Below are 54986 nucleotides of genomic sequence, written 5' to 3' on the forward strand. Positions count from 1 at the left end.
GCGCTGGGTCTGGATGCGGCGTTCATCGGCCGGGTACATGACGACGCCCTGGGCCGGTTCTATGCGGATGCGATGAACGAGGATGGCGTGGACTTCGTGAACCCTCCGGTACCGGGCGGGGAACTGCCGACGTCGCGTTCGATGATCTTTGTTTCACCCGATGGCGAGCGATCGATGAACACCTACCTGGGGATTTCGTCCGAGCTATCCTCGGCAGACGTTTCCAGTGACGTGGCAGGCAAAAGCCAGATCATGTTCCTTGAGGGTTACCTGTTCGACAAGGAAAAGGGCAAAGCTGCCTTTCTTGAGGCCGCGCGCGATTGCCACAAGGGCGGCGGCAAGACCGGCATCGCCATTTCGGACCCGTTCTGTGTTGAACGCCACCGGGTCGATTTCCTGCTGCTGATCGAGAATGAACTAGATTTCGTGATCGGTAACGAGGCCGAGATCAAATCGTTGTTCGAAACCGACGACCTGGAGGAGGCGCTGGCGAAAACAGCCGAGATTTGCCCTCTGGTCGTCTGCACCCGCTCGGGAGACGGTGTGACCGTTCTGCATAACGGTCAGCGCATTGACGTTCCGGTGGAAAAAGTGGTGCCGGTGGACGCAACCGGCGCGGGCGATCAGTTTGCCGCCGGGTTCCTGTTCGGCATGGCCACGGGCCGCGATTACGAGACCTGCGCGAAAATCGGCAATGTCTGCGCCCGCGAGGTGATCAGCCATATCGGCCCGCGCCCCGAGGCTAACATGCAGGAACTGCTGCGCGCCGAAGGGTTGCTGTAAGTTCGCAGAAGCCACGGTGGGTCTTGGGCACAAGACCCATCGCAACTTGCTACTTAAAGAATATTGAAACGCGTTGGCCCAACCGATTGGTTGGGCTGAATTTTGAGTAACGCGTCAAGTCTGTTCTGAGCGACCAGATCGCCCTAAGAACTTGCCTTCCAAAAACGAAACGAGCGGCTCACAGTTAATGGTGAACCGCTGCGCAGTTTATTAAGGCGTATGACATCACGCGGGTGAGGCAGATGACCTCTTCCGGCGCATACGCATTACACCAAGTCCGCCGATGCCACCTAAAAGCAGCAGAAATGGCGCTGGCAGCGGAACCGGTGAGACTTCCAAAGTCACGTCCGCATAGATTGTTTTGGATTTGCCCAACACTAATCCGATGCCCTCTTCGAGCGCGACGCTGTACAAACCTCCGTTTCCAAAGGCAACATTAAACGCGCTTTGCGTCCAATCCAAAGTGCCGAGAGAAATGAAGCCAAAAAAGCTAATGAAATCGGCATCACCCGAACTACTGATTGATCCACCCGGGATATCAAATGCTAAGGTGGTATCCACCTCAAACTCACCGCCCGAGATAAGGCCAGCGTCGCTCAAAAGAACATCAAACAAAGCCACACGCTCTGTTTCCCCTGCGCCGAGCGAGAATGCCGTACCAACCAACGATGCGTTTGGAGTTATGGTCAAAGTACAATTGGTACAACTGGACGTGGAAGTTGTGCCTGATCCCGCACCAACCAAGAAATTAACGGTTGAGGCATAAGCGGATCCAGCCGTTAAACAGACTGCCACCGTGGCAACCTTACATAGTCTCAGAACACTCACTACGTTTCCCCCGCTTCAAAACTTCATACGAAAACAAAGTACACCTCAGCGCACCGTGCCACATTTTGGACACTTTTGCAGTAAAAATTTTGTGTTTAGAGGACTTTAACGTTGTTCAAAGCTAACAAAGCAGCCTTCAGTAACCACTTCGGAAGCCTGCTGCACCTCATTTGCGGCCTCTGTTTGTGTGTTTCCGGGTCAACGCGCATCGACAAAGTTTCTTCAAGAATCGCTCTGAATCACTGTTATTCCGCGACAGTTGCGTCGTTAAGCGCCCAATTGTACTCATATGCAGACACGCGCGATGTTTCATTTAGCCGTGCCTGCAGGTTCAGTTCTGCCGCTTCAGTGATTTTGGCGATCACTGCGCGTTCATCGCGTCCGAAATCCTCTCTGAACCAGATGTAGATCTTCGACAGGATCAGTCCTCCGCGTTCGTCAAACCGGACTCCGCGCGGATCGTTGATATAGGCGCGCTCGGCAGCGGCAAAGTCACGCTCCAGCGTCTCGGCCTGCCAAGCGCGGTCCATTAGGTTTGGGCACCCCACAGCGGCGCAGTTCAATGCGTAGTGAATGCGCGGTTCATCGAAAGTGGGTCGGATGATACGATGCTCGATATCGTTCAGGGTCAGCGTTTGATCACCAACCTGCACCAGCGGTCGGTTCCAGGGACCGATGGACAACGGACCGTTCTTGATGTCGCGGATCGAGGCGACGGGGTAGTTTTCTAGGATCACCTCCACCGTCACGGCGTTATACAGGTTGATCCAATACGCCAATTGCTGATCACGGGTCAGCCGCGTCGGGTCAACGGCTTGCAGATCTGCCAGATAGTCAACTAACCGAACTCGATCCGCCCGCGTCACCTGCCCGTAAGCCATCCGGTTCACACCATCCAAGTCCGGCGCGATATAGCGGGACAGGAAGATGCTCCAGTCGCGGTGATCGACCTGCTGCCCCGGAGATGACGCAAAGCGGGTCAGAGGTTTCCCCGACAGCGCCTCAGGCGCGGGCAGAGCCAGACGTTCGACACTGGCGCAGGCGGCCAGCAGAGGAAGCAACACAAGGATCAACAGCTTTTTCATGAGGTGTCCTTTTGGGTCTGGCGCAGAACCCGCATCTGGCCCTTCAACCGTTTGAGCGGCGCCGACGCCGGGTCGCTCAACTCGGGCAAGTCCGAACGCGCAGACAAACGGGGCACAGCCGCGTTCCACCAGCTTGGTCCGGTGGGTCCGTCAATCCGGTCCGGGCTGGTCAGATGCTGATCGCGCTGGGCATTATGCACGCACATCGACAAGGGGCCATTCGCCGTCGCTACCATGAACACGCACGAGGCACAGCGGTCGTCATCCAACGCATCCGCCGCCATGAAGTTGTGAATGAAAACCGCCTGCCGCCGTACCGGACCACGCAATAAACCCGGCCCCAGACGCGCCACGCTAACTGCCAAATGTGCCAGAGCGCGCAACGCCAGCAAAGGGTGACACCGGATCGCGCGCAGCAGTTTGGGTCGAATTCGGATATGGGCATCCTGCTGGTCGTCCGCTGCTTCCAAGGCGGCCATCACCCGATGCACCAGACGCCGGTTTGACAACAACGACTCCGCGCGGCCTCCGGCGGTGACAACACTGGCATAGCGGTTGCATTTGGAATGCCCCACCGCAGCCGTGCCGAAATGCAGCGGCGCCTCATAACCCGCCTCGACCGCACGTGCGACGCTGTCCTGCGTGATCGCATCAGGTCGCGCACGCAGGACGCCGCGCCCGGTGTCGGCCTGCATCTGAAACGAGACAAAGGCAACCTCGGGGCGATCCCGCAGGAAACGCGCCAAGGCCGGGAGGTCATCGAAATTGCCACCGAAAACGGTCGTATTGAAAAGAATACGCAGCCCCAGTCCGCGTGCCCGGCGGATATAAGCGTGGCGGACGGTGTTCAGCTCAATCTCGTTGCGGAACCCTTTGCGTTCCTGTGTCATGTCCACGTGAAAGGTCACATCGTCCAGCCCCGCTGCTGCCAGTCGCGTCAGAAACGCCCGGCTGGCGCGGATGCCGTTGGTCATCAGACAGGACCGCATCCCCAACCGCCGGATTTCACGGCACAGCGTTGCAAGGTCCTCGACCTTTCGCAAGGTCGGGTCACCCCCCGTCAGTTGCACCGAAACCCCGGTGCCGTAGTGGCTACGGATCGTCGCCAACCGCGCAAACAGAACCGAGAGCGGCGGATCATAGGTCATCTCGGCCCGGTCCGAGAGGTAACACAGCGTGCAGTCCAGATTGCAGCGCTGCGTGACCTCAAGCGCGACGCAGGCGATGGGAAAAAAACGCCCCGCCGTCTGGCCCGCACCGTATTCCCCGCAGCTTTGCAGCCCACCACGCAATAGTGCGCGCTGGTCCGTGCCGTTGAATTTGCGTCCGGTGGGATCGATGACGGGTTGGGCTTGGGCAGTGTCCTTCATGCCCTCCAAGCTAGAGATGTGCCGAAACCCGAACCACGCCCCATCACAGCAAGTTGTCGCGGGGTGAGCAGCGGACCGAAGAGGGTCCCTTAGCCCAGATGGCTGTCAAACGCGTCCACCACTTGCGCGTACACTTCACGCTTGAACGGCACGATCTCATCAATCAGCTTGCCGGGTTCCTGCCATTTCCAGCGGGTGAATTCCGGGTGGTCTGTTTCGATGTTGATCTGATCGTCGCTGCCGATGAAGCGCAGCAGGAACCATTTCTGCTCCTGCCCGCGATAGCGACCTTTCCAAATCTTTGGCACAATGTCGTGGGGCAAATCGTAGGGCAGCCAACCGTCGGTCTCGGCCAAAACCTCAACAAGATCGGCGGTGACGCCGGTTTCTTCCCACAGCTCGCGCAGGGCCGCATCGCGGGGGGCTTCGCCCTTGTCCACACCACCCTGAGGCATTTGCCAGGCATCCGCGTGGCGGTCATTGCGCTGGCCAACGAAGATCTTGCCCTCGGCGTTCATCAGCATCAGCCCGACGCAGGGGCGATAGGGCAGTTTGGCGATTTCTTCGGGGGTCATGCGCGGCCTCGTACATTGCTCTGGCAACTCTGTATCAAGCGGTTCAGGAACAGCAAAGGGTGTGACGTTAGGTTCTGCGTGACAAAGGTGACGTGAACGTCAATCTAACACCGAAGAATCGGGAGGGAGAGTTCGCCATGACTGCGTACCCAAACATGCTGGCCCCGCTGGATCTGGGCTTTACCACGTTGAAGAACCGCGTCCTGATGGGCTCGATGCACACGGGGCTGGAAGAAACCGGCGACTGGAACCGCGTGGCTGAGTTTTATGCCGACCGGGCCCGTGGCGGCGTGGCGCTGATGGTGACGGGTGGGATTGGCCCGAACCTCGAAGGATCGGTTCTGCCCGGCGCGTCAATGATGACCAACGACAAAGAAGTGGCGAACCACTCGATCGTCACCCAGCGGGTGCACGAGGCGGGCGGCAAGATCGCCATGCAGATCCTGCACGCAGGCCGCTATGCCTATGGTCCCAAATGCGTGGCGCCCAGCCCGGTGAAGTCTCCGATTTCCCCCTTTCCGCCGAATGAGCTGGACGAAGAAGGGATCGAGAAACAGATCAGCGACATCGTGAACGCCGCCGTTCTGGCCCGGAAGGCCGGTTATGACGGGGTCGAAATCATGGGGTCCGAGGGGTATTTCCTGAACCAGTTCCTCGTGACCCATACCAACAAACGCACCGACCGCTGGGGTGGGTCCTATGAAAACCGGATGCGCCTGCCCATCGAGGTGGTGCGCCGCACACGTGAGGCCGTGGGCACCGATTTCATCATCATCTACCGCCTGTCGATGATCGACCTGATCCCCAATGGCTCAACCCACGAAGAGGTGGTGGAACTGGCCCAGCGGATCGAGCAGGCCGGGGCCACGATCATCAACACCGGCATCGGCTGGCATGAGGCCCGTATTCCCACCATTGCCACCAGCGTGCCGCGTGCGGCCTTTGCCTGGGTGACCAAAAAGCTGATGGGCAAGGTCGGCATACCGGTGATCACCTCGAACCGGATCAACACGCCCGAGGTTGCCGAAGAAGTTCTGTCCACCGGCTGCGCCGACATGGTGTCAATGGCGCGCCCGATGCTGGCGGATGCGGATTTCGTGAACAAGGCAAGTGCCGGTCAGTCCGCGCAGATCGCGCCCTGTATCGCCTGCAATCAGGCCTGTCTGGACCACACCTTCAGCGGCAAGCTGACCTCCTGCCTGGTCAACCCGCGCGCCTGCCACGAGACCGAGCTGGAGATTGGCAGGGCCGAGACGCCGAAGACCGTTGCGATCGTCGGCGCGGGTCCGGCGGGCCTGTCCACCGCGATGACCGCCGCCCAGCGTGGCCATGACGTGACCCTGTTCGACCGCGCCGCCGAGATGGGCGGTCAGCTGAACATGGCCAAACAGGTGCCGGGCAAGGAAGAATTCTGGGGTCTGGTCGATTGGTACCGCACCATGATGGCCGATCTGGGCGTCAAGGTGGAGCTGAACCGCGAGGTTGGCGCCGACGACCTGACCGGATTTGACGAGGTGATCATCGCCACTGGTGTCACCCCCCGCGACCCGCAGATTCCGGGGCAGGAGCGTGCGAACGTCATCAGCTATATAGACGTGCTGCGCGACAAGGCCGAAGTCGGCAAATCCGTTGCCGTGATCGGCGCAGGCGGTATTGGGTTCGACGTGTCGGAATTCCTGCTGGAGAACGGCCACAGCGTCACCACCGACCTGCCCGCCTGGATGAAGGAATGGGGCGTGACCGACCCGGAACAGCACCGCTCGGGGCTGGCGCCGGAAGGCCCGCAACCCGAAGCCCCTGCGCGCGACGTCACTCTGCTGCAACGCAAGAAACAGGCGCATGGCAAAGGGCTGGGCAAGACGACCGGCTGGATTCACCGCGCAACGCTGAAGATGAAAGACGTCAATTTCGTCGGCGGCGTGAATTACGAGCGCATTGACGCGGATGGCCTGCATATCAGCTTTGGCGAAGAACGCACTGACCCCACCGTGATCGCGGCGGATACAATTGTCCTGTGCTCTGGGCAGGTGTCCCAGCGCAGCCTTGCGGATGCGTTGATCGACCGCGGCATCACTCCGCATGTGATTGGCGGTGCGGATGTGGCGGCAGAGCTGGACGCTAAACGGGCGATCAATCAGGGAACACGGCTGGCTGCGGCTCTCTGATCACTCAGAGAGCGCCAGCTTGATGCCCAGCGCACCGAACGCTGTCGCGAAACACCGTTTGATCCAGGCCATCACGGATGGTCTGCGAATGACGTAGTCCCGTGCAAGCGCTGCACAGGCACCGTATCCGACAAAGACCACAAAGGTCATCGCCATAAAGGCGGTGGCCAGCTTGGCCAGTTCCATACCGGCATTCGCCGTGCCGGCTGGCAGAAACTGAGGCAGGAAGGCCAGAAAAAACAGGGACAGTTTGGGATTAAGAACATTGATCAGCGTTCCGGTCACCGCGATCTTTAGGTGACCCGCCGAGGATTTCTCGGCGTTTACCTCCATAGATCCGCCTTCTTTGACGATACCCCAAGCCATATAGAACAGGTAGAGGACGCCCAGATACTTTATGATCTGAAAGGCCAGCGCGCTGGTATGTAAAAGGGCGGCAAGCCCGATGATACTGGCCAGAGCTGCCGGGACGATCCCCAACGTGCATCCCGCCGCCGCCGCAAGGCTGGCGCGAAACCCACGCCCTAGGCCAACAGCCAGTGTGTAAATCACTCCGGTTCCCGGCAATAACACCACAATCAAGGATGTCAGAAAGAACTCCAGCGACATATCGGCCTCCTGTTTTGGCCGACAAAGTTTCCGACATTCAGATTATTGTAAACCGGTTTCGTGGACGATCCGGGCAACTATTCCACTGTAATCGTAATCACCTCGGACACAATCGGCGTGGCATGCGGTACGTGGCCCGCATCGCCCAGCACCAGTTGCAGCGTGTGCTCACCCGGGGCGAGGTCCAATGTCACCTCGGTCTGGCCGCCACCAAAATGCAGGTGGTTGTCGTCCGAGGGCAGACCATTGGCCAGCTCATCCGCGCCGTCTTCGCCCTCACCCAGCGGTGGGCGGTCGATCAACAGGTGATGATGGCCTGTGTTTTCTTTCTCGGTCCCGGCGGGAGCCACGCCCATGCCGCTGAGGCCAAAGACCACAATTACCGGGGATTGAACGGTGTCCCCATCGGCCAGATTCACGAAATAGACTTTAGCTTCGGGGTTGGATGCGGTTTCCCCTCCGGCCAGCGCAAGGGTTGCGGACAGGCACAGGGCAGCTAGGGCAAGCAAGGCTTTCATGATCTCCTCCGTGGTCACAAATTTGCCATTCTCATCTTAACACATTCGGGCATAAACACCGAAAATCCTTGTCTTGCAGGCTCTGTAGCGGCACCGGAAACCATTGTTTCCGCGTTTCCCATCTGCAAACGATCTGATTCAAATCCCTGATATTATCCCATGTCTGCCCTGTTTCCGCCCAGATTGAAGGCGACAGTCAGGCAAAGATTTTGCACCCGGGGAACGAGAATGGATCGACTTACCGAAATGGAAGCCTTTGCCAATGTGGTGGACCAGGGTGGCTTCACCGACGCGGCCAAGAAGATGGGCATCTCCAAATCGGCTGTGTCAAAGCACGTGTCCAGCCTTGAGGCCCGACTGGGTGCACGGCTGCTGAACCGCACAACACGCCGCGTTTCCCCCACCGAGATCGGGCTGGCCTATTACGACCGCGCCCGCCGCGTGCTGAATGACGCGGGCGAAGCGGATGCGCTTGTGACCTCGATGCAATCCGCCCCCTCGGGTCTTCTCCGGATCAGTGTGGCCACGGATTTCGGCGTGAACCACTTGTCACCGGTTCTGTCCGAGTTTCTGGCCGCCTACCCGGACATCACCGTGAACATGGTGCTGAACAACCGCTATGTTGAACTGATCTCGGAAGGGTTCGACGTTGCCGTGCGCATTGGTGAGTTGGAAGACAGCACTCTGCGCGCCCGCAAGCTGACCGAAACCGTCAAACGGATGGTCGCCGCGCCCAGCTATATCGAGAAATTCGGGCGTCCGCAGAAGATCGACGACCTGAACGAACACAAGCTGCTGCACTACTCCAGCCAATCCTCGGGCAATGTGTGGAAACTGACGGCACCTTCGGGTGAAAAACGGCAGGTGCGCACAGCAGGCTGGCTGAGCGTCAATGACGGACAGTCGCTGTTGAATGCGGCCATCTCCGGGCTGGGGATCGCGTATCTGCCCAGCTACCTGTACGCGGACGCGCTGAAATCCGGTGCGGTTCTGGATGCGATGCCGTCGCTGCCCGACGAGGTGCAGGGCGTCTATGCCGTCTACCCGCCCGGCCGCTTTACCCAACCCAAGGTGCGGGCATTTATTGATTTTCTTGTCGAGTCCTTCAACGAAAAGGGCCCGATGGACTGGTAATATCTCCCCCGGTGAACCTCGACGGCCCGTGCATCTGTGCGGGCCTTTTTTTGTCCGCTCAGAACCGTTCAACCCAGGGGCGCAGGGTCAGCTCATCGCTCCAGGCCGAGCGGTCCTGATGGATCAGATGCATGTATTCCCGTGCGATGGCATCCGGGTCCAGCATCGAGTCGGGCGTGTCGGCCCCTGCAAACCGGTCCGGATTGCGGATACCACCGTCGATATTGACCCAGGCCACATGGATGCCTCGGGGGTGCAGTTCGCGTGCCATGGACTGCGCCAGCCCCCGTTGCGCAAACTTGCCCATGGCAAAAGGTGCCGACAGCGGGAAACCCTTGATCCCTGCCGAAGCACCGGTGAACAGGATCGTGCCTCGTCGGTTGTCGCGCATCGGCTGATCCAACATCCGACGGGCGGCGGCCTGACCCAGCAGAAACGCCCCATGTGCGGTGACTTCTACCGCCTTGCGTACCGTTTCCGGGTCGAGCTCGGTAATCGGGCCACGCTGCCGGGCCGAAGGGTTATAACACGCAACCCGCAGCTCTCCCGGCAGACCGGCAACCAGCGCCGCCACGCCTTGGGCATCCGTGCCATCCAACTGATGCAGCCTCGCCCCTGTCTCGGTGGCCAAGGGTGCCAGGTCCGACACGTCGCGGGCTGTCAGATGCACGGCATATCCGCCTTGCGCCAATGCCCGCGCGAGCGAGGCCGACAGACCGGCCCCCGCGCCAATGATCAATGCCTGCGTCGTTGGTGTCTGGTCAGTCATGTGGGGTCCTTTCGTTTTCGATCGGCCCGCTTGTCAGACCTATGTCACCGGGGTCAATTGACCAGCAGAACCGCCTCGACCCGGCGGTTCACGTCGCGGCCTTCGGGCGTGGCGTTCGAGGTCAGGGGGGCCAGATATCCAATGCCACGGGCCTCGACCCGGTCGGCAGCAACCCCATGCGCTTCGATCAGGCGGGCCCGAACCGTTTGCGCCCGACCCGTGCTGACCGAGATATTGGCATCCAGTGCGCCGGTATCGTCCGTGTGACCGACCAGCGCCAGCCGCGTACCCGGGTTGTCGGCCAGATAGGCCGCGATCCGGATTAGCGAGGCGAAAGGGCCTTCACCCAGCGTGATCTCTCCGGTGCGAAAATGTAGATCGTCCAGAATCACATGCCCGTTCTGTTCCAGCGCGGCCAGTAACCCGCCGGATACATCGGCCGTTTCCTCGATCACCAGGGGTGGTGGGGCCTCCGCGTCAACCGGAGAGACCCGGATCAACTGAACGTACCCGCTGGGCGGGTTACGGCTGACCAGCAGGCTTAGCACATCGTCGTCGCGCGTGGCCGACAGAAAGCGGTAATCCTGTATCGCCACATACATGTCCGGGGTTGGAACAACCTCGGTTCCGAAGCGGAAATCGAACCCACCACAGGTGCGGGCCTCGCATTCAAACAGCACGTCATAGCCCTGCGCGACGATCTGATCGCGCAGCGGGGCCAGCAATTGCAGCGTGGTACTGGAGCCCGATTGCAAGCGCCATGTGATCCGTTCAACCCGCCCCTCGACCAACCGTGTGGGCAGGGTGCCATCGGAAAACGGGCCCGTAGGCAGGTCATAGCTGTCAAGCGGGCTGACCCGGTCGCTGATCTGGCGCGCGCCCGAGGGCAGCGTCAGTTCCTGCGCGATACCCGGCCCGGCCAACAACAACAGGATCAGTGAGGCAAAGCGGATCATCGAGCCTGCGCGTGATAGTCGTCGTTCGGAGCCATCGCCGTGGCGCTGGCGACCCGGTTCGACATGTTGAAAAAGCCGGCCACGTTGGCGATGTCCCAGATGTCGCGATCCGTGAAGCCCACATCCCGCAGGCGCTGGCGGTCGGGCTCTTCGATCTCGGTGCTGGCGATGGTCATCTTGGCCGCAAAGTCCAGCATCACCCGTTGGCGCGTGTCCAGAGGCGCGACACGGTAGTTCATCACCAGCATTTCCCCCAGCTGCGGATCACCCGACAATTGCCGCACCGCCGCGCCATGCGCCACGAGACAGTAGAAGCACTTGTTGATCGCCGATACGACCACCGCGATCATCTCACGTTCCAGCTTGCTGAGGCCGCTATCGCCCAGCATCAGATCGTTATACATCGCGGTGAAGGCGTTCAGCTTGTCGGTGTCAAACGCATAGGCCCGCAACACGTTTGGCACAAAGCCCAGCTTTTCCACGCAGATATCAAAATACTTCTGCGTCTCGGGCGGCAGCGGGTCCACCATCGGCAGGTCCAACGCAGTGGGGGCGGTTTGGTCGGTCACGTCGGGCTTTCTCCTCAAATAAGCTGACGGTAGTGATATTCGCCGGCAATCTCCATCCCGAGCGCGTGATAAAGCTCGTTGGCCCCGGCGTTTGCCTTGGTGCAGATCACGCTGAGCGTATCTGCACCATTATCCCGCGCCCAGAAGGCAGCGGCGCGCATGGCCCAGCCGCCAAGGCCCTGACGGCGATGATCGGGCAAGATTTCCAGCGCGTGAACCATCGCGACCCCGCCGTTAACAGCAACAAAACCGGTCCCCGCAGGTTGATCACTATGGCGCAGAAGCAGGCTGGTTTTCGGACCCTGCACGCGATCCATCACGGCAACCCGCTCGGGACCGATGCCGCCTTTCGCCCAGATCTCGCGCATGATCGCCAGCGGCTCGGACGTGGAAAACACCGTGACGTGGGGGATCGGCATATCCATCAGGTGAACTGTAGGGCAGGCGTAGATGTTGACCGGGTCCAAAATCTGATACCCGCGCGCGGCCAGCTGGTTATCCAGCGCCTCATCGCCCGGGCGCAGGCAGAAGATACGCTTTTGCCCCATCGTCTGCATCGCAGCCTCGGCGGCATCGATATCAGCCTCGCTTGCCAGGCCCAGCGCATTGGCTGCGGATACGCGCGACCCACCGCCTTGCCCCTGACGCAGTTGAAACGGCCCCAGCCGATCATACCGCGCAGCAGGCCATGTGCCATCGACGACGTTCGCCCAGTTGATGCTCACAATTCAAGCTCTTTCGCAAGCCGGGTCGTGGCGGCATCGATGCGCGCGCCATCGGTGCCACGCAACACCACGTTCGCCCCGAAAACGCCGTTGATCTGGAACGGATAACACCCGATGGACAGGTCTGAAAACTCCTCGGCCAGCGCGGAAAGAGTGGCCGCAATATCACCTTCGCCCCTGTTCACACGCAGAGTCTGCGAAAACAACGGGCTGCCCCCGGTCAGGCCGGGCAACACACTGGCCACCATCGCCTGAAACACCGACGGCACCCCTGCCATCACATGCACGTTCCCGATGGTGAACCCCGGCGCAGTCGAGACCGGATTGTCGATCAATTCCGCGCCGTCCGGGATGCGTGCCATGCGCAGGCGGGCCTCGTTAAACTCCAATCCCGACTTGTCATAATGCGCCTGCAACAGGGCGCGGGCATCGTCGCGAATGTCGATATGCGCCCCAAAGGCGCGGGCGATACAATCGGCGGTGATGTCGTCATGGGTCGGGCCGATCCCGCCACTGGTGAAAACATGGTCGTGGCCGCCGGACAAAGCCTTGACCGCAGCCTCGATCGCAGGGGCATCGTCGCTGACGATCCGCACCTCTTTCAGGTCGATGCCATGTTTGGTCAGTTCCCCGGCGAGATAGTGCATATTCGCATCGCGGGTCCGGCCCGAGAGTATCTCATCCCCGATCACCAGCATTGCAGCGGTTGGATTTGCCATGGCGCGCCCCCTCTTGATCGACCCTTAGCGCAGGTATAGGCCCTGACGCATGCGATTTGAAACCCCCCTTGTCCCCGCCCGCCTGATCCGCCGCTACAAACGCTTTCTGGCCGATTGCACGCTGGAGGACGGGCGCGAGGTCACCGCCCACTGCGCCAACCCCGGCTCGATGATGGGGCTGGCCGAACCGGGTGAGAAAATCTGGCTGGAGCCCAATGACGACCCGAAGAAAAAGCTGAAATACGGCTGGCGGCTGGTCGATCATGAAAACGGCCATTTCACCGGGGTCGATACGTCGGTCCCGAACAAGGCCCTGCGCACCGCGTTGAAGGCACGTGAAATCCCCGAACTGGCCGCTTATGAAACTGTCCGCCCCGAGGTAAAGTACGGCGAAAACAGCCGCATCGACTTTCTGCTGACCCAGCCGGGCCTGCCGGACGCTTATGTCGAGGTCAAAAGCGTCACCCTGTCGCGCCAGCCGGGTCTGGCCGAGTTCCCCGACAGCGTCACCGCCCGCGGCACAAAACATCTGGGTGAGTTGGCTGCGATAGTGGCTCAGGGACACCGGGCGATCATGCTGTATCTGGTGCAGCGCACCGATTGCGACAGCTTCGCGCTAGCCACAGATATCGACCCGACCTATGCAGCGGCTTTTAAGGTCGCGCAGGCGCAGGGAGTGGAGCGGATGATTTATGGAACACAGATTTCACCCGAGGAGGTCTCGGTACACCCCTTCCGCAAAGCATTGCAATCATTTGGGTAACGTAGCTGTGCCTTCCGCCCGCATAAGTTGCTAACTAAAGACAAAATTCTTTCTTAGAACCGCCCGCGTTTTGCAGGATTTTCATCACCAAGGCAAAGCGCGGAAACCGGGAGCATTTGACATTTTAATGAGAAGACTTGCTCAGATTATTTTCTTTTCTGGATTTCTTTTGATGCTAACTGCGGCGTTTATGGCGTTCGAGAAGCATATGACCGAAGAGCGCAGAACAGCATCACGTAGCAGCATAAACGCGTGGCTGGACGAAAACAGCGAGCAATATGAACAAAACCGAAAAGATGGGTGTCGTCGCAGATGTGGCGGGTTCGGGTCCTTGTCGCACGCCATTGTCAACCTGCGCGACGGAATCTTCCTGTCCTTACCGTTTTCCCCGAATGACGTTCTGCCGGGCGCCCCAGCCGGTTGGGTGAGATCCGAATATAGCCTTGAAAGGCTCCAAGAACACCTGGGCAATGAGTTTCAAAGGCCAAAGTTTATTTTCGTCACAACGGAAGACAAGATTGTTCGATCGCTGGAGAGAATCCCAGAAAACCCCAAAACGGGGGCGATCGCAATTTACACCAAAGATGACAACGTCATCGTTATGGCGATCACAGTATCGCGCAAAGGTATACGCGCTGCGATGGAAGGCAAAAATCACCGCTACGAGGCGGGATTGGACCCCTATGCAGCACTTGATGGTGTAAAGCTCGACCAGTACTCGCAATATTCGTACAACTCGGACACCAACATATACAAACCAGTGCTCTACCGGCGTTTTTTGATGGAACTACAAGGTCAGGTCGAAATGACGATCCTCGCCAAAACATCTGACGCGGAAATACAGACGTTGTTGTCGCAACTGGATATGGCAACAATCGTCGAAGACCTTCCGGTCATTCCCAAAGGCTATGCGCCCGGAACGGGCGTAATTCTGGCAAACCAGGTGGTGAGCGCCCCCGAGTAATACATGCGGCGTTACCCTGCTGCAGTTTTCGCCTTGTCCTGCACTTCCGGCCACAGATCCGCCTCCAACCCCCTTACAAACGGGTCCAAGTGATCCGCCACCGCTTGCCAGCCTCCGACAGAGGCTGTGTTAACCGGCTGCCGGGCCTGCAAGTTACTGGCCGTTTTGATCGCGTTCCCGGATTTATCCGGTGTCAGCATGGCGTCCTCGAACGGTAGATCACAAACCCGCGCCAGTTCTTCGGCTGTGGCCTTTAGGTTGCCCACCAGAGTCTCATACCGGATATCGTGGATGCGGCCGGGCATAAGCTGATGCCAATGGCGCATATAGCGCTGATACCGGTTGGCCTCGGCCGCCATCCAATTCAGGTCATGTGTGTAATACAGCCCGCCCGCTCCGAAATTCGCGCGCCACATGGACAGGGCGACATCGCGCGGATCGCGCAACACGTTGAGGATCACGGCGTTGGGGAACGCCTGCGCGATCTCACCCAGAAAGGCATAGTTTCCGGGGGCTTTATCCACAAAAGCCTTGGCATCCCCGGGCAGCGTGGGCAGCTTGTCCAAATAGAAATCTGCCAGTTTATGGGTCGCGCGCCATTCCGGTGGTTGTGCTTCGGCCTGCCGGGCCCATTGATGAACCGAGGCCAACTCACCCAGCCCCTGAACAGTAGAGTGGCGGGCCAGAATACGCTCAACCAATGTCGTGCCTGACCGAGGCAGGCCGACCACGAAAAATGGCCGGGGGCTATCTGCGAGTGGTACAGAATCCACGACGGGCAACGGGGCAGCCAATCGTTTGGCGCAGTCTTTCACGCTTCGTTCCTCCCACGAGTCGAACCCGTTGCCCTGCAGTTTGTGGGCCTCAGTCAAGTGCTGCATTTCCTGCGCGGTGTTCTTTTGCCGGCGCGCTAGATTGGCCGCAGCAAAACGCAGTTTCACCTCGTCCTCAGGGTTGGCTGCGGGGCCGCGTTCCAACGTTTTGGAAATCCGGGCCTGCAGTGTGGCGATGTCGTCAAAAGTGAGGTTCGGCAGTCCGGCCATTATCTCCAGCGCGTCCGGATGCTCTGGCGCAAAAGCGAGGGTTGCGCGGGTATTTTTCAGAGCGTCGCCCAATTGACCCAGGCCCAATTGCGATCTGGCCAGTCGCAGCAAGCCGGGAAGGAATTTCGGCTGTTTTTTGACCAGAGCCGTCAGCACATCGACAGCGTCGCCCCAGCGGTGCATCGAATCCAGAATGTCCGCCTTCAGGATCTGTGCGTTTGGATTGGCAGGCTCGCGACTCAAGACCTGCTCGACATCGGCCAGCGCCTGTTCCGGCTGCTGCTCTTGCAGCAGGGCCAGCGCGCGGATGAACTGCAGGGCGGGGCTTAGCGGGCCGCGCGCAGCGACCTTCTCCAGAAACGTCAGTGCATCGGCGGGATCGCCCCCCTGAACCAGGCTGAGCGCATAGTTCTGGATCAACTCGGCGTTTCCGGGATCCAGCCGCCAGGCCTGATGGAAATGGGTCTGGGCCAGTTTGGGTTTTTGCTGCTGCACCGCGCTGATGCCCGCAAGTCTCGGCAGGGCCGCAGCTTTTGGCCATTTCTTGGCAGCCTTGGTGGCCCGCTTGAACGCGCGATCCGGTCGCCCGGCCTTTAGAAGCTCACTGATGCTGGCAATCTCTGTCCTCAACTGGTCAGCTTTTCTTTGCATCAGCCTGCCCTTCCCTGTTTCGTGTGCCCACCCGGACTTGCCTTGTGCTAGTTCATTATTACCTGATGGTCTACATGCGATCGGGTGGGTGGTACTGACATTGCGACCCGACACCCTCTGGTACTTTCTGCACAAGCAGCGTAAAAGGAGTGCTGCGCGAAACATTTGGAGCCTCGCATCCATGAAGGAACATCGTGGCCGTCTGACCAAGGACGGTATCCGCATCTATGAACAGGGAGACTTTGTCGGCATGCACGCGGCAGGGGCCTTGGCCGCGCGGATTCTGGATGACATTGCCGATCATGTCTTTCCCGGCCAGACCACCGGCGCGATTGACGGATTGATCACCCAAATGGTCGAGGACGCAGGCGCAACCTCGGCTACCATCGGATACAAGGGCTATCAGCACGCCAGCTGCATCAGTGTGAATCACGTGGTGTGCCACGGTATCCCCGGCGACAAGCGGCTGAAGGACGGCGATATCCTGAATATCGATGTCACGGTCATCGTTGACGGCTGGTTCGGCGATACGTCGCGCATGTATGTGGCGGGCAAACTGCCGCGCAAGGCCGAGCGTCTGATCCAGGTGACCCATGATGCCTTGTTCAAGGGGATCGAGATGGTCAAGCCGGGCAACACGTTCGGCGATATCGGCCACGCCATCCAGGCCTATGTCGAGGCGCATCGGATGAGCGTTGTGCGGGATTTCTGCGGTCACGGTCTGGGTCGGGTGTTCCACGCGCCGCCCAACGTGCTGCACTATGGCCGTCCGGGCACCGGTGCCGTTCTGGAAGAGGGCATGTTCTTCACCATCGAACCGATGGTGAATCTGGGCCGCCCCGAGACCAAGACACTGTCTGATGATTGGACCGCCGTGACCCGCGACAAGTCGTTGTCGGCGCAGTTCGAACATTCGGTGGGTGTGACGGCAGATGGGGTCGATATCTTTACCCTGTCACCGGGCAACAAATTTCACCCGACCTACTCCTCCTGATCGGCGGCCTGATCGCGCATCAGTTTCAGCAGCAGGGTTTCCTGCCCCCATGGCGTCACCGCGTCGTGGATGAACACCGGCGCGCGGGTGGGTTTCCGCTCGGGTCCGGTGGTTGCGTCGGTATCCTGCGGAACAGTCCAGATCGGGGTATTCAGGGCGCGGTCCATGCTTTAATTCTAGCACGCCCCGGTCAAATCCCCAAAAGCACCGGAACTTCGACCATATCGGTGATCACTTCAGCGCCGAGCTTGGCCAGCTTTTCACCACCCCCCTGCGGCGCATAGGCCAGACAGCGCATATTGGCACGGATTGCGGCGGTGACACCGCTGGCGCTGTCTTCAATGACCACCGGCCGCAAGGCGCCGAACTGTTCCGCCGCTGTCAGGAACATCGTCGGGTCGGGCTTGGCCGTGCCCAGCACATGTGCCGAGAACATCACGCCCTGAAAACGATCCCAAAGACCGTTTTGCCCCAGCGTGATCTTCATCTTGTCGGGCCCGCCGTTGGAGGCAACGCAGAAGGGGATGCCGCGAGAGTCAAGCGTGGTAAGCAAGTCCGAAACCCCCGGCATCAGGTTAACTCCCTGACGCAGACGCTCATACGTTTCGGCGTAGACCTCATCGACCCAGTTATCCGGCAGGTCCGCACCCAGTTCTTTGGCCTTGTCCCGAACACCGGTCATCGTACCGCCGACAAAAAACTCCACGCTGTCCTCAAGGGTCAAGTCCAGACCATAGCGCCCGAGATTGTCGACCAGAACCTGATTTGACAGGGGTTCACTGTCGACCAGAACGCCGTCGCAATCGAAAATGACCAGATCATGCATTCGTGGCATCGCTCCATATCAGAGTGATATGCGTGTCGCCGTATTTGCGGCTGTCTTGCAGGGCAAACCCCTCGGGTGGTTGCATCGGGGCGTTCTCCTCCCATGCGATCAGAGCATCGTCGGCAATCCACCCCTGCGACAGGGCGGCAATAGCCTTCTGCCCCATGGACTTGCCGTAAGGTGGGTCCAGAAAGATCAGATCATAGGGCGTGCCCGGGTTTTCGCCCAGCCGCGTGGCATCCCGGCGGATCAGATCGGTGCGGTCGGCGCTGCGGGTGAGGTCGATATTCTTGCGGATCAGACCCTGTGCCACGCGCCCATCATCTACAAACGTCACATGCGCCGCGCCACGTGACAGAGCCTCGAGCCCCAGCGCGCCGGTGCCCGCAAACAGGTCCAGTACGCGAAGCCCGTCAAAGTCGATCTGGTGGCTGAGCACGTTAAACAGGCTCTCGCGCACGCGGTCGGTGGTGGGGCGCAGATGTGCGCCCGCATCCCCCTTGCCGACCGAGGCCAAGGCGCGGCCCCGGAACTCTCCGGCGATGATCCTCACGCCTTGAGCAGCGGCTTCAGATCCGCGTCAGGGTTGGCCACGATGGCAGGATCAGCTGTCTTACCCGATTCAATCAGGCGTTTGCCGACCATATAGGCGCGTGGATCGTTCATCGCGTCGACCGCAATCAACTGATCACCCTTGTAGTACCAGAAAGAGACAGTCTGGCCTTCTCCCTTCCGGGTCACCACGCGGTCATAACCTGTATTTAATCCGGCGATCTGCAGTTTGACATCATACTGATCCGACCAGAACCACGGCGTTGCGATGTAATCCCTGGCCGCGCCCAGCATGTTTTGGGCCACGATCTCGGCCTGATCGATCGCGTTCGGGACGCTTTCCAGACGGATGCGGGCACCGCCATGCGGGAAAGACGCACAATCACCCGCCGCCCAGATCGACGGGTCGGAGGTGCGGCCATGGGCGTCGGTCTTGATGCCGTTATCCAGCTCAAGCCCCGCCATCTCGGCCAGTTGGGTGCAAGGAACGATACCCACGCCGACAACAACGAAATCAACCTGCAATTCGGTGCCGTCGGTCAGAACCGCTCCAACCACTTTGCCGTTGTCACCAACCAGACGGTCCAACCCAACGCCTTCACGGATATCGGCACCGTATTCGGTATGCAGCGCGCGGAAATAGTCGCTGGTCTCAGGCGCGGTCACTCGTTGCAGGATACGGTCGGCCATCTCGACCAAGGTTACCTTGACCCCACGCTTGGCACAGACCGCAGCCGCCTCGAGCCCGATATAGCCACCGCCCACGATCAACGCGCGCGCGCCGTCTGTCACGCGGGGCTCCATTTCGTCGATATGGGCCAGATCGCGCACCACGTGGACGCCCTCAAGATCGCCGCCGATCGCGGCAGGCAGATAGCGCGGGTCCGACCCGGTGGTTAGCGCCAGTTCGTCGTAAGAGATAACCTCATCCCCCACGGTCACGGTCTTGGCCTGCGGATCGATCGCGGTGACGCGCTGACCCAGACACAGGGTAATATTGTTCTCGGCATAAAAGCTCTCGGGCCGCAGGAACAGGCGCTCCATCTCCATCTCGCCCAGCAGATAGGCCTTGGACAGCGGCGGACGCTGATAAGGCAGATGCGGCTCGGCTCCGATCAGGGTGATGTCCCCGTCGAACCCGTCTTTACGCAGCCTGGCGACAAGCGAAGACCCCGCCTGCCCCGCACCGATCACGACAATATGGCTCATGTTCCTCCCGCCCTGTCGAATTCACGTGGTCTCATCCACACGACCACCTATATTGCGGCTGAGCCCGACTCTGCAAATCCAAACGACAGGAGCTTAAAATGATTTCAACAGGTGACATGCTGCCCGACGCCACGCTGACCCAATTGGGCGCGGACGGCCCCGAAGAGGTGCGGATTTCAGACAAGACCAATGGGCGCAAAGTTGTGATCTTTGCGGTGCCCGGCGCATTTACGCCGACTTGCCATTCGGCCCATGTGCCCAGCTTCATGCGCACCAAGGGCCAGTTCGACGCCAAGGGCGTGGACGAAATCATTTGTGTCTCGGTCAACGACCCTTTCGTGATGAAAGCTTGGGGTGAGGCCACCGGCGCCACCGAGGCCGGTCTGACAATGCTGGGCGACGCAGCCTCCGAGTTCACCAAGGCCATCGGTATGGATTTCGACGCCCCGCCCGCCGGGCTGATCGCGCGGTCCAAGCGCTATGCCATGCTGGTCGAAGACGGTAAGGTGGTCGCGCTGAACCTGGAAGAAAACCCAGGTGCCTGCGAAATTTCGGCGGGTGAGGGTCTGCTGGACGTCATCTGATACCAGTTGGCCTCGGGTACCCCGGGGTCATGACTACCATTTAACTTGATGCAACGCCCTGATCTGCCAATATTTGAATAATACAATCAGGGAGTTTGATTGATGAAACTGAAGATCATAACACTCTTGCTGGGTTCTGCGGGGGCGCTGGCCGCCTGCGGCCCGGCACCGACCCCGCAACAACAGGCGGCGCGGCAGCATGAAATTGCCTGCCTCAGCGGCTCGCTAGGCGGTGCCCTGATCGGCGGCGCCATCGGAAACCAGTTCGGCGGCGGGTCAGGCAAATCCATCCTGACAGCGGCAGGCGCCGCTGCCGGTGCTGTCGAAGGTAACAGATTCGCATGCTAAGGAGAGCCGGAATGACACGTAGACTTATTATCGCTGCGGCCGTTTTGCTGGCCGGTGCCGCCACGGCTGAAACCGTGGGCGAACTGCATGACAACGAGCTGAAAGCCATCGACGCAAACAATGACGGATTCCTGTCCCGGGACGAGTTCGACGCTTTTTCCGATTATGCATTCCAGGAGATGGATGAGGACAAGAACGGTTCGGTGGGGTTGCAGGAAGCCAAACCGTTTCTGGACATCAAACAGTTTCAGGACGTTGACCGGAACAACGATGACTTTATCTCAAGGGCGGAATACGACGCACAGATGAATGATGATTTCCTGTCGGCCGACAAAAACCGGAACGGCCAGCTGGATTAAACCGGACGACCTCGCGCTCAGCGAGGTCATCCACGCGAGGGCGTATTATGCAAAAATGGGGAATTCTCGGCTTTCTGAGCCTGTTGGCGGCCTGTGACGTTCCACAGGCGCCGGTGGTAACCGGGCCGGACGGGCAGACGCGCATTCAGATCAACACGTCTGGGCTGACCTGTTACAACAATCGTTGCCTGGACATTAACCCAGCTGCACGCAGCGTGCGCCAGATCGGCAACCGGACAACGCGTATTCCGGGCGACATCGACGTCAGCAACGGCACCGTTACCCCGACTGAGTTCGAGCAAATGGGCGTGACCGCCGCATTGGCGGGTGGCGTCGGTGAAGGTAACCGCTAGCAGAGACTGTCCATCTTGCGCGCCAGCTTGGCGTCCAGCGCCGAAAGGCCGCCCACATCATGAGTGGCAAGTGTCACCTCGACCGTGCGGTAGACATTGAACCATTCGGGGTGGTGGTTCCATTTCTCGGCAAAAATCGCCACCTGAGTCATCCAGCCGAATGCGTGGACGAAATCCTCGAAGATAAAGGTCTTGGTGATCGCATCCCGGCCTTCGACCATGGTCCAGCCATTCTTGAACAGCGGGTCCAGCAGCGGCCCGCGGGTCTCGATCGACAGTAGTTCGGTCATTGCTGTTCCTCCGGGTTCAATTTCCTGAACGGGCCATATTCCGTCAGGATCTCGATCTCTTCTCCCACTGCTGAGGCCTCGGCGTCCAGATATTTTTGGATCGCATCGGCAAAACCGGGGTCACCAACCCAATGCAAGCTATGCGTGCGCGTGGGCATATAGCCTCGTGCCAGCTTGTGTTCGCCCTGTGCCCCGGCTTCAACCCGGGCCAGACCATGGGCAATGGCAAAATCAATCGCCCTATAGTAGCACAATTCGAAATGCAGGCAGGGGTGATGTTCGACGCAGCCCCAATAGCGGCCAAAGAGCGTTTCGCGCCCGATGAAATTCAGCGCCCCGGCAATCGGATAGCCGTCGCGTTCCGCCAGCACCAAGGCCATATCATCCGCCATGGTTTCATGCGCGATATCAAAGAATTGACGGGTCAGGTACGGCGCGCCCCATTTGCGTGATCCGGTGTCCTGATAGAAGCGCCAGAAGGCATCCCAATGTTCCGGTAGCAGCTCATCGCCGGTCAAAGTGCGAATCTCACCGCCGAACCCACAGGCGTGCGCCCGTTCCTTGCGGATATTCTTGCGTTTGCGCGAGGACAACGCATGCAGAAACCCGTCGAAATCCGCATATGTATCGTTGAGCCAGTGGAACTGCTGCGAAGTGCGCAGCATCAGACCCATCTGCTCACCGGCAATGGCCTCATCCTCGGTACAGAATGTGGCGTGCAGTGACGACACCTGATTGTCGGCGGCCAGTTGCACCGCGCCTTGAACCAGCGCCGATATGCCCACCGCCTCATAGCCCGGCCGCACCAGAAAGCGCCGCCCGGTTGCGGGGGTGAAGGGCACGGCAATCTGCAGTTTGGGATAATACCGCCCGCCTGCGTTTTCATAGGCATGGGCCCAGTTGTGGTCGAAGATATACTCGCCCTGGCTGTGCGACTTGACATACATCGGCGCTGCGCCGATGAGCATCCCGTCCAGATAGGCAATCAGGTATTGCGGTTGCCAGCCCGTGCCCTGCCCGACCGAGCCGCTGCCTTCAAGTGCCGACAGAAAGCGATGAGTAGTGAAAGGGTCCAGCGGCCGCCCGCCATCGGCAGCCTCGGGGCAGGCGCAACTGTCCCAATCTTCGGCAGAAATCTGCGACAGCGATCCCAGAACCTGAACTTCGATTTGCGCCTGATCCATATGCCCTCCGCGTTTGACCTTTATCTGTGACGGTGGGAGAAGGGTTCAACCCGGATGCGGGGCCAAATACCCTTCGAAGGTCACATTGTCGGCAACCTCGCGCGCCTGTGCTTCTTGTTCGAGCGACCGCACTGTCCAGCACAGAATCGGCACGCCCCGCGCTTTCAATTCGGCCACGCGGGGGCGGGACAGGTCTGCGACCTCATGGCTGATGAAACTGGCGCCGACCCGGTCGAAATTGGGAATGTCACGCAGGTGATCGCAGACCTTCTGCGGCAACAGCTCGGCTTTGGGCTGATACGAGCACGTCACGATACCGCGTGGCAGATGCGGGGCAATACGCGCCAGTTCGGCCACAGAATTGGGGTTGAAGGACATCAGCGCCACCGGTCCGTCATAGCCTTGCAGCGCCCGCACTGCATCCGCCTCAAGCGGTCCGACATCGGCCCCCATCGCGCCGTCCTGATCCTTGAATTCGATCAGCAGTGGCACAGTGCCGCCCACCATCTCAAGCACCTCATCCAGCATCGGGATGCCATCATCCGCGTGCAGCAGCCGCGTGCCCTGCGCCTGTGCCGCCGAGACCTGCTGAATCGGGCCGGGCTGCCCGGTCAGACGCGTCATGTCATAGTCATGGAACACCATGGCCCGATTGTCCAAGCTCCGCTGCAGATCGATCTCGATCCCGTACCCGGCCTCGATCGCGGCCCGAATGGCCGCCCGGCTGTTTTCCGGGCGGTTGTCCGAGAGGTCATGCAGCGCCCTATGCGCGATCGGGGTCTGCAGGAACACGGAAGGAAGGGTAGGTGTCATTGGACCTCGAAGATACCTTCGATTTCGACGGCCACGCCCAGTGGCAGCGCGGCAGCACTGACGGCGGAACGGGAATGACGACCGGCATCGCCCAGCGCCTCGACCAGGAAATCGGAAGCACCGTTGATCACCTGCGGCTGCGCGGTGAAATCCGCGGTCGAGTTCACGAAACCGGTCAGCTTGATCACGCGCACCAGCTTGTCGATATCGCCGCCACAGGCCGCCTTGACCTGGGCCAACAGGTTGATGGCACAGATCTTTGCCGCCGCCGCTCCGGCCTCGACCCCCATGTCATCGCCCAGCTTGCCGGTGATCAGATCATCGTCTTTGGAAATCTGGCCCGATACATAAACAATGTTGCCGACCCGTACGAACGGTACGTAGTTTGCCGCCGGTGCCGGCGCGTCCGGCAAGGTGACGCCGAGGCTTTCCAGTTTCGCTGCGATGCTCATGAGGTTTCCTCCATATCCTGAGTCGCGGCGAAGCTAACCGGGAAGGTCAGGTTCGGAAAGACTGAAAACGGGGATGGACGTGCCCGAAAGGTGGGCGTAACTCTTCTTATTCCGGACAGTTGAAGCGGTGTCGCTTTACCTCGGCCCGTCGGACGAGTTAAACGCTATCTGTTTCATACTTGTATTGGAACGTATATGTTAACTCGGATTGGGCCGCGCAATGTGGCCATTGGCAGTATTGATTGATAATTCGGGCCAACGACCCCGAATGGTTTGGAGTGGCTAAGACCGTGTTGAGCAGATTCCGCCTGATACACCTGATCGTTCTGTCCCTGATGACAGTCCTAAGCGCCTGCGCCACGCGGCCGCCAGAGGGTGCGCCTTTGAATGAAGTGTTCGACCCCTACGAAAACACCAACCGGGGCATTCACAAATTCAATCTAGGCGTGGACAGGTTCCTGTTCCGCCCGGCCTCAAAAGGCTACGTGAAAATCGTGCCTGACCCAATGGTGACCAGCTTCAACCATTTTGCTGAAAACCTGACGATGCCGGGGCAAGCGCTGGACTACCTGCTGCAAGGCAATATCAAGCAATCCGGCAATGCGCTGCTGAGATTTGTGATCAACACGACGGTGGGTGGCGCAGGTCTGTCTGACCCCGCCGCCGAGCTGAACCTGCCACCGGTGGATACCGATTTCGGCGAAACCCTGCACGTTTGGGGCGTCGGCGAAGGCGCCTATGTCGAGTTGCCGTTCTATGGCCCCTCAACACAGCGGGATTCTATCGGCGTCATCGTCAACCTGTTCTCGAACCCAATCAATTTCTCTCCGGTCCGGCCGGTCGACAACATCGGCGTCTATGCCGAGGTTGTACGCCGGATGGGCGACCGGGGGCGGTTCTCGGACACCATCGATTCTATCCTGTATGAAAGCGCCGACAGCTACGCGCAGGCACAGACAATTTTCATCCAAAACCGTCGCTTCGAACTGGCACGGGATGATGAGGAAACCTATCTGGGTCTGTATGACGACCCCTATGCAGATACCGGAACCGACCCTGTCAGGGACCCCTATCTAGACCCTTACGAGGACCCATATGCAGAATAACCATTTGAACAGACGCGGTTTTATCGCCACCGGCTTGGCCGGTGCGATGCTGACCGCCTTTCCCGCCTTTGCCCAGACCGAAGCCAGCGCCAAAGCACTGGTTGTCAGTGTCGTGGACGATATCAACCGCGTGATCGCCTCGGGCAAATCCGAAAAAGCGATGATCCGCGATTTCGAGAAGATTTTCGTGCAATATGCGGATGTGCCGATCATGGCGCGTTACGTGCTGGGGGCGGATGGCCGCTCGGCCAGCCCGTCCCAGTTGCGGCAATTCACCAAGGCGTTTCAAGGCTATATCTCAAGCAAATACGGCCGTCGCTTCCGCGAATTCATCGGCGGTCAGGTGACCGTGCGCAATGCCCGCAAGATCAAGGCAGGCTATGAGGTGCGCACCTCGGTCAAGCTGCAGGGCTCGTCACCGTTCGAGGTGACCTTCCTTGTGTCGGACAAATCGGGCCGTGACAAGTTCTTCAACATGTTCATCGAAGGTGTGAATATGCTGCTGACCGAACGGACCGAAATCGGAGCGATGCTGGATGCACGGGGCGGAGACCTGAACCGTCTGATCAAGGACATGAACCGGAACAAGGTCGGCTAACCTAGTTTGCAGTTTGAAAAAGCGCCGCGCGATTGGGTTCGCGCGGCGCTTTTTTGTTAGTTTAAGCGCTCGCCGGTTTCCTTGGCAAAGTAGGACACTTTGCTCATGTCAAAGGCGAGGTTCAGCATCTTGCCTGCCTGCGCACTGGTTTCCGCGTGTAGACGCGCGGTGACCTGCTTGCCGCCCAGTTCCGAGACCACATAGGTGTCGGCCCCGGCTGGTTCGACCATATCGACCAGGCATTCAGCCTCTTGCACGCCAGCCCCGGCGCGGAACCCGGCCTCGGCAATATCTTCAGGACGCAGGCCAAGAATCACGTCCTTGGGCAACGACAGATCACGCGTATCTCTAAGCACCAGAGTCTCGCCCGTATCACGCGCGATGGCGATCTCTGTGCCCGAGCCATTCTTGGTTGCCTGCGCCGGGATCAGGTTCATCGCGGGCGAGCCCATGAAATCGGCGACAAACAGGTTGGCCGGGTTGTTGTAGATCTCGGCCGGGGTGCCAATCTGCTGCACGACACCGCCTTTCAGAACCACGATCTTGGTGGCCAGCGTCATCGCCTCGATCTGGTCGTGGGTCACATAGACGATGGACGCATCAAGCGTCTGGTGCAGCCTCTTGATCTCGGTCCGCATCTCGACCCGCAGCTTGGCGTCGAGATTCGACAGCGGCTCATCGAACAGGAACAGCTTGGGATCGCGCACCAGCGCCCGGCCCATCGCCACACGCTGACGCTGACCACCCGACAATTGGCTGGGGCGGCGGTTCAGCAGCGGTTCGATCTGAAGCAGCGAGGCGACCTCCTTCAGTTTCGCGTCTTGCGTGGCCTGATCGACGCCGCGGACCTTCATGCCAAAGGTGATGTTCTTGGCCACCGACATGGTCGGATAGAGCGCATAGGACTGAAACACCATCGCGATGTCGCGGTCCTTGGGGCTGACATGGGTCATATCATTTCCGCCAATGGACAGCGTACCGCCGGTGATCTCCTCCAGCCCCGCGATACAGTTCAGCAGAGTGGATTTGCCGCAACCCGAGGGGCCGACCAGGACCAGGAAATCACCCGGTTCGATCGAAATGTTGATGTCCTTCAGAATCTCAGTTGCGCCGTAATTCTTGTAGAGTTTGTTGATATCAAGGATGGGAGCCATGGGTCTTATCCCTTCACAGAGCCAGCGGTCAGGCCGCGGATGAAATACTTACCGGCAACGACATAGACGAGCAGCGTCGGCAGCCCCGCGATGATCGCGGCGGCCATGTCGACGTTGTATTCTTTGACGCCGGTGGTGGAGTTTACGATGTTGTTGAGCGCCACGGTCACAGGCTGTGTTCCCGCCTGGCTGAACGACACGCCGAACAGGAAGTCATTCCAGATCTGCGTGAACTGCCAGATCACGGTCACCACGATGATGGGCAGCGACAGCGGCAGGAAAATCGACCAGAAAATCCGCAGGAACCCGGCCCCGTCGACCCGGGCCGCCTTGGTCAGTTCGGACGGAATCGTGACATAGTAGTTGCGGAAGAACAGCGTGGTGAATCCGAGCCCGTAGATCACGTGGACAAAAATCAGACCCGGAATGGTCCCGGCAATTCCCATCATGCCCAGCAGACGTGCCATCGGCAGCAGCACGACCTGAAACGGGATGAAACAACCGAACAGCATCAGCGAGAAGATGATGTTGGCCCCTTTGAACCGCCACTGCGCCACGACATAGCCGTTCAGTGCGCCCAGCAAGGTCGAGATGGCCACCGCAGGCACCGCGATCAGGACCGAGTTCCAGAAATAGGGACGCAGACCTTCACACTGGATACCGGTACAGGCGCCGGACCATGCGGTTTTCCAGGCGTCAAAGCTGACCTCGCGGGGCAATGAGATCAGGCTGCCGGTGCGGATTTCCTCAAGGCTTTTCAGCGATGTGGTCAGCATCACGAATAGCGGCATCAGGTAATACAGCGCGAACAGGCCCAGCAGGGCATACAGCAGCCAGCGCAAGGCAATCTTGCCCGTAGCACTTTGGGTGCGGGTTTCGGTATGGGGCATCGACAGATCAGTCATTTTTAGCCCTCAGCTCTGAGTAAAGGTAAGGAACCACGATGGCAAAGACGACCAGCATCATGATCATCGCGGACGAGGCCGCCTGACCGATATCACCGCGCGAAAAGGCCATTGCATACATGTAGGTTGCCGGCAGATCGGTCGCGTAACCCGGACCGCCGCCCGTCAGGGCGATGACAAGGTCAAAGCTCTTGATCGCAAGGTGGGCCAGCACGATGAAGGCGGACAGGAAGATCGGGGCCATCGACGGGATGATGATCGCCGTATAGATGCGCCATGTGGGGATGCCATCGACCTGCGCGGCCTTGATGATCTCTCCGTCCACCGACCTCAGACCGGCCAGAAACAGCGCCATGACGAAGCCCGAGCTTTGCCAGATCGCGGCGATCACGATGGTGTAGATGGCGTAATCGGGGTTCACCAGCCAGTCGAACTCGAAATTTTTAAAGCCCCAACCCTGCACCATGGATTCAATGCCCAGACCCGGGTTCAAAATCCACTTCCACGCAGTACCGGTCACGATCATCGACAGCGCCATCGGGTACAGATAGATCGTCCGGATGGCCCCTTCGACGCGGATTTTCTGATCCAGCAGGATCGCCAGCAACAGACCCAGCACCATCGCGATCACAATGAACAGCGCGCCAAAGATATACAGGTTGTTGATCGCCGTATCCCAGCGGGGCGAGTCGAACAGGCGTTCATACTGGATGAACCCCTTGATCTCGTATTTCGGCAATAGTTTCGATCGTGTCAGTGACACCCAGGCCGTCCATCCGATAAAGCCGTAGACAAAGATCAATACGGCAATGAACGACGGTGCCAGCACCACCTTGGGCAGGTGGTTTTCCAGCCATTCGGACATTTTTTCCTCCGGGAGAAAAGAGGTTCCGCCCCGCAGTATAGGGGCAGAACCGGTTCGGATCAGTAGCTGTTTGCCACTGCGTCCGCCAGTTGCTGAACCGCGTCAGCCGAGGACATATCCGAGTTAAAATGCGCAGTCACAACGTCGGTGATCGCTCCGGCCTGCGCACCGCGCAGCGCCATACCGTGGGCATAGGACGGCAGCAGCGAGCCCGCGGCCGAGGTCGACCCCATGTCTTCTGCCGACAGGTTGGCGCAAATGTCGAAGTCATCCAGCGCCACGTCGGTCCGCGCCGGGATCGAGCCTTTGTTCAGGTTGAACACCTTCTGAAAACTCGGCCCAACGATCAGCTTGGCCAGCAAATCCTGACCGGCACGATTGTCGTCACCTTCCACGTTGAACATGGCAAAGCTATCGACGTTGTACAGATAGCCGTCGCCGGGGGTCGAGGCGCACAGGAAATCTTCGCCGGGTTTCTTTCCAGCCGCCAGGAATTCACCTTTGGCCCAGTCGCCCATGATCTGGAACGCGGCCTCGCCATTCATCACCATGGCAGTGGCAAGGTTCCAGTCGCGGCCCGAGAAGTTTTCGTCCACGTAACCGCGCAGCGTGCGCATCTGATCAAAGACCTGCACCATGGTGTCCGAGGTCAGCGCTTCGGGGTCCAGATCGACCAGCGCTTTCTGATAGAACTCAGGGCCGCCCAGACCCAGCACAACCGCTTCGAACACGGTGGCGTCCTGCCAGGACTGGCCGCCATGGGCCAGCGGGATCACACCGGCATCCATCAGCTTGACGGCAGCCGCATTGAATTCGTTCCAGGTGGTCGGCATTTCAATGCCATTGGCTGCCAGAACGTCCGCGTTGGCCCAGATCCAGTCCACCCGGTGCACGTTCACAGGGGCCGCGCACCATGTTCCTTCACACATCATGTGGCCCGCGATCGACGCTGGCAGTACGTCGGCCCAGCCTTCGGCTTCGGCCACGGCCGAGATATCGGCCAGAACGCCCTCTTCGTACCATTCCTGAATAGCAGGACCTTTCAACTGCACGGCAGTCGGCGGGTTTCCGGACAAGACCCGTGCGCGCAGCGCGGTCATCGCCGCGTCCCCTGCACCACCAGCAACCGGCATGTCGGTCCAGGTGCCACCGTTCGAAGCGAACTCTTCCTGCAACACGGCCACCGATTTGGCCTCACCACCCGACGTCCACCAATGCAGAACTTCCGCCTGTGGCTCGGCCACAACGGACGACGCGGCCGCGACAGCCAGCGTCGAAACAGTGGCAAATGCAAAACGATTCATTTCGTGTCTCCTCCCTGAGAACTTTGTGACTGCCGAAGCAGCGATCCCCGCCATACTGAGGCCCTGTCATCGCCTGGCAACGCGGAATCCGCGCCAAACCTTCCCCACCGTCCAAATATTCACCGCTTTTGTTACAGCGTGTTACGTTGACATTGAATCTGTTTCCGTTCGTTACAATGCATGGTGTCGGAGGAGCAGAAATTGGGAGGACAAGCCGCGTGAGCATTCCGCGACTTTTGGTGGTGGATGACGACCCCGAGATGCGGTCGATGATGACTCAGTTCCTGCAACAGAACGGGTTCATCGCCCTGCCTGCCAGTTCGGAAAACGAAATCCGATCGCACCTGACTGCAGGCCGGATCGACCTGATCCTGCTGGATGTGATGCTGGGGGATGAGAACGGGGTTGAGATCTGCGCTCGCCTGCGGGCCGAGCAGGATGTGCCGATTATTCTGGTCTCGGCCCTATCCGCCGATCATCAGCGTATGGCGGGCTATGAAGTCGGGGCCGACGACTATATCGCCAAACCGTTCAACCCCCGGCTGATGCTGGCGCGGGTCCGCGCGGTAATGCAACGCGCCCGGCGCACGCCCTCGCTGGCCTATCGCCGCCGTACGCGCAACTTTCGGTTCAACAACTGGACATACGACGGCAAGCGGGATGAGGTGCACTCACCCGAGGGCTATTTGGTGTCCCTGTCGCAACGGGAAACCTCCCTGCTCAAGGTCCTGCTGGCCAATCCGCATATCCCCCTGACCCGGGATGAGATCGCCGCTGCACTGGACGTCACCGGTAGCGCCGACAAACCCGAGGCACAGGGTCGTGCCATCGACATGTTGGTCGGGCGGTTGCGGTCAAAGATCGAGACCAACCCGAAAGACCCGCAAATGCTGCGGACCGAACGTGGCGTCGGCTATGTTTTTGCCGCTGAAGTGTCAGTGGAAGAGGACGCATGACAGCGCGTGCACCGCGCCTGCGCAGCCTGGGCTGGATCTGGACCGGGGCGGCTTTTGCCTCAGGCCTGTTGTCTGCAGGGTTATGGTTTTCCTCGGCCCGAGCCTGGGATGACTTTCTGACCCGCTCCTATGTTTCAGGCTTTGCCGTCTACGAAGAGTTGCGGGTCGGGATAACTCCTCCGCCCGGAGTTACGGTTACGTCCTTGTCGCCCGAAGCGGCGAAACTGGCCGATGCAGGTCAGTTCGAACAGTTACCCGGCCTGTCTGACCGCAGTTTTGTCACCAACCTTTCGATCCTGACCGATAATAATGCCCCTTTGGCCGGACGCGAACTGACGCTGGCGGTGATGTCGGATCGGCTGGTCTATCCGGTGTCGGATATCCTTTCACGCATTGATCAGACCGGGGCTGAGAAGATGGGCAACCTGACCCGCCTGCTGGCCACCTATTGCAGCGAACCGATCCTGATCGCCCGGTTCGGGCGCAATGACTGGCGACAGGTGGATGGCACCGATGTCTGGGGCTGCAAGGCCGCCCCCGCCGACCTGCGCCTGCCTGCCATTCTGGCTGCGGTCGTGGCGCTGGCGGTCATCCTGACCTCGGTCGGCAATGTCTCGGATACCTTCACCCGGTTTGCAGGCGCGCTGCGCGACCGCAAGCGCCGGGGTGGGCCGAACAGCTATGAAGCCGATGGTCCGGCGGAACTGCGCGAGATCGTTTCGGCGGTCAACGACCATCTGGACGCCGAGCGGGCGCAGCTGGAAAAGCGCGCCACCGTTCTATCTGGCGTCAGTCACGATCTGGGCACGCCCGCCACCCGGGTTCGCCTGCGGGCGGCACTGATCCCCGATGACGAACTGCGCGAAAAGCTAGAGGCGGATGTAGATCAGATGACCGGCATGATCGAAAGCGTGCTGACGTACACCCGCTCGGAACTAAGCGTTGAAGAACCGCGTCAAATTTCACTGACCGCGCTGGTCGAGTCTCTGGTCGCCGACTACCAGGACACGAACCGGCCGGTGTCATTGAGGAAAATTGCCCCGGTCGCGGTCGAGGGCGCGCCGTCGCTTTTCATGTCGCGACGTGGACACGGGTCGCTGCCGGAAACGCGACGGATGCTGGTCATGGGGCGGCCGATCTCGCTGAAACGCGCATTGACCAACCTGATCGACAACGCCCTGAAATATGGCCGCCATGCGGAGGTGCAGATGGAAACAGATGCCCGCACAGCCACCATCACCGTCGAGGACAAGGGGGCCGATCTCTCCGTTTCAGATATCGAGGCGCTGATGGCCCCGTTTCGCCGCGGGTCCAATATCGGGTCCTCGGACGGGTTCGGCCTTGGCCTGACCATTGTAGCCACGATTGCCGAACAGCATGGCGGCTCTCTCAGTTTCGAGGCCGGGGATCAGGGCCTGCGTGCGCGCCTGCAGATCACACGGCAGTAACCACTCTAGGTCATGTAACTGCGTACCAGTGCTCCGGCGATCAGCGACCAGCCATCCGCGATGACGAAAAACGCCAACTTGAACGGCAGCGATACGGTCGCGGGTGGCACCATCATCATCCCCATCGACATCAACACCGCCGCCACCACAAGATCAATGATCAGAAACGGCAAGAAGATCAGAAATCCGATCTGAAAGGCGCGGGCAATCTCGGACAGCATGAAGGACGGCATCAGGATCGACAGCGGTGCCTCGGGTGACAACGCGATAGCGTCGCCGCCGGGGCGCAGGGCTGCCATGGAATGAAACGTATCGGGGTCCAGCCGCGCAGCCATGAACGAGCGGAACGGCTGGATTGCAACTTCAAGCGCCGGCTCAACCTCCATCCTTTCTTCGACCATTGGCCGGATGCCGGTGGTCCACGCCTCGGTAAACACCGGCTCCATGATGAAATAGGTCAGGAACATCGCCAGGCTGACAATCAGCATGTTGGGCGGTGATTGCTGTAACCCTATGCCCTGCCGCAGGATCGCCAGGACGGTGATCAGAAACGGAAAACAGGTCACCATGATCGCCAGCCCCGGCGCGAGGCTGAGCACCGTGATCAACAGAATCAACTGAATGGTCCGCGCCGAGATTGAGCCGCCCTCTCCCAAAGACAGCGACAGATCCTGCGCCGCGGCAAGGGATGGGGACAGGGTAGCTAGCGCAACGACCAGCCAGAGAAAAACCCGCATCAACCGATCCCGTTTTGCAGATCCGCAATCTCGGTCAGGCGCACCGCCAGTTGCCCGGCCTGATCGCCCTCCATCTCTTCCAGCAGGCCACGGGCCACCAGTTGATCGCCGACATAAAGGTCAACCGGGTCCTCGATCCGCTTGTCCAGCGTCAGCAAGGTATTCTCCCCCATGTTCAAAAGATCGCGGATCAGGGGCCGTGCGCGGCCTACCGAGACTGTCACCTCGATCGGAACGGCCTCGAAGGGGTTGGCTTTTTCGGGTTTCGGGGTCTGGAAATCACTCATGGGTCACTGCCTCTTTGGCCTCAAATACAAATGCGTCGAATGCCCCGGCGACCGAGGCCAGCAGGCCGTTGCAATCCACTTCGCGCTGAGAGGTGCCGACTTGCATTCGGGCCTGCCCGGGCTCCAATGACGAGCCCTCGATCACACGGGTGGGAGAGGAAAGATCCTGCGGTAACAGGGCCTCAACCTCTCCCCCGCAACCTGTGGGCACGAAAATCTGCATTGGCTGGCCGATCTGTTCGCGCGCCATATCGGTCAGCTGTTCAACCAGCCGCGCAGCAAAGCCGCGATCCAAAGTCTCGGGCAGGACAACCTGTACCAGGCTTTGAAACATCGGCTCCAGCGACAGGGTCATCCGGGTGACGGCCTCGTGATAGGTAAAGGACATATCCTCAAGCGACTTGGCCAGTTCGGCGGAAACCTGTCCCCGGCTTTGTTCCTGCGCCTGAACTGCGTCTTCCCAACCGGCGCTGTAGCCTTGTTCAAACGCGGCCAGCCTTTGTTCTTCCAGCGTGTCCTCATCCAGTAGGTGCAGCTTGCCGCCCCCGGCCTGTAGGGTGAAATCCTCAAGAAGATGGGCAATCGACATCAGACACGCTCCTCACCTTCTTCGAGCCAACTGCGAAGGATCTCAACGGTTTCTTCCTGTTTGTCGCCGATCATCGCGCGCAAACGATCCACCGGATCAGCTCCCTGCTGTGCGACCAATGCCGGAACGTCGCTCGCAGGCGCCTGCCCCGGAAGTGATGCGAATTGACCGTTCTCGTCGGTTGCGATTTCACCGGTCAGATACGCCTCGGGCTCAGGAGTGGTACCGGCGGGCAGCAAAGCGGGCGCCATTGCCGATTTCGTCAGGATCGGACGGATCACGAACAGACCGAGCACCAGCGAAACAATCGCCAGAACCGCCATCTGGATCAGCGACATCGCGTCGAAATGAACCTTTTGCCAGATCGAAGCTGTGGCCATCGTACCCTGCGGTTCAACCACCGGAAGGTCCAAAGATTTCAGGGTAATGACATCCCCGCGCGCCTCGTCAAACCCAACAGCCGAGGCCACCAGCTCTTTTAGCGCGTCCATCTCGGCCTCGGGCATCGGCTCAAAGCTTTCGATCCCGGCGGCATCGACGTTTCGCGTGCCGTCGACCAGAACCGCCACGGTCAGTCGCTTGATTGCACCCGGCGCATTGTGCACCTCCAACTCGGTCTCGGAGACTTCATAGTTCACCCGTTCACGCGTCTGCGTCTCGTTGAAGTTCGACTCGTCACCGCCGGCACCATCGCCATCGGGCAAGTTCGACGCTACGGTGACATCAGCAGACTGGTTGCGGGCACTGTCGGACCGCTCCTCGATATCGGTGCTGATGGCAACACGGCCATTGGGGTCAATACGGCGTTCGCGTATGGACTCGGTCTTGGTCACCGTATCAACACTGACCTCAACCACCGCATTCCCGGCGCCAACGCGCGCCTCGACCAACCGCATCACCCGTTCACGCAGCTGTCTTGCCTTGTCATCTGCTGTGTCGGCAGTCACGGCCGTTTCTTGCGCCCCGATCACTGCTCCGTTCGAATCGACAACGGTGACATTCTCGGGCGCCAGGCCGCTGACTGCAGAGGCTACCAGAAACCGGATCGCCTTGGACTGATCGGACGTGACCTGGGCCCCCGACGGTACCAGATAAACCGAGGCCGTCGGCGCAACACTGCGTTGAAACGGGTTGGTCGACCCGTTGGCGATATGAACCCGCGCCTGGCTGACATGCGGACTGCCGACAATGGTCCGGGCCAGCTCACCTTCTTTTGCCCGCCAATAAGCGGCATCGAACATCTGCGACGTGGTGCCGAAGCCGCTGAGCGAATCCAGCAGTTCATATCCCTGATTGCCATTCGCGGGCAGACCCTCGCTGGCCAGGGTCATGCGCAGTTCATCCCGCTGCGAGCCGGGCACATAGATCGAACCGCCGCGTATCTCGTACGTAACCCCGCGCTGTTCCAGCGAGCGGACGATATCCCCTGCGGCGCCGCTTTCCAGCCCGGCATAGAGCAAGGTCATCGACGGTGCCGCCACCAGACGACACATCGCAAGGACGCCAAGAAACACCAGCACGACCGCACCGGCAATGATGATTTGTTTACGCTTGTCCAAACTTGCCCAGACAGTTCCGATCTGCTGCACGCTCACCTCCGAATCGCCGACATTCTGCCCGGCGCATCCCCTGTTTGGACGATTGCCCTTAACAATCGGTTAGTCCCTGCCGGGTTATGACGATTGCAGAACGGACAAATGAGGACGTCATGACTGACGCGACTGCAGAACAGGCGGAAGCCACGGAAAAGTCAGGGAAAAAAGAGCTGATCATCGGAGTGATTCTGGCCGTGGCCGGGGCAGCAGGCGGGTATTTCCTGACCACATCCGGAATGTTGCCTTTCGGCGGCAAACCCGCGGTGGAAGAGGCCAAGGAAAAGGGTAAGGACAAGCCGGTCAAGGCGTTGCCGCAAGTGGGTTTCATCGACCTGCCGCCGGTGATCGTGTCGGTGCACGCAGGCGAATCGCGGCATCTGAAATTTCACGCTCAGCTCGAGGTAAACAGCGAATACGCCGCCGATGTCGAGAAGATGAAACCGCGAATCATGGACATCCTGAACGGCTATCTGCGCGCGGTCGAAGTGACGGATCTTGAGGATTCGCTGGCCCTGATGCGCATCCGTGGACATCTGCTGCGGCGCATTGAAATCGTCGTCGGCGAGGGGCGCGTGCGCGATGTCCTCGTGATGGAATTCGTATTGAACTAGGAGGCGAAGTTGGAGCTGATTGCAGATATTTTGCTGGTCGCCGGCGCGCTGGGTGCGGGTCTTTATTGTTTCGTGCTGTCCCGGCGGCTTAAGCGGTTCACCGATCTGGAAAAAGGTGTTGGCGGCGCGGTTGCCGTGCTGTCGACTCAGGCCGATGAGCTGAAAAAGTCACTCGACGCGGCGCGTGAGGCGTCGGATCGGTCCGGTGAGGTGCTTAAAGAGCTGACGCAACGGGCGGAATCGGTTGCCCAACGCCTCGAATTGATGATGGCCTCCATGCATGACGTCGTTCCGCCCGAAGACGAGGCCGTAAAATCAGCGGAAACGGAACCTGCCAAGCCTCCAACGGAAACAACCGCAAAACCCGAGACGGATGCGGAAGCAACTGCGGCGGAACCGGAGGAAACAATTGAATCGAGCGAAGAAACAGCAGAGCCGAAAGACAATGTTGAAGCGGCAGATCAGCCCACAGATCCGGAAGACACCGCTAACGCGACCGAAAAGCCCACAGAGCCGGAAACCGAAACACTTGCCACAACTCCGGTCAAGCGGCCCGATGGCTTGATGTTCTTCCGGCACGACCGTTCTCGGGGTGAGGCTGCGACATGACCCGCAAGCCAACCGAAAAACGCCCAAAGAGCGGCGTGCTGACGGTCATCTCGTTGCTGATGATCGGATCCGCCGCGATTCGCATTGGATTGGAGGCTGGTCCCGCACTGGCAAAAGGCGCCGAGCCTTCATTGCCCGAAGCCAAGCAGGCGCGGGCCGAATTGCCCGGGGCACAGGTTTTGCTGACCGAGTTGCTGCACAGGGAAGATGCGCTGGAACAGCGCGAGGCGGCAGTTCTGGACAAGGAAAAAGCGCTGGCCATTGCCGACGAGGCGATCGAAACACGCCTGGTTGCGCTGCAAGATGCTGAAGCAGCCCTGCGCGAAACGCTCGCCACTGCCGAAAAAGCCGCCGAAACCGACCTGACTCGCCTGACCGATGTTTATCAAAGCATGAAACCCAAAGACGCCGCCGCGTTGTTTGAGGCGATGGACCCGAGCTTTGCCGCTGGCTTTCTGTCGCGGATGCCACCGGATGCGGCTGCAGGCGTTCTGGCCGGGCTGAGCCCCGAGGCTGCCTATACAATCAGTGTCATTATGGCTGGCCGTAACGCCGCGACGCCGCAGGAATAGCATTTCAACCCCGCAGAGAACTTTGCTGGAGACCACCCATGATCGGATTAATCGGAATTGTCGTCATTTTCGCCATGGTGTTCGGCGGCTATCTGGCTGCAGGCGGCAAGATGGCCATCATTATGAAATCGCTGCCTTTTGAGATGATGATGATCGGCGGCGCTGCTGTGGGGGCCTTTCTGATCAGCAACGACATGAGCGCTGTCAAACATACCGCCAAGGATATGGGCAAAGTTTTCAAAGGTCCGAAATGGAAGCCCGAAGATTACCGCGACCTGCTGTGCCTGCTATTTTCGCTGATCCGCATCGCCAAGGCCAACCCGGTCGAGGTCGAGCAACACATAGAAGAACCGGAAAACTCGTCGCTGTTCTCGGCCTACCCGAAAATTCAGGCTGACAAAGAAGCGATCGACCTGATCTGCGACACGATGCGGTCCGCATCGATGAATTATGACGATCCGCATCAGGTAGAAGAAGTGCTCGAAAAGCGGATGGAGGCGAATTTTCACCACGCCATGCATTCCAGCCACGCCCTGCAAACGGTTGCGGATGGCCTTCCCGCCTTGGGCATCGTGGCGGCGGTTCTGGGGGTGATCAAAACGATGGGCTCGATTGACCAGCCGCCGGAAGTGTTGGGAAAACTGATTGGCGGTGCGCTGGTAGGGACCTTTCTGGGCGTTTTCCTGGCCTATGGTTTGGTTGGCCCCTTCGCGGGCAAGCTGAAGGCAGTGGTGGAGGAGGACAACCATTTCTACCAACTGATCAAAGAGGTTCTGGTCGCCAACCTGCACAACCACAACGCCGCCATGTGTATTGAAGTCGGGCGTCAGAACACACCGACCCATAACCGCCCGGGTTTCACTGAGCTTGAAGAGGCGTTGAAAGAACTAAAACAGGCCGCGGCATGACCCGGTTCGCGATCTTAGCCTCCGCACTGATCGCAGCGACCACCGGTGCCGCCGCGCGGGAAGTGACCGTGCGCTCGGGCGAGCATGACGGGTACACCAGACTGGTTGTCCAGGTTCCGCAAAACACCGACTGGGTTTTGAAACAGACTAAGAACGGTGCACGCCTGAACGTCGCGCTGGAGGAGGTGGCGTTTCAGACAGGGGCGGTGTTTCAACGCCTGACCCAGAATCGCCTGGCCGCCCTTTCGCAGGCTGAACCCGGTGCTCCCCTTGAGCTGGAGTTTGGCTGTGACTGTGTCGCCTCGGCCTTTTTGTTCCAAAACACGATGATCGTGGTGGATATCGCGCCGGGCACCTATCTGCCGCCGCTTACCAGCGACATTCCTGCCCCGGTCCCGCCCAAAGCCCCCGAGCACGACAAGACGCCAGTTCGCGATCAGACTATTGCTGCGTTGGAATTGCCTTTGTTGAACCTGAACGCGAGCGGCTTCGAAGACCAGCTTGCAGCGCGTCTTTTGCAGGGTGCTGACCGCGGCATTGTAGATCTGAACATTGCCCCTGTTGGGCCACGGGCCTCTATTGGCAACCAAAGACTGCTCATGCCATCTGACGTGGAATTGAACGTCCAGGTGACCTCAATTCTGGGCGACCTGAACGGGCTTTTGGGTCCGGATGTGCCACAGCTGGAACGTCGCCCCCCCTGCGTGTCCAGCGCCGAGCTGGCCTTTGGCGATTGGTCCGATGAACGCCCGTTTGCCGAACAGGCTGCGCAGTTGAGGGCGAGTCTGTTTCAGGAATTCGACACCATCGACAAGACCCGCACGCTGCAACTGGCGAAGCTTTACGCCTATTCCGGGTTCGGTGCCGAAGCCATCAGCGCGCTGGATTTGTTGGGCGAGCGGTCCCTGGAAACCGAACGAATCGCCGCCATTGCCCTCATTCTGGATGATAGGCCGCTGACCGGATCGAACCCGTTTTCGGGCCTTCAGCGTTGCGATAGCGATGCCGCTTTGTGGGCGGTCCTGACCGAAGGCAACCTGCGGGATGACGCCAATCTGGTGGCGATCGAACAGACTTTTGCACGCCTGCCGGATCACCTGCGCCGCTATGTCGGACCGATGTTGTCGGACATTCTGGTGGACGGGCAGAAATTGGAGGCCGCCCGGCGCATCTTGCGCTCGGTGGACCGTGTTGAAACTCAGACCAGCGCCGACACCACACAGGCCAAGGCAAAAATCGCAACAGCCGAGCAAGATGCCTCCCGAGCCGAGGCCTTGCTGAGCGAAGTGATCGAGGCCCCGGATGCCACGCTTGAAGCTCCGCTGGCGCTGGCTCAGCTGGTTGACAAACGTTGGCTGGAACGCGGCGCGGTCTCACCGCAAGAGCTGGAACTGGCGGAATCCTACACGGTCGAGTTTCGCCGGTCAGATATCGGCCCGAAGACGCAACAAACGCACGCAGTTGCACTGAGCTTGGGACAGGAATTCGACGCGGCGCTGGACGTGGTGACAGAACTGTCAAAGGGTGACGACTCTACGGAAACGCTCAACCGGGTGGTGTTTGTTCTGACCGAACGAGCCGACGATACCACCTTTTTGCGACGCGTCCTGAGCCTGGCGTACGCTCAGACACAAGGGCTGACAACCGATGCGGCAATCGTCGTTGCAGACCGGCTGGCCAAGCTGGGCTTTGCAAGGCAGGCGCAGGCCTTGGCGAAACGTCCTCAGGACAGGCTCAAACGTGGTGAACGGGCCCGGTTGCGGGCGAAGGCGGCGCTGCTGGCCCGGCGCCCGCATCAGGCAATGCTGGAACTGGCCGAAGATTCCACCGAAGAGGCTGTTTCACTGCGGGCCGCCGCCCTGCAAGCGGCGGGTGATTTCGCGGCGGCTGGCGACCTGATGCGCGCCGTAGGTCACACAGATGAAGCAAACCGGTTGTTCTGGCTGGCCGATCTGACGGAGAAGGTCGAGCGAGATAGCGGGACGAAGTTCAGCCGCGTTGCGAAAGCGACCCGGGACCTTTCGGTCGCGCCGACACGCGTGTCTGAAAAACCATTAGCCGATGCGGAGGCCCTGTTGCAGGACAGCGCGGTCGCCCGACAGAGGGTTGCTGATCTTTTCGAGGCTTTGAAAGAAGAGTGATACAGGCTCTAACACTACAAAAACTTGGCCCCAGGACGTGTGCGACCCGGATCTGTGGTCGAAAACGCAATCTTCATGGGCCAAAAACAAATGGTGACAAATCGGAGTAACGGGAGTCCGGGGCGACCCAGCCCAGAATGACATTGCGGATCGCCTCGGCGCGCGACACCCCGATGGCCGGGGTCGCGAACTCCATATATTTGGCGATCACTTCATCCCGGCTGATCGGTGCCTCGGGACCGCCACGGGCGTGAATGTCTCCGGATTTCCAAACCCGCCCATCGGTGGTTGTGATGCTGACATCCGCCCAGCGACCTTCGGGGAATCGGGCGTTGTGGCGCTCATTCTCTGTCACCTGGATGCGCGCCATAAGTTCCGCCACTTCCGGATCAGTCAGACCGGTGCCGGATATGTGCTCTACGCCGATCCGTCCGTGAATAGCCTGCACAGCCACGGCAAAGGGCAGAGAATACTGGGCCTGAGACGTCGTGCTCGGCATCCCGGCATACAGACAGGCCGCCTGATGGAAACTGTTGATCTGAATGGATTGAATCTGGTCGTGGGACAGGGTGTTGTCCCGCATCACTGCCCGGACGCCATCAATCGCCGCATGCGCCCATCGGCAGATGGGATAGGGTTTCACGTATTGATGCTCGATTTGCCAGAACTGCCCCAGATCGGCCCAATGAGGGGCGGCAGCTTCAGCTTCGATTGTGATGGCGGGCGCCCCGGTAAAGCCGCGCTCGGCCAGAATGGCAGCGGAAATGCCAACCAGCGCGCCCCAGCCAGAGCCGTCATGCAGCATAGTGGGGTTGGCAATCTCGCGCATCATCTGGCTGCGCGGGCCGTGGTACTCGGCAATCCCCATCGCCTGCCGCATCTGCTCGGTTGTGAAACCGCGCAACCGCGCCGCCATCGCCACGACGCCCAGCGCGTTCCACGCGCCCGAGGTGTGGTAGTCGCTGACCGAGGCGTGCAACGACAACCCGGCACGACCGGCAATTTCATAGCCGGTGATAACGGCGGCCAAAGCTTCGGGTCCGGTCAGGTCGGGGCGATGTTCGGCCAGGGCGATCAACGCAGGCAAAACCACAACCCCGATATGCCCTTTGGTTGGGTTGTACCCGTCATGCCCGTCAAGATTGTCGGTCTGGGTTGCAGCTGCATAGGCCGCTCCTGCCACGCTGACCGGGCGACCATCGAACATCATCCGCGCGCTAAAGGCCGGATCGGAACTGGCAAAGAGCAGCGCCGCCGTGTCGCGCGCGATCACCCCTGCCTCCATCGGACCGGAGGCGATCAGGATGCCCATCGTGTCCAGCATCATCAGCGCCGCAGCCTCTCTGGCGCTGTCGGGCATCTGGTCGGCCGGGCGGTTCAGGGTGAAATCGGCAACACGCGTGAAAATATCTGTCATGAGGCCGCCTCCATCACCGGTTGGATGTCGCGCAACCTGTAACCTTTGGGATCAAAGGGCGGTTCCGCAAGGATTCTGGCCATGTGCGGCTTGCCAAGAATGAAAATCTCGACCGTATCGCCCGGACCTGCCACCTTGGCGTCGGCATATCCGATGGCCAAGGACTTATCCACAGAATAGCCAAATGCACCCGAGGTCACGCGGCCAACGGGGGTGCCGTCGGGGGTAAAGATCGGCTCACCACCTGAGGCATCCGCCACATCGGCGTCAACCTCGAAGATCGACAGAACTTCGCGCGGTGGATTGTCCTTGATGGCCAGATAGGCCTCCTTGTGCAGGAACGCCTTGTCCAGCTTGACCAGCCCTGCCAGCCCGACCTCCTGCGGCCAGTATTCCTGAGAATATTCGCGACCCCAGGACCCGTAACCCTTTTCGATGCGCAGCGACCCCAGCGCGCGGCCGCCGGCGGGTCCGCCGTTGAACGCCTTTGCAGCCTCCAAAAGCGCGGAATAGAGCCTGATTTGGTCTTCTTCGGCACAATGCAACTCCCACCCCAGATCGCCGGTAAAGCTGACGCGGATGGCCAGACAGGTGACCCCGGCAACCTCAATCGTGCGGGACCGCATGAACCGGAAGCCCTCGTTGCTCAGGTCTGCATTGGTCAGTCGCTGCAGCAGGTCGCGGGATTTCGGCCCGGCTACGTTGAAACCTGCGATGCGGTCGGTAGCGACCTCAAAGGTGGTACCCTCGGGCAGGTCGACCATGTTGAAAAAACGCTGATGATAGCGCTCGGCCATGCCCGAGCCGATTATCATGTATTTGTTGTCTGCAACCTTGGTGACGGTAAAATCCCCTGCAACGCCTCCACGGACCGAGATCAGCGGGGTCAGGCAGGATCGCCCAACCTCGGTCGGCACCCGGTTGGCAACCAGACGGTCCAGCCAATCATAGGCCCCCGGTCCTCTGATCACATAATTGGCGAAGTTCGAAATATCGATCACGCCCACATGATCGCGCAGCATCTGCACCTCGCGCCCAACCGGTTCCCACCAGTTCTGACGAGTGAAACCGTTGGTTTCCACCACGCCGGGCTGATCGGCGAACCACAGCGGATGCTCCCAACCGCAGTTCAGGCCAAAGACGCCGCCAATGTCTTTCTGCATCTGGTAGGCCGGGCGCACGCGGGCGGGACGGCCAGCGCTGCGTTCTTCGTTTGGAAAGTGGATGGCGAAGCGGTGTGTATAGACGTCCTCTACGCGCGCCTTGGTGAAGGTCTTGTCAGCCCAATCGCCAAACCGCGCCAGATCCCAGGCGAACATGTCATATTGCGGTTCACCCTCGATCATCCATTGCGCTGACAACAGCCCGAGGCCGCCCGATTGCGAAAAGCCGGGGATGATACCGGTACAACAGAAGTAGTTTTTCAACTCCGGCACCGGTCCCCAGATCGCGTTGGAATCCGGAGACCAGATCATCGGCCCGTTAATAACCCGCTTGACGCCAGCGGTCGCAGCCACCGGCACACGTTCGGTGGCGCGGATGACGTTCTCCATTATGCGATCCAGATCGTCGGGGAACAGGTCATGGGCAAAATCCAGCGGTGTGCCGTTTTCAGCCCAGAACCGCATGTCTTTCTCATAGGCGCCGATCAGCAGGCCGTTGCCTTCCTGTCTGAAGTAATACTCGCCATCCCGGTCGGCGATCGAGGGCAGACGGCGACCCAGATTGGCAACTTCATCGATTGCCTCGGTTACGAAATACTGATGTTCGGTCGGTTGCAATGGCAGTTCGATCCCGGCCAGCGCCGCGACTTCGCGCCCCCACAGGCCACCGGCATTGACCACCCATTGCGTGTGGATATCGCCCTTTTCGGTGCGCACAAGCCACGAGCCATCGGGTTGATGTTCAGTCCCTATTACAGGGCAAAACCGCTCAATCGTGGCCCCCATCGCCCGCGCGCCGGCGGCATAGGCGTGGGTCACGCCCGAAGGATCGACATTGCCGCCATCAGGTTCGAACATGATGCAGCGGATGTCGTCGAACTGCGCCAGCGGGTGCAATTCCATCGCCTGCTCACGGCTGACCTCATAGAAGTTCAGGCCGTAGAACTTCGCCTTGGCTTCCTGCAAGCGCAACTGGTGTTCGCGATCCTCGGTCTGCGCCAGATAGAGTGAACCGGACTGGAACACACCACAACCCTGCCCGGTTTCCTTCTCCAGCTCTTTATACAGGTTCATCGTATAATGCTGGATGCGGGTGATGTTGTTGTTGTCGTGCAACCCGTGGATATTGGCCGCCGCATGCCAGGTCGAGCCCGAAGTCAGTTCATCACGTTCCAGCAGAACCACGTCGGTCCAGCCGAGCTTGGCCAGATGGTATAGGATCGAGCAACCGACAAGGCCGCCTCCGATCACAACGGCCTGAGCGTGGGTTTTCATGGGCTGACCTCCTGCTTGCGGGCTAAGCGCTTGTTGGAAAGTCAGCCACAGGTCAGGAACAGCTTATGCTCTGTTCCCGACGCGAAATGTCGGGAACAGAGCTTGGATCGCCGGTTTTGATTAGTAGGGCGCCTCGACATCATTCATCGAGACGTAAACCGTTTTCATCTCGCTGAAATGATTGATCGCCAGTTTCGAGTTCTCGCGACCAACGCCCGACATCTTGGACCCGCCGAACGGCGCCTCAACCGGAGCGAGGTTGTAGGTGTTGATATAGCAGGTACCCGCCTCGAAGCCGGCCACGATGCGGTGGGCACGGGTCAGGTCGTTGGTGAAGACGCCTGCGGCCAGACCGAATTCGGTATCATTGGCACGAGCCATAACTTCTTCCTCGGTGTCGAAATCCAGCACCGACATGACGGGGCCGAAGATTTCTTCACGCGCGATGGTCATGTCGTCGGTGACGTCGGCAAAGACGGTAGGCTGCATGTAGAAGCCGTCGCCGTCGATCCGATCGCCGCCGTATACCAGACGTGCGCCCTCGGCCTTGCCTTTCTCGATATAGCCCAACGCGATGTTCATCTGGTTTTCGCTGACCATGGGGCCAAAATTGACCTCTTCATCCAGGGGATCGCCGATCTTTGCGGTCGCCAGACGCTCGGCCAGGCGTGAAAGGAAGGCTTCTTTAATGCCTTTCTGGACGAAAACACGGGTGCCGTTCGAACATACCTGACCCGAAGAATAGAAGTTGCCCAGAATCGCGCCGGAAACAGCGTTTTCGATATCGGCGTCGTCGAACACGATCATCGGGGACTTGCCGCCCAGTTCCATGGTCACGTGCTTCATGCCGTCCGCTGCAGCAGCATAGACTTTACGGCCCGTCGGAACCGACCCCGTCAGCGAGACCTTGGCCACGCGCGAGTCGGTCACCAGCGACGCACCGACGTCGCCATAGCCCTGCACCACGTTATAGACGCCTTTGGGCGCTCCGGCTTCGATCAGGATTTCGGCCACGTGCAGCGCCGACAGAGGCGTGGTTTCGGACGGTTTGAACACCATCGTGTTGCCACAGGCCAGCGCAGGCGCGCCTTTCCAGCAGGCGATCTGGGTCGGATAGTTCCAGGCACCGATCCCAACACAGACGCCCAGCGCCTCGCGGATCGTGTATACAAAGTCGCCGCCACCCAGCGGGATATGCTCACCGGTCAGTGAGGCTGTCAGACCGCCGAAATACTCCAACGCATCCGCGCCACTGGTCGCATCAGCCACCAGTGTTTCCTGCAGGGGTTTACCGGTATCGTGGGTTTCCAGGATCGACAGGTCATAATTGCGCTCGCGCATGATGTCGGCGGCACGACGCAGTACGCGGCCGCGCTCGGTTCCGGACATGGCCGCCCACTCGGCTTGAGCGTTTTTTGCGCTGATTAGAGCCTGATTCACAATCTCGGGTGTTGCAGAATGCAGCCGCGCGATGACCTCGCCAGTGGCCGGGTAAATGACGTCGATTGGGGCGCCATTGGTGTCTTCGACATATTCACCATTGATGAAATGGCTTGCCTTGGGCTGAAACTTCATGCCGCATCCTTTTCTGACTGGAGGCCCCCCCTTGAAGCCGAAGGGAGTGCGTTTTTTGCGGACTTACAGGTTATTGATTGGCCAGTCAATAAAACCTGTACCTGGCAAAATCCTGCCGAGTCCACACCGTCCCCCTTGAAATTTTTGGTTAATGTTCCACTTATGTTCTATATAGTCAGAGGAACATCCGATGGCCCAATATCAGCGAAGCTCTGCCCCAAGCGGCCCGTCAAACGATTATCACCTGTTGCCCGTCACGGACCGGCAGATGCGCTATGCCCGCGCCATTGCCGAACGGTCAGCACTGGAAATCCCGGTCGAGGCACAACGGGACCGCAAGTTGCTGTCCGACTGGATCTCGGCGCACAAACCTGCCGCAACTTCCCCGTTTGACAACTATCCGACGGGCAAACAAGTCGCCTTTGCCGAGCGCATTTCACGCAGCAAACGTCGCCCGATCCCGTCCGAGTGTTTTCGGGACAAACAGATGATGTCGCGCTGGATCGATCAGAACAAATAGGCTGAACGCAGGTTCAGTGCGGTTGGTGGTTGCGGGAATAGATGCTGACCGCTGCTGCTACGAACATCCCCAACAACACATAACCCGTGACGGCCTCAGCCGCTGCCAGCGCGCGACACAACCCAACAGGAGCCATGTCGCCATACCCTACCGTGGTGAAGGTGACGTATGAGAAATACAGCACGTCCGCCGGCCCTTTGGCACCAATCACACAGAGGTCATAATATCCGAAAGCCCCGTAAGCTGCAGCGAACAGGAACGGAACCACCTGTATGAAAGACACGCCCATCAGGAACACCAGCCGGCGTGGGGACTTTACTTGCGTCATGTAATACCAGGACTGCGAAACGATCCAGATCACCAATCCGACCGACGTGATCGTTCCGATCGTATCGCCGGCCGCCGCCTCGCTGAGACGAGACAACCCATACCAGGCCAGGAAACTGGCCACGATCAGCCCTAAAGCTGCGACAAGAGTCGACTTCCACTCTGTCAGGGTTGTTGGTTCACGACGCATGACGCCTCCGATACCGTGTATGCGGAAAGATGATCCGCTTTCCGGGACGCGCCCGCAACCTTGTTTATCAGAGAGTTAGTCGGAGCCCAGATGCTCTTGACCGCGTTGGCGCGCCAGTTGGATCTGTTTCTGCCGCTCGCGGAACCGCGTCTTGTCGGCCTCAGAGGTCTCGTTGATGCACTGGTGGCAGGACACGCCGTGTTCGTATTCGGAACGTTTCATATCCTCGGGCAGGATCGGTCGACGGCAGCCGTGGCACAGGGTGTGCGGCCCCTCAACCAGCCCATGCCCCACGGAGACGCGGTTGTCGAACACGAAACATTCACCCTGCCAGGTGCTGTCTTCGGCGGGCATCTCTTCGAGATAGCGCAGAATGCCGCCCTTCAGGTGATAGACATCCTCGACCCCCTGCCCCAGCAGGAAATTGGTGGATTTCTCGCAACGGATGCCGCCCGTGCAGAACATGGCCACGCGCTTGTTGTGGAAGCGGTCCTTGTTGTCCTCCCACCAGGCGGGAAAATCGCGGAAACTGGCCGTTTCAGGGTCTATTGCGCCCTCGAACGTGCCAATTGCCACCTCATAATCGTTGCGGGTGTCGATCACCACCACATCGTCCGAGCGGATCAGGTCGTTCCAGTCCTCTGGTTCGACATAGTTGCCCACCTGGGCGCGCGGATCGATATCCGGCTGGCCCATGGTCACGATCTCTTTTTTCAGGCGCACTTTCATCTTGCGAAAGGGCGGGTGGTCGGCGGTGGCCTCTTTCCAGTCCAGATCGGCACAGCCCGGCAGCGCCTGAATATGCGCCAGCACCGCATCAATCCCGGCACGCGGGCCCGCGATGGTGCCGTTGATCCCCTCCTGCGCCAGCAAAAGCGTGCCTTTGACCGATTGCGCGCGGCACAGGTCCAGCAAAGGGTCGCGAAGCGCGGCAGGATCCGGGAAACGGGTGAAATGATAAAGGGCAGCGATCGTGTACATGCGCGTGATCTAAACCTGCTGGGCCAGTGCCGCAAGACATCAGGCTGTTGCCCGGCGCAAGATTGACGATCCCGCCCGCACCCCGTACCGATAGAAAACCCCAAGGAGACACCGTGATGACCCACGCCCTGCTTGTAATCGACGTCCAGAATGACTTCTGTCCCGGCGGTGCGCTGGCCGTGCCCGGAGGGTATGAGATCGTCGCCCCGATCAATGCGATGATGGATGATTTCGACGCCGTGATCCTGACGCAGGATTGGCATCCGGCAGGCCATTCCTCCTTCGCCAATTCGCACGCGGGAAAAATTCCCTATGACATGACCGAAATGCACTATGGCCCACAGGTACTTTGGCCGGATCATTGCGTTCAGGGCACATCAGGCGCAGCGTTTCATGCCGATCTGCGCACCGATGGTGATCTGATCCTCCGCAAAGGATTTCGCAGCGCCATAGACAGCTATTCAGCGTTTTACGAAAACGATCAGACCACTCCAACCGGTCTGGAGGGCTATTTGAGAACGCGCGGCATCGACAAACTGACATTGGTCGGTCTGGCGACAGATTTCTGCGTCCATTTCTCGGCGGTAGACGCCGCACGGCTTGGGTTTGACGTAACCGTCCGGATGGAAGCCTGCCGGGCCATCGATCTGGATGGTTCCCTGGCCGCTGCCGAAACCGCAATGCGCGCGACAGGCGTCACTTTGGCCTAAGGCGTGGCACCCGCAGCCGCCAGATATCTGAGCACGGCAATCACGACCACCGCCAACGCAAGAGCTAACCCGATGCGCCCCTGAATCGAGCGCCGATTGGGTTTTGCCCCGCCCGATTGTTGCGGCTTTTCTATCCTGTTCTGAACTTCGGGCGGCACGTCTTCCAGTGGTCGGGCCGTTTTTACGTCGTTCAGAAACTGCCGGATATCGAAATCACCACAATACTCACCCTTAACGCCCACTGCCCTGATATTGGCAAACAAAGCGAGGAGGATACGGTCCCGCTCGACCGTGTCCTGCGCGCGATAATAGCCGTGTGCAAAATTGCTGTTGGTGGAGTCCAGGTCAAACCCGGCTTCTTCAAAAACCAGCCGAATTTTGGGAGAAGATGCCCGAAGAGCTTCCGCCGTTTCGGCACGACGAAACACTGCACGCACCGCCCTGCCGCCGGGCGCTGCGGTCTTCGCTGATCCGGAATTCGTATCGTCAGCGTCAATCGTTACAATATCAAAGTCGTACTCGAGACCCATTCACCGACTTAACCTTGTCCTTCCATCCCCTTCTTCTACTAACCAACGAAAAGATCACACAATATGCTCGTTTTGTGTTCTGACCTTGTCATTGTCCTCAATCTAGCGACTCTTGCCAATTCGCGCACCTATTGATCTAACAACGGAAATCGCAGGAGTTCCCCATGGTCGATATTGCGACACGCGTGTACAATCATAAATGGAAGATTGACCCGATTGTCCGGTCTTTGATCGACACGGATTTCTACAAACTGCTGATGTGCCAGTCAGTGTTTCGAAATAAGCCCCAAACAGATGTGGTTTTTTCCCTGATCAACCGGTCGAATCACATTCCGCTGGCCGAATTGATCGACGAAGGCGAACTGCGCGAACAGCTGGACCACATCCGCTCGCTCAGCCTCAGCCGGGGCGAAAGCACATGGCTGCGCGGCAACATGTTTTATGGGAAACGGCAGATGTTTCGCTCGGACTTTATGGAGTGGTTCGAGAATATGCGCCTGCCGCCCTACCACCTTGAGCGTAAGGGCGATCAGTACGAACTGACCTTCGAGGGTAAATGGCATGAGGTCATGCTGTGGGAAATTCCGGCTTTGGCGGTGCTGATGGAACTGCGATCCCGCGCGGTTCTGAACGACATGCGCCGGTTCGAGCTGCAGGTGCTCTATGCCCGCGCCATGACACGTGTTTGGGAAAAGATCGACCGGCTGCGCGGAATTGACGGGCTAGGCATCGCCGATTTCGGCACCCGCAGGCGACATTCCTTTTTGTGGCAGGACTGGTGCGTACGGGCGATGATCGAGGGGTTGGGCGCGGCGTTTTCCGGCACTTCGAACTGCCTGATCGCCATGCGACGCGAGGTCGAGGCCATTGGCACCAACGCGCACGAACTGCCGATGGTCTATTCCGCGCTGGCCGAAACCGATGAGGCGCTGGCGCAGGCCCCCTATGACGTTCTCAGCGACTGGCACGACGAACATGACGGCAACCTGCGCATTATCCTGCCCGACACCTATGGCACGCAGGGATTTCTGGACCGTGCCCCCGATTGGCTGGCAGGCTGGACCGGTATCCGCGTCGACAGTGGCGATCCGGCGACCGGGGCCGAGATTGCTATCAACTGGTGGAAATCTCGCGGCGAAGACCCGAGGCAGAAACGGGTGATCTTCTCCGACGGGCTGGACGTGGACAAGATCCGCGAACTGCACAGCCAGTTTGCCCACCGCACCAAGGTGTCCTTTGGTTGGGGCACCTTGCTGACCAATGATTTCCGCGGACTGGTCCCCGATGACGCGCTGGCACCGTTCTCGCTGGTCTGCAAGGCAGTGTCGGCCAATGGCCGCCCGACAGTGAAACTCTCGGACAACCCGGAAAAGGCAATGGGTCCGCAGGACGAGATCGCACGCTATAAACGCGTGTTCGGCGTCGGCGCTCAGGATCCGATCAAAGTGATCGTTTAGACCCTAACCATGGTGTGCCGCCACGGTTTTCAGCTGCGAGAACCCGTAAAGGGCCTCGAAGCCTTTCTCGCGGCCATGGCCTGATTTACCCACTCCACCGAACGGTAATTCGACGCCTCCGCCGGCGCCGTAATTGTTGATGAACACCTGACCCGAGCGCAGCCGTTTCGCCAACCGCATCTGCCGCGCACCATCGCGGGTCCAGATGCTGGCGACCAGTCCGTAATCGGTGTTGTTGGCAATCCGAACCGCTTCTTCCTCGGTGTCGAAGGGGATCAGGACCTGAACCGGGCCGAATATCTCGTCGCGTGCCAGAACGTGATCCGGGGGAACATCGGCAAAAAGCGTCGGCTGCACATAGGCACCCTCGGCCGGGGCATGGTCAACGATCTGCCCCTGACCCGCAATGCACAGATCAGAACCCTGGGTCAGAAACCCGGTCACGATCTCTTTCTGCCGGGCCGAGATCAACGGACCGACCCGCAAATCCTCCTGCGCCGGGCCAATGGTCAGCTTAGCATAGGCCGCCGCCATTCGGGTTTTGACCTGCTCGTACACCCCGCGCTGCACCAGAATGCGGGACGATGCCGAACAGGTCTGACCGGCGTTCTGAATGCCCGCATTCACCAGAAACGGCAGCGCGGCGTCCAGATCGGCATCGTCAAACACCAGTTGCGGGGACTTCCCGCCCAACTCCAGCGTCACAGGCACCACATTGCGCCCCGCCGCCTGCTGAACCAGCGCACCGGTGGCAACCGACCCGGTGAACGAGATGTGGTCGACACCCGGATGTCCGGACAGAGCCGCTCCGGCCTCGGCCCCCAAACCGGGCACCACATTCAGCGCGCCCGCAGGCAAGCCGGCCTCCTGCGTCAGATGGGCAAAAGCCAATGCGGTCAGACAGGCCTCTTCCGCCGGTTTCAACACGCAGGCATTGCCCATCGCCAGCGCCGCCCCGACCGAGCGGCCGATGATCTGCATCGGGTAATTCCACGGCACGATATGGCCCGTCACCCCATGCGGTTCCCGCAGGGTATAGACAGTGTAGCCATCCAGATAGGGGATGGTCTCGCCCATTACCTTGTCGGCGGCGCCACCATAGAACTCACAGTACCGCGCCAAAGCGACTGCATCCGCACGTGCCTGCGTTAATGGTTTGCCCACATCCATTGCCTCGATCAGCGCCAGATCGTCCACTCTTTCCAGCACCAATTGTCCCAGTCGAGTCAGGATACGCCCCCGCTCCAACGCTGTTTTGCGCCCCCAATCGCCATCCAAAGCGAATTGCGCGGCCTGCACCGCAGCGTCGATATCCGCCGCGTCCCCGCGTGCAATCCGGCAAATCTCGGACCCGTCCGACGGGTTGACTAACGGAATGTCCGCCTGTGACGCGGGACTGACCCATTTGCCACCGATCAGACACAGGCCGGGATTGAACCAGAGGGGATTGGGCATTTGGTCTTCCTTTCAGGCTCTAACAAAAGGTTTAAGCGACGTTTGCCCCGATATCCGGTAAGACCGGCGCGGCTTCGATCAGGGTTCGGGTATAGGGGTGCTGCGGGTTGGCAAAGACCTGTTCGGTCTCACCCTGTTCGACGACACGCCCCGCCTGCATCACCATCACCCGGTCGGTAATGGTGCGCACAACGCTAAGGTCATGGCTGATGAACAGATAGGCCAGCTCATAGGTCGCGCACAGCTCGGCCAGCAGGTCGAGGATCTGCGCCCGGACCGAGACGTCCAGCGCCGAAACAGCCTCATCAAACAGGATCAGTTCGGGGCGGATGATAAGGGCGCGGGCAATTGCAATGCGTTGCCGTTGTCCGCCCGAGAATTCGTGGATGTACTTACCCGCGTCATCAGGGCAGAGGCCGACGGCCACCAGCATCTCGGCAATGCGATCCTGACGTTCGGACCCCGTGGGAGGGGTGTCCAACAGATGAAAGGGTTCGGTGATCAGACGGGCCACTCGGTGACGCGGGTTGAAGCTACCATAGGGGTCCTGAAACACTACTTGCATCTTGCGGCGCACGACCAGGTTCGGCCTGTGCCCAGAGAATACCGGCTGCCCGTCCAAGCGGATTTCACCGCTCTGCGCCTCTTCCAGCCCCAAAATAGCACGTGTTAGGGTCGATTTTCCACAGCCGGATTCACCCACCAAGCCCAGACGCTCCCCCTTGTTGAGAGTAAAGCTGACCCTGTCCACCGCGCGGTGATGCCCCGGAGTGCCAAACAGCCCCTTGCGGGGCAGACGGTAGTCGCGGATGACCTGTGTCACCTCAAGCAGGGGGTGTGGGTTGGTAGTCTCAGGCAACGTCACCTGATGGCCCGATGCTTCGAACAGCATCCGCGTATAAGGGTGCTGCATATTGCGCAGCAGGTGGGCTGTTGCGCCGCTTTCAACCACTTCTCCGCGGCGCATCACCACGATCTGGTCAGCCATCTCGGCCACCACCGCCAGATCATGCGTGATCATCAGCAAACCCATGCCATATTCGCGCACCAACCCTGTGAGCAGGTCGAGGATCTGTGCCTGTGTGGTCACGTCCAGCGCCGTTGTCGGCTCATCCGCAATCAACAGTTTGGGACGCAGGGCAATGGCCATGGCGATCACCACGCGCTGGCGCTGGCCTCCGGACAACTCATGCGGATAGCGGGACAGGGGAAACCGGTCGGGCGGCAGGCCGACGCGGGTCAGAACCTCTTGCGCGCGCGCCAGCGCCTGCGGGCGCGGCATGGCCTTGTGGATCAGGATCGTCTCCATCACCTGATCGCCGATGGTCTTGACCGGGTTCAGGGCCGTCATCGGCTCTTGAAAAACCATCCCGATCGCGGCCCCGCGCAAGGCGCACATCTCGGCCTCGGGGCGGTTCAGCAGGTCCTGCCCCTCCAGCCGGATCGCGCCCTGTGTCGCAGCCCCGTTCGGTAACAGTTGCATCACCGCAAAGGCAGTCATTGATTTGCCCGAGCCACTTTCCCCGGTCACGGCCACGATCTGGCCAGGGTCGATGGACAGGCTGACCTGTTTCAGGATTTCCGCGCCATGAATCGTCAGCGAGAGAGTATCTATCTGCAGCAGACTCATGCCCGCGCCACCCTGATCCGGGGGTCCAGCCAGTCACGCAGCCCGTCGCCCAATAGATTCAACCCCAGCACCGTGACGATGATCGCCAGTCCCGGAATCAGAGCCAAATGCGGGGCAAAACTGACCATAGTTTGCGCATCGGCCAGCATCCGGCCCCAGCTGGGTGTGGGCGGTTGCGCGCCAAGGCCGACATAGGACAAACCAGCTTCGGCCAATATACCCAGCGAAAACTGAATGGTCCCTTGAACGATCAGCAGGTTCGCCACATTGGGCAGGATATGCTCGGCCGATATCCGCGCCGCCCACTTGCCCGAAACGCGGGCAGCGAGGATGAATTCGCGCTCCCACAGCGACAGTGCGCCACCGCGGGTGATGCGGGCGAAAACAGGGATGTTGAAGATGCCGATGGCGATGATGGCGTTAATGGCTCCGGCGCCGAACACGGCGGTGATCAGGATGGCAATGACCAGCGAGGGGAAGGCGAAGACCAAATCGTTACCGCGCATGATCACCTCATCCAGCCACGACCCCTTGCGCGCAGCAGCGGTCAGGCCCAACGGCACGCCCAGCGCCATGCCAATGCCCACCGCCACCAGAGCCACCGCAATCGACGTCCGCGCGCCGACCATGATCATCGAGAACATATCGCGCCCGAAATGGTCGGTGCCGAACCAGTGCTGCGCATTGGGCGGTTGCAGTTTGTTGGGGATATCCAATGCCGCATAGTCATAGGGCGTCCAGACAAAGGACACCAAGGCCGCCAGCAGGACCAGTGAGGACAGCACCGTGCCAAGGATCAGGTTGCGGCTCATGTTCGGCTCCTTAGCCTTGGATCGACGGCGGCATAAGCCAGATCGACCAGGAAATTCACCGTGATGACAGCGAAGACCAGCAGCATGACAACCGACTCGACCACGATCAGGTCGCGCGCGGAAATGGCCTGAAACACCAGCCGTCCGAGGCCGGGCAGGTAGAATACCTGCTCGATGATGATCGAACCCGCCAGCAGGAACGAAAACTGCAACCCGATGATGGTCAGCACCGGGATCAGAGCGTTGCGCACGCCGTGCCGCCACAGCGCCTGACGGCGCGACAGACCCTTGGCGCGGGCAGTGCGCATGAAATCCTCACCCAGAATGTCCAATAGCGAAGACCGCATGACCCGTGCCAGTATCGCCGCT

Annotated in this window: 60 protein-coding genes (2 of these 60 running past the window's edge); 22 read left to right on the forward strand and 38 right to left on the reverse strand. The window is 59.8% G+C overall.

Annotated features, from left to right (window positions below):
* A protein-coding gene (locus tag AC2FEE_RS15815; RefSeq protein WP_496866288.1) for an adenosine kinase crosses the window boundary here: on the forward strand, positions 1 to 783 show its 3' portion. It extends 207 nt beyond the left edge of the window; 783 of the gene's 990 nt are visible here — the last part of the coding sequence; its start codon lies off the left edge, out of view; it ends in the stop codon at positions 781 to 783.
* Positions 784 to 1008: 225 nt separating this feature from the next.
* Here the strand turns inward: AC2FEE_RS15815 and AC2FEE_RS15820 are convergent, their stop codons facing one another.
* The 4 genes from AC2FEE_RS15820 to AC2FEE_RS15835 form a co-directional block, all read right to left on the reverse strand.
* Positions 1009 to 1449 carry a VPLPA-CTERM sorting domain-containing protein gene (locus AC2FEE_RS15820; protein WP_496866289.1) on the reverse strand — a complete coding sequence of 147 codons (441 nt, stop codon included), beginning with the start codon at positions 1447 to 1449 and terminating at the stop codon, positions 1009 to 1011.
* Positions 1450 to 1856: 407 nt separating this feature from the next.
* Positions 1857 to 2696, reverse strand: a complete 840-nt coding sequence (locus tag AC2FEE_RS15825; RefSeq protein WP_496866290.1) for a DUF547 domain-containing protein — start codon at positions 2694 to 2696, stop codon at positions 1857 to 1859.
* Positions 2693 to 4066, reverse strand: coding sequence for a radical SAM protein (locus tag AC2FEE_RS15830; RefSeq protein ID WP_496866291.1), 1374 nt, complete (start codon positions 4064 to 4066; stop codon positions 2693 to 2695). Before AC2FEE_RS15830 ends, AC2FEE_RS15825 begins: the two co-directional genes overlap by 4 nt.
* Before the next feature lie 89 nt (positions 4067 to 4155).
* Positions 4156 to 4641, reverse strand: coding sequence for an RNA pyrophosphohydrolase (locus AC2FEE_RS15835; RefSeq protein WP_496866292.1), 486 nt, complete (start codon positions 4639 to 4641; stop codon positions 4156 to 4158).
* 137 nt (positions 4642 to 4778) lie between these two features.
* On the opposite strand from AC2FEE_RS15835, the gene AC2FEE_RS15840 reads away from it, so the two are divergent.
* Positions 4779 to 6806, forward strand: a complete 2028-nt coding sequence (locus tag AC2FEE_RS15840) for an FAD-dependent oxidoreductase (RefSeq protein WP_496866293.1) — start codon at positions 4779 to 4781, stop codon at positions 6804 to 6806.
* Here the strand turns inward: AC2FEE_RS15840 and AC2FEE_RS15845 are convergent, their stop codons facing one another.
* Together AC2FEE_RS15845 and AC2FEE_RS15850 are read right to left on the reverse strand one after the other, a co-directional pair.
* Positions 6807 to 7415 (reverse strand): LysE family translocator, encoded by a 609-nt coding sequence (locus tag AC2FEE_RS15845; RefSeq protein ID WP_496866294.1) that lies wholly within the window; start codon positions 7413 to 7415, stop codon positions 6807 to 6809.
* Positions 7416 to 7492: 77 nt separating this feature from the next.
* Positions 7493 to 7933 (reverse strand): DUF4399 domain-containing protein, encoded by a 441-nt coding sequence (locus AC2FEE_RS15850; protein WP_496866295.1) that lies wholly within the window; start codon positions 7931 to 7933, stop codon positions 7493 to 7495.
* Between the two features lie 228 nt (positions 7934 to 8161).
* On the opposite strand from AC2FEE_RS15850, the gene AC2FEE_RS15855 reads away from it, so the two are divergent.
* Complete coding sequence (locus AC2FEE_RS15855; RefSeq protein ID WP_496866296.1) at positions 8162 to 9067, forward strand: LysR family transcriptional regulator; 906 nt, start codon at positions 8162 to 8164, stop codon at positions 9065 to 9067.
* A 58-nt stretch (positions 9068 to 9125) separates the two neighbouring features.
* Here AC2FEE_RS15855 and AC2FEE_RS15860 read toward each other — a convergent pair whose 3' ends face one another.
* The 5 genes from AC2FEE_RS15860 to AC2FEE_RS15880 are packed head-to-tail and all read right to left on the reverse strand — an operon-like array spanning position 9126 to position 12805.
* Entirely contained in the window at positions 9126 to 9836 is a 711-nt protein-coding gene (locus AC2FEE_RS15860) for an SDR family NAD(P)-dependent oxidoreductase (RefSeq protein ID WP_496866297.1), read from the reverse strand.
* Between the two features lie 53 nt (positions 9837 to 9889).
* Entirely contained in the window at positions 9890 to 10792 is a 903-nt protein-coding gene (locus AC2FEE_RS15865) for an OmpA family protein (protein ID WP_496866298.1), read from the reverse strand.
* Positions 10789 to 11361: a peroxidase-related enzyme gene (locus AC2FEE_RS15870; protein ID WP_496866299.1), complete on the reverse strand. Its 573-nt coding sequence runs from the start codon at positions 11359 to 11361 to the stop codon at positions 10789 to 10791. The genes AC2FEE_RS15865 and AC2FEE_RS15870 overlap by 4 nt, the downstream gene beginning before the upstream one ends.
* Positions 11362 to 11375: 14 nt before the next feature.
* Positions 11376 to 12086, reverse strand: a complete 711-nt coding sequence (locus AC2FEE_RS15875; RefSeq protein WP_496866300.1) for a GNAT family N-acetyltransferase — start codon at positions 12084 to 12086, stop codon at positions 11376 to 11378.
* Positions 12083 to 12805, reverse strand: a complete 723-nt coding sequence (locus AC2FEE_RS15880) for a competence/damage-inducible protein A (RefSeq protein ID WP_496866301.1) — start codon at positions 12803 to 12805, stop codon at positions 12083 to 12085. Before AC2FEE_RS15880 ends, AC2FEE_RS15875 begins: the two co-directional genes overlap by 4 nt.
* A gap of 49 nt (positions 12806 to 12854) precedes the next feature.
* Here AC2FEE_RS15880 and sfsA point away from each other — a divergent pair, with 49 nt between their 5' ends.
* Both sfsA and AC2FEE_RS15890 read left to right on the forward strand, forming a co-directional pair.
* Positions 12855 to 13568 carry a DNA/RNA nuclease SfsA gene (gene sfsA, locus AC2FEE_RS15885; protein WP_496866302.1) on the forward strand — a complete coding sequence of 238 codons (714 nt, stop codon included), beginning with the start codon at positions 12855 to 12857 and terminating at the stop codon, positions 13566 to 13568.
* Between the two features lie 127 nt (positions 13569 to 13695).
* Positions 13696 to 14532, forward strand: coding sequence for a hypothetical protein (locus tag AC2FEE_RS15890; protein WP_496866303.1), 837 nt, complete (start codon positions 13696 to 13698; stop codon positions 14530 to 14532).
* 11 nt (positions 14533 to 14543) lie between these two features.
* Here the strand turns inward: AC2FEE_RS15890 and AC2FEE_RS15895 are convergent, their stop codons facing one another.
* Complete coding sequence (locus tag AC2FEE_RS15895; RefSeq protein ID WP_496866304.1) at positions 14544 to 16226, reverse strand: tetratricopeptide repeat-containing sulfotransferase family protein; 1683 nt, start codon at positions 16224 to 16226, stop codon at positions 14544 to 14546.
* Between the two features lie 181 nt (positions 16227 to 16407).
* Between AC2FEE_RS15895 and map the strand changes: the two genes are divergently transcribed.
* Complete coding sequence (map, locus tag AC2FEE_RS15900) at positions 16408 to 17220, forward strand: type I methionyl aminopeptidase (RefSeq protein ID WP_496866305.1); 813 nt, start codon at positions 16408 to 16410, stop codon at positions 17218 to 17220.
* Here the strand turns inward: map and AC2FEE_RS15905 are convergent.
* From AC2FEE_RS15905 to AC2FEE_RS15920, 4 genes are read right to left on the reverse strand one after another with little or no spacing between them, the layout of a single operon-like run.
* The gene (locus AC2FEE_RS15905; protein WP_496866306.1) at positions 17208 to 17387 is read right to left on the reverse strand and encodes a hypothetical protein; all 180 of its coding nucleotides are present in this window, start codon (positions 17385 to 17387) and stop codon (positions 17208 to 17210) included. The genes map and AC2FEE_RS15905 overlap by 13 nt on opposite strands.
* A 23-nt stretch (positions 17388 to 17410) precedes the next feature.
* The gene (locus AC2FEE_RS15910) at positions 17411 to 18046 is read right to left on the reverse strand and encodes an HAD family hydrolase (protein WP_496866307.1); all 636 of its coding nucleotides are present in this window, start codon (positions 18044 to 18046) and stop codon (positions 17411 to 17413) included.
* Entirely contained in the window at positions 18039 to 18599 is a 561-nt protein-coding gene (rsmD, locus tag AC2FEE_RS15915; RefSeq protein WP_496866308.1) for a 16S rRNA (guanine(966)-N(2))-methyltransferase RsmD, read from the reverse strand. The genes AC2FEE_RS15910 and rsmD overlap by 8 nt, the downstream gene beginning before the upstream one ends.
* Positions 18596 to 19807, reverse strand: a complete 1212-nt coding sequence (locus AC2FEE_RS15920) for an NAD(P)/FAD-dependent oxidoreductase (protein WP_496866309.1) — start codon at positions 19805 to 19807, stop codon at positions 18596 to 18598. Before AC2FEE_RS15920 ends, rsmD begins: the two co-directional genes overlap by 4 nt.
* Positions 19808 to 19905: 98 nt before the next feature.
* Between AC2FEE_RS15920 and AC2FEE_RS15925 the strand changes: the two genes are divergently transcribed.
* The 4 genes from AC2FEE_RS15925 to AC2FEE_RS15940 all read left to right on the forward strand — a co-directional run bounded on the left by AC2FEE_RS15925 (position 19906) and on the right by AC2FEE_RS15940 (position 21451).
* A complete protein-coding gene (locus AC2FEE_RS15925; protein WP_496866310.1) occupies positions 19906 to 20391 on the forward strand; it encodes a peroxiredoxin in 486 nt (161 codons plus the stop codon).
* Between the two features lie 102 nt (positions 20392 to 20493).
* A complete protein-coding gene (locus tag AC2FEE_RS15930) occupies positions 20494 to 20739 on the forward strand; it encodes a YMGG-like glycine zipper-containing protein (protein WP_496866311.1) in 246 nt (81 codons plus the stop codon).
* Between the two features lie 11 nt (positions 20740 to 20750).
* On the forward strand, positions 20751 to 21098 hold the full coding sequence (locus AC2FEE_RS15935) for an EF-hand domain-containing protein (protein WP_496866312.1): 348 nt from the start codon (positions 20751 to 20753) through the stop codon (positions 21096 to 21098).
* Between the two features lie 47 nt (positions 21099 to 21145).
* Positions 21146 to 21451, forward strand: coding sequence for a hypothetical protein (locus AC2FEE_RS15940; protein ID WP_496866313.1), 306 nt, complete (start codon positions 21146 to 21148; stop codon positions 21449 to 21451).
* Here the strand turns inward: AC2FEE_RS15940 and AC2FEE_RS15945 are convergent.
* Genes AC2FEE_RS15945 through AC2FEE_RS15960 form a run of 4 tightly spaced genes read right to left on the reverse strand, consistent with a single transcriptional unit; the run spans position 21448 to position 24190 of the window.
* On the reverse strand, positions 21448 to 21741 hold the full coding sequence (locus tag AC2FEE_RS15945; RefSeq protein ID WP_496866314.1) for a 4a-hydroxytetrahydrobiopterin dehydratase: 294 nt from the start codon (positions 21739 to 21741) through the stop codon (positions 21448 to 21450). The genes AC2FEE_RS15940 and AC2FEE_RS15945 overlap by 4 nt on opposite strands.
* A complete protein-coding gene (locus tag AC2FEE_RS15950) occupies positions 21738 to 22925 on the reverse strand; it encodes a GNAT family N-acetyltransferase (protein WP_496866315.1) in 1188 nt (395 codons plus the stop codon). Before AC2FEE_RS15950 ends, AC2FEE_RS15945 begins: the two co-directional genes overlap by 4 nt.
* A 45-nt stretch (positions 22926 to 22970) precedes the next feature.
* Positions 22971 to 23738 (reverse strand): glycerophosphodiester phosphodiesterase family protein, encoded by a 768-nt coding sequence (locus AC2FEE_RS15955; protein WP_496866316.1) that lies wholly within the window; start codon positions 23736 to 23738, stop codon positions 22971 to 22973.
* A complete protein-coding gene (locus tag AC2FEE_RS15960) occupies positions 23735 to 24190 on the reverse strand; it encodes a RidA family protein (RefSeq protein ID WP_496866317.1) in 456 nt (151 codons plus the stop codon). Before AC2FEE_RS15960 ends, AC2FEE_RS15955 begins: the two co-directional genes overlap by 4 nt.
* Before the next feature lie 335 nt (positions 24191 to 24525).
* Between AC2FEE_RS15960 and AC2FEE_RS15965 the strand changes: the two genes are divergently transcribed.
* Positions 24526 to 25296 (forward strand): MlaA family lipoprotein, encoded by a 771-nt coding sequence (locus tag AC2FEE_RS15965; protein ID WP_496866362.1) that lies wholly within the window; start codon positions 24526 to 24528, stop codon positions 25294 to 25296.
* Positions 25286 to 25894 carry an MlaC/ttg2D family ABC transporter substrate-binding protein gene (locus AC2FEE_RS15970; protein WP_496866318.1) on the forward strand — a complete coding sequence of 203 codons (609 nt, stop codon included), beginning with the start codon at positions 25286 to 25288 and terminating at the stop codon, positions 25892 to 25894. Before AC2FEE_RS15965 ends, AC2FEE_RS15970 begins: the two co-directional genes overlap by 11 nt.
* Positions 25895 to 25950: 56 nt before the next feature.
* Here AC2FEE_RS15970 and AC2FEE_RS15975 read toward each other — a convergent pair whose 3' ends face one another.
* The 4 genes from AC2FEE_RS15975 to AC2FEE_RS15990 are packed head-to-tail and all read right to left on the reverse strand — an operon-like array spanning position 25951 to position 30122.
* Complete coding sequence (locus tag AC2FEE_RS15975; protein WP_496866319.1) at positions 25951 to 27048, reverse strand: ABC transporter ATP-binding protein; 1098 nt, start codon at positions 27046 to 27048, stop codon at positions 25951 to 25953.
* 5 nt (positions 27049 to 27053) lie between these two features.
* Positions 27054 to 27953, reverse strand: coding sequence for a carbohydrate ABC transporter permease (locus AC2FEE_RS15980; RefSeq protein ID WP_496866320.1), 900 nt, complete (start codon positions 27951 to 27953; stop codon positions 27054 to 27056).
* A complete protein-coding gene (locus AC2FEE_RS15985; RefSeq protein ID WP_496866321.1) occupies positions 27946 to 28818 on the reverse strand; it encodes a carbohydrate ABC transporter permease in 873 nt (290 codons plus the stop codon). Before AC2FEE_RS15985 ends, AC2FEE_RS15980 begins: the two co-directional genes overlap by 8 nt.
* A 59-nt stretch (positions 28819 to 28877) precedes the next feature.
* A complete protein-coding gene (locus AC2FEE_RS15990; RefSeq protein WP_496866322.1) occupies positions 28878 to 30122 on the reverse strand; it encodes an ABC transporter substrate-binding protein in 1245 nt (414 codons plus the stop codon).
* Positions 30123 to 30340: 218 nt separating this feature from the next.
* Here AC2FEE_RS15990 and AC2FEE_RS15995 point away from each other — a divergent pair, with 218 nt between their 5' ends.
* Positions 30341 to 31078 (forward strand): response regulator transcription factor, encoded by a 738-nt coding sequence (locus tag AC2FEE_RS15995; RefSeq protein ID WP_496866323.1) that lies wholly within the window; start codon positions 30341 to 30343, stop codon positions 31076 to 31078.
* Positions 31075 to 32526: a sensor histidine kinase gene (locus AC2FEE_RS16000; protein ID WP_496866324.1), complete on the forward strand. Its 1452-nt coding sequence runs from the start codon at positions 31075 to 31077 to the stop codon at positions 32524 to 32526. The genes AC2FEE_RS15995 and AC2FEE_RS16000 overlap by 4 nt, the downstream gene beginning before the upstream one ends.
* A 5-nt stretch (positions 32527 to 32531) precedes the next feature.
* Here the strand turns inward: AC2FEE_RS16000 and fliP are convergent, their stop codons facing one another.
* From fliP to fliF, 4 genes are read right to left on the reverse strand one after another with little or no spacing between them, the layout of a single operon-like run.
* Positions 32532 to 33263 carry a flagellar type III secretion system pore protein FliP gene (fliP, locus tag AC2FEE_RS16005; protein WP_496866325.1) on the reverse strand — a complete coding sequence of 244 codons (732 nt, stop codon included), beginning with the start codon at positions 33261 to 33263 and terminating at the stop codon, positions 32532 to 32534.
* Complete coding sequence (locus AC2FEE_RS16010; RefSeq protein ID WP_496866326.1) at positions 33263 to 33550, reverse strand: FliM/FliN family flagellar motor switch protein; 288 nt, start codon at positions 33548 to 33550, stop codon at positions 33263 to 33265. The genes fliP and AC2FEE_RS16010 overlap by 1 nt, the downstream gene beginning before the upstream one ends.
* Positions 33543 to 34139 carry an ABC transporter ATP-binding protein gene (locus AC2FEE_RS16015; protein ID WP_496866327.1) on the reverse strand — a complete coding sequence of 199 codons (597 nt, stop codon included), beginning with the start codon at positions 34137 to 34139 and terminating at the stop codon, positions 33543 to 33545. Before AC2FEE_RS16015 ends, AC2FEE_RS16010 begins: the two co-directional genes overlap by 8 nt.
* A complete protein-coding gene (gene fliF, locus AC2FEE_RS16020) occupies positions 34139 to 35728 on the reverse strand; it encodes a flagellar basal-body MS-ring/collar protein FliF (protein ID WP_496866328.1) in 1590 nt (529 codons plus the stop codon). Before fliF ends, AC2FEE_RS16015 begins: the two co-directional genes overlap by 1 nt.
* 119 nt (positions 35729 to 35847) lie before the next feature.
* Between fliF and AC2FEE_RS16025 the strand changes: the two genes are divergently transcribed.
* Genes AC2FEE_RS16025 through AC2FEE_RS16045 form a run of 5 tightly spaced genes read left to right on the forward strand, consistent with a single transcriptional unit; the run spans position 35848 to position 40575 of the window.
* Positions 35848 to 36345: a flagellar basal body-associated FliL family protein gene (locus tag AC2FEE_RS16025; RefSeq protein ID WP_496866329.1), complete on the forward strand. Its 498-nt coding sequence runs from the start codon at positions 35848 to 35850 to the stop codon at positions 36343 to 36345.
* 9 nt (positions 36346 to 36354) lie between these two features.
* Positions 36355 to 36954, forward strand: coding sequence for a hypothetical protein (locus AC2FEE_RS16030; RefSeq protein ID WP_496866330.1), 600 nt, complete (start codon positions 36355 to 36357; stop codon positions 36952 to 36954).
* Positions 36951 to 37526, forward strand: a complete 576-nt coding sequence (locus AC2FEE_RS16035; RefSeq protein WP_496866331.1) for a MotE family protein — start codon at positions 36951 to 36953, stop codon at positions 37524 to 37526. The genes AC2FEE_RS16030 and AC2FEE_RS16035 overlap by 4 nt, the downstream gene beginning before the upstream one ends.
* Before the next feature lie 38 nt (positions 37527 to 37564).
* Positions 37565 to 38434: a flagellar motor stator protein MotA gene (gene motA, locus AC2FEE_RS16040; RefSeq protein WP_496866332.1), complete on the forward strand. Its 870-nt coding sequence runs from the start codon at positions 37565 to 37567 to the stop codon at positions 38432 to 38434.
* Entirely contained in the window at positions 38431 to 40575 is a 2145-nt protein-coding gene (locus AC2FEE_RS16045; RefSeq protein WP_496866333.1) for a hypothetical protein, read from the forward strand. The genes motA and AC2FEE_RS16045 overlap by 4 nt, the downstream gene beginning before the upstream one ends.
* A 73-nt stretch (positions 40576 to 40648) precedes the next feature.
* Here AC2FEE_RS16045 and AC2FEE_RS16050 read toward each other — a convergent pair whose 3' ends face one another.
* The 3 genes from AC2FEE_RS16050 to betB all read right to left on the reverse strand — a co-directional run bounded on the left by AC2FEE_RS16050 (position 40649) and on the right by betB (position 46005).
* Positions 40649 to 41992, reverse strand: coding sequence for an MmgE/PrpD family protein (locus AC2FEE_RS16050; RefSeq protein WP_496866334.1), 1344 nt, complete (start codon positions 41990 to 41992; stop codon positions 40649 to 40651).
* Complete coding sequence (locus tag AC2FEE_RS16055; protein WP_496866335.1) at positions 41989 to 44430, reverse strand: GcvT family protein; 2442 nt, start codon at positions 44428 to 44430, stop codon at positions 41989 to 41991. The genes AC2FEE_RS16050 and AC2FEE_RS16055 overlap by 4 nt, the downstream gene beginning before the upstream one ends.
* Before the next feature lie 120 nt (positions 44431 to 44550).
* Entirely contained in the window at positions 44551 to 46005 is a 1455-nt protein-coding gene (gene betB, locus AC2FEE_RS16060; protein WP_496866336.1) for a betaine-aldehyde dehydrogenase, read from the reverse strand.
* 190 nt (positions 46006 to 46195) lie between these two features.
* Between betB and AC2FEE_RS16065 the strand changes: the two genes are divergently transcribed.
* Positions 46196 to 46525: a hypothetical protein gene (locus tag AC2FEE_RS16065; RefSeq protein WP_496866337.1), complete on the forward strand. Its 330-nt coding sequence runs from the start codon at positions 46196 to 46198 to the stop codon at positions 46523 to 46525.
* Positions 46526 to 46538: 13 nt separating this feature from the next.
* Here the strand turns inward: AC2FEE_RS16065 and AC2FEE_RS16070 are convergent, their stop codons facing one another.
* Together AC2FEE_RS16070 and trhO are read right to left on the reverse strand one after the other, a co-directional pair.
* Complete coding sequence (locus AC2FEE_RS16070) at positions 46539 to 47042, reverse strand: potassium channel family protein (protein ID WP_496866338.1); 504 nt, start codon at positions 47040 to 47042, stop codon at positions 46539 to 46541.
* Positions 47043 to 47117: 75 nt separating this feature from the next.
* Positions 47118 to 48023 carry an oxygen-dependent tRNA uridine(34) hydroxylase TrhO gene (gene trhO, locus AC2FEE_RS16075; protein ID WP_496866339.1) on the reverse strand — a complete coding sequence of 302 codons (906 nt, stop codon included), beginning with the start codon at positions 48021 to 48023 and terminating at the stop codon, positions 47118 to 47120.
* A 116-nt stretch (positions 48024 to 48139) separates the two neighbouring features.
* Here trhO and pncA point away from each other — a divergent pair, with 116 nt between their 5' ends.
* Positions 48140 to 48733, forward strand: a complete 594-nt coding sequence (gene pncA / locus AC2FEE_RS16080) for a bifunctional nicotinamidase/pyrazinamidase (RefSeq protein WP_496866340.1) — start codon at positions 48140 to 48142, stop codon at positions 48731 to 48733.
* Here pncA and AC2FEE_RS16085 read toward each other — a convergent pair.
* Positions 48730 to 49263: a hypothetical protein gene (locus AC2FEE_RS16085; protein ID WP_496866341.1), complete on the reverse strand. Its 534-nt coding sequence runs from the start codon at positions 49261 to 49263 to the stop codon at positions 48730 to 48732. The two genes, pncA and AC2FEE_RS16085, sit on opposite strands and share 4 nt — an antisense overlap.
* A gap of 164 nt (positions 49264 to 49427) precedes the next feature.
* Between AC2FEE_RS16085 and pncB the strand changes: the two genes are divergently transcribed.
* Positions 49428 to 50720, forward strand: a complete 1293-nt coding sequence (pncB, locus tag AC2FEE_RS16090; RefSeq protein WP_496866342.1) for a nicotinate phosphoribosyltransferase — start codon at positions 49428 to 49430, stop codon at positions 50718 to 50720.
* Positions 50721 to 50723: 3 nt separating this feature from the next.
* On the opposite strand, the gene AC2FEE_RS16095 is transcribed toward pncB, so the two are convergent.
* The 4 genes in view from AC2FEE_RS16095 to AC2FEE_RS16110 are tightly spaced (at most 31 nt apart) and all read right to left on the reverse strand, a layout consistent with a single transcriptional unit that may run on beyond the window.
* Positions 50724 to 52175, reverse strand: a complete 1452-nt coding sequence (locus AC2FEE_RS16095) for an aldehyde dehydrogenase family protein (protein WP_496866343.1) — start codon at positions 52173 to 52175, stop codon at positions 50724 to 50726.
* Between the two features lie 31 nt (positions 52176 to 52206).
* Positions 52207 to 53805 (reverse strand): ABC transporter ATP-binding protein, encoded by a 1599-nt coding sequence (locus AC2FEE_RS16100; protein ID WP_496866344.1) that lies wholly within the window; start codon positions 53803 to 53805, stop codon positions 52207 to 52209.
* Positions 53802 to 54617: an ABC transporter permease gene (locus tag AC2FEE_RS16105; RefSeq protein WP_496866345.1), complete on the reverse strand. Its 816-nt coding sequence runs from the start codon at positions 54615 to 54617 to the stop codon at positions 53802 to 53804. The genes AC2FEE_RS16100 and AC2FEE_RS16105 overlap by 4 nt, the downstream gene beginning before the upstream one ends.
* Positions 54614 to 54986, reverse strand: partial view of an ABC transporter permease gene (locus AC2FEE_RS16110; protein WP_496866346.1) — the 3' end only. It continues 575 nt past the right edge of the window; the window shows 373 of its 948 coding nt (coding positions 576–948); the start codon falls outside the window, past its right edge; its stop codon occupies positions 54614 to 54616. The genes AC2FEE_RS16105 and AC2FEE_RS16110 overlap by 4 nt, the downstream gene beginning before the upstream one ends.

It is taken from the genome of Ruegeria sp. YTSC199, from assembly GCF_059609725.1.

Excerpts from the sequence above, each read along its gene's own strand:
- AC2FEE_RS15825 (WP_496866290.1), bottom strand. The coding sequence starts at position 2,696 with ATGAAAAAGCTGTTGATCCTTGTGTTGCTTCCTCTGCTGGCCGCCTGC.
- AC2FEE_RS15830 (WP_496866291.1), bottom strand. The coding sequence starts at position 4,066 with ATGAAGGACACTGCCCAAGCCCAACCCGTCATCGATCCCACCGGACGC.
- AC2FEE_RS15835 (WP_496866292.1), bottom strand. The coding sequence starts at position 4,641 with ATGACCCCCGAAGAAATCGCCAAACTGCCCTATCGCCCCTGCGTCGGG.
- AC2FEE_RS15840 (WP_496866293.1), top strand. The coding sequence starts at position 4,779 with ATGACTGCGTACCCAAACATGCTGGCCCCGCTGGATCTGGGCTTTACC.
- AC2FEE_RS15845 (WP_496866294.1), bottom strand. The coding sequence starts at position 7,415 with ATGTCGCTGGAGTTCTTTCTGACATCCTTGATTGTGGTGTTATTGCCG.
- AC2FEE_RS15850 (WP_496866295.1), bottom strand. The coding sequence starts at position 7,933 with ATGAAAGCCTTGCTTGCCCTAGCTGCCCTGTGCCTGTCCGCAACCCTT.
- AC2FEE_RS15855 (WP_496866296.1), top strand. The coding sequence starts at position 8,162 with ATGGATCGACTTACCGAAATGGAAGCCTTTGCCAATGTGGTGGACCAG.
- AC2FEE_RS15860 (WP_496866297.1), bottom strand. The coding sequence starts at position 9,836 with ATGACTGACCAGACACCAACGACGCAGGCATTGATCATTGGCGCGGGG.
- AC2FEE_RS15865 (WP_496866298.1), bottom strand. The coding sequence starts at position 10,792 with ATGATCCGCTTTGCCTCACTGATCCTGTTGTTGTTGGCCGGGCCGGGT.
- AC2FEE_RS15880 (WP_496866301.1), bottom strand. The coding sequence starts at position 12,805 with ATGGCAAATCCAACCGCTGCAATGCTGGTGATCGGGGATGAGATACTC.
- sfsA (WP_496866302.1), top strand. The coding sequence starts at position 12,855 with ATGCGATTTGAAACCCCCCTTGTCCCCGCCCGCCTGATCCGCCGCTAC.
- AC2FEE_RS15890 (WP_496866303.1), top strand. The coding sequence starts at position 13,696 with ATGAGAAGACTTGCTCAGATTATTTTCTTTTCTGGATTTCTTTTGATG.
- AC2FEE_RS15895 (WP_496866304.1), bottom strand. The coding sequence starts at position 16,226 with ATGCAAAGAAAAGCTGACCAGTTGAGGACAGAGATTGCCAGCATCAGT.
- map (WP_496866305.1), top strand. The coding sequence starts at position 16,408 with ATGAAGGAACATCGTGGCCGTCTGACCAAGGACGGTATCCGCATCTAT.
- AC2FEE_RS15905 (WP_496866306.1), bottom strand. The coding sequence starts at position 17,387 with ATGGACCGCGCCCTGAATACCCCGATCTGGACTGTTCCGCAGGATACC.
- AC2FEE_RS15910 (WP_496866307.1), bottom strand. The coding sequence starts at position 18,046 with ATGCATGATCTGGTCATTTTCGATTGCGACGGCGTTCTGGTCGACAGT.
- AC2FEE_RS15920 (WP_496866309.1), bottom strand. The coding sequence starts at position 19,807 with ATGAGCCATATTGTCGTGATCGGTGCGGGGCAGGCGGGGTCTTCGCTT.
- AC2FEE_RS15925 (WP_496866310.1), top strand. The coding sequence starts at position 19,906 with ATGATTTCAACAGGTGACATGCTGCCCGACGCCACGCTGACCCAATTG.
- AC2FEE_RS15930 (WP_496866311.1), top strand. The coding sequence starts at position 20,494 with ATGAAACTGAAGATCATAACACTCTTGCTGGGTTCTGCGGGGGCGCTG.
- AC2FEE_RS15935 (WP_496866312.1), top strand. The coding sequence starts at position 20,751 with ATGACACGTAGACTTATTATCGCTGCGGCCGTTTTGCTGGCCGGTGCC.
- AC2FEE_RS15940 (WP_496866313.1), top strand. The coding sequence starts at position 21,146 with ATGCAAAAATGGGGAATTCTCGGCTTTCTGAGCCTGTTGGCGGCCTGT.
- AC2FEE_RS15945 (WP_496866314.1), bottom strand. The coding sequence starts at position 21,741 with ATGACCGAACTACTGTCGATCGAGACCCGCGGGCCGCTGCTGGACCCG.
- AC2FEE_RS15950 (WP_496866315.1), bottom strand. The coding sequence starts at position 22,925 with ATGGATCAGGCGCAAATCGAAGTTCAGGTTCTGGGATCGCTGTCGCAG.
- AC2FEE_RS15955 (WP_496866316.1), bottom strand. The coding sequence starts at position 23,738 with ATGACACCTACCCTTCCTTCCGTGTTCCTGCAGACCCCGATCGCGCAT.
- AC2FEE_RS15960 (WP_496866317.1), bottom strand. The coding sequence starts at position 24,190 with ATGAGCATCGCAGCGAAACTGGAAAGCCTCGGCGTCACCTTGCCGGAC.
- AC2FEE_RS15965 (WP_496866362.1), top strand. The coding sequence starts at position 24,526 with ATGACAGTCCTAAGCGCCTGCGCCACGCGGCCGCCAGAGGGTGCGCCT.
- AC2FEE_RS15970 (WP_496866318.1), top strand. The coding sequence starts at position 25,286 with ATGCAGAATAACCATTTGAACAGACGCGGTTTTATCGCCACCGGCTTG.
- AC2FEE_RS15975 (WP_496866319.1), bottom strand. The coding sequence starts at position 27,048 with ATGGCTCCCATCCTTGATATCAACAAACTCTACAAGAATTACGGCGCA.
- AC2FEE_RS15980 (WP_496866320.1), bottom strand. The coding sequence starts at position 27,953 with ATGACTGATCTGTCGATGCCCCATACCGAAACCCGCACCCAAAGTGCT.
- AC2FEE_RS15985 (WP_496866321.1), bottom strand. The coding sequence starts at position 28,818 with ATGTCCGAATGGCTGGAAAACCACCTGCCCAAGGTGGTGCTGGCACCG.
- AC2FEE_RS15990 (WP_496866322.1), bottom strand. The coding sequence starts at position 30,122 with ATGAATCGTTTTGCATTTGCCACTGTTTCGACGCTGGCTGTCGCGGCC.
- AC2FEE_RS16000 (WP_496866324.1), top strand. The coding sequence starts at position 31,075 with ATGACAGCGCGTGCACCGCGCCTGCGCAGCCTGGGCTGGATCTGGACC.
- fliP (WP_496866325.1), bottom strand. The coding sequence starts at position 33,263 with ATGCGGGTTTTTCTCTGGCTGGTCGTTGCGCTAGCTACCCTGTCCCCA.
- AC2FEE_RS16010 (WP_496866326.1), bottom strand. The coding sequence starts at position 33,550 with ATGAGTGATTTCCAGACCCCGAAACCCGAAAAAGCCAACCCCTTCGAG.
- AC2FEE_RS16015 (WP_496866327.1), bottom strand. The coding sequence starts at position 34,139 with ATGTCGATTGCCCATCTTCTTGAGGATTTCACCCTACAGGCCGGGGGC.
- AC2FEE_RS16025 (WP_496866329.1), top strand. The coding sequence starts at position 35,848 with ATGACTGACGCGACTGCAGAACAGGCGGAAGCCACGGAAAAGTCAGGG.
- AC2FEE_RS16035 (WP_496866331.1), top strand. The coding sequence starts at position 36,951 with ATGACCCGCAAGCCAACCGAAAAACGCCCAAAGAGCGGCGTGCTGACG.
- motA (WP_496866332.1), top strand. The coding sequence starts at position 37,565 with ATGATCGGATTAATCGGAATTGTCGTCATTTTCGCCATGGTGTTCGGC.
- AC2FEE_RS16045 (WP_496866333.1), top strand. The coding sequence starts at position 38,431 with ATGACCCGGTTCGCGATCTTAGCCTCCGCACTGATCGCAGCGACCACC.
- AC2FEE_RS16050 (WP_496866334.1), bottom strand. The coding sequence starts at position 41,992 with ATGACAGATATTTTCACGCGTGTTGCCGATTTCACCCTGAACCGCCCG.
- AC2FEE_RS16055 (WP_496866335.1), bottom strand. The coding sequence starts at position 44,430 with ATGAAAACCCACGCTCAGGCCGTTGTGATCGGAGGCGGCCTTGTCGGT.
- betB (WP_496866336.1), bottom strand. The coding sequence starts at position 46,005 with ATGAAGTTTCAGCCCAAGGCAAGCCATTTCATCAATGGTGAATATGTC.
- AC2FEE_RS16065 (WP_496866337.1), top strand. The coding sequence starts at position 46,196 with ATGGCCCAATATCAGCGAAGCTCTGCCCCAAGCGGCCCGTCAAACGAT.
- AC2FEE_RS16070 (WP_496866338.1), bottom strand. The coding sequence starts at position 47,042 with ATGCGTCGTGAACCAACAACCCTGACAGAGTGGAAGTCGACTCTTGTC.
- trhO (WP_496866339.1), bottom strand. The coding sequence starts at position 48,023 with ATGTACACGATCGCTGCCCTTTATCATTTCACCCGTTTCCCGGATCCT.
- pncA (WP_496866340.1), top strand. The coding sequence starts at position 48,140 with ATGACCCACGCCCTGCTTGTAATCGACGTCCAGAATGACTTCTGTCCC.
- AC2FEE_RS16085 (WP_496866341.1), bottom strand. The coding sequence starts at position 49,263 with ATGGGTCTCGAGTACGACTTTGATATTGTAACGATTGACGCTGACGAT.
- pncB (WP_496866342.1), top strand. The coding sequence starts at position 49,428 with ATGGTCGATATTGCGACACGCGTGTACAATCATAAATGGAAGATTGAC.
- AC2FEE_RS16095 (WP_496866343.1), bottom strand. The coding sequence starts at position 52,175 with ATGCCCAATCCCCTCTGGTTCAATCCCGGCCTGTGTCTGATCGGTGGC.
- AC2FEE_RS16100 (WP_496866344.1), bottom strand. The coding sequence starts at position 53,805 with ATGAGTCTGCTGCAGATAGATACTCTCTCGCTGACGATTCATGGCGCG.
- AC2FEE_RS16105 (WP_496866345.1), bottom strand. The coding sequence starts at position 54,617 with ATGAGCCGCAACCTGATCCTTGGCACGGTGCTGTCCTCACTGGTCCTG.